Annotated in this window: 52 protein-coding genes and 2 tRNA genes (1 of these 54 running past the window's edge); 27 read left to right on the forward strand and 27 right to left on the reverse strand. The window is 58.0% G+C overall.

What is annotated here, in order from left to right; all coding sequences use genetic code 11:
- Positions 1-241, forward strand: the end of a protein-coding gene (gene dnaB, locus FO268_RS12645) for a replicative DNA helicase (protein ID WP_150993565.1). It extends 1,157 nt beyond the left edge of the window; 241 of the gene's 1,398 nt are visible here — the last part of the coding sequence; its start codon lies beyond the left edge, outside the window; the stop codon is at positions 239-241.
- Entirely contained in the window at positions 241-1,338 is a 1,098-nt protein-coding gene (gene alr, locus FO268_RS12650) for an alanine racemase (RefSeq protein WP_150993567.1), read from the forward strand. The genes dnaB and alr overlap by 1 nt, the downstream gene beginning before the upstream one ends.
- A gap of 1 nt (position 1,339) precedes the next feature.
- On the opposite strand, the gene FO268_RS12655 is transcribed toward alr, so the two are convergent.
- Positions 1,340-1,699, reverse strand: coding sequence for a hypothetical protein (locus FO268_RS12655; protein WP_150993569.1), 360 nt, complete (start codon positions 1,697-1,699; stop codon positions 1,340-1,342).
- Between the two features lie 204 nt (positions 1,700-1,903).
- Between FO268_RS12655 and FO268_RS12660 the strand changes: the two genes are divergently transcribed.
- Positions 1,904-2,782 (forward strand): sugar nucleotide-binding protein, encoded by an 879-nt coding sequence (locus FO268_RS12660; RefSeq protein WP_150993571.1) that lies wholly within the window; start codon positions 1,904-1,906, stop codon positions 2,780-2,782.
- 35 nt (positions 2,783-2,817) lie between these two features.
- On the opposite strand, the gene fnr is transcribed toward FO268_RS12660, so the two are convergent.
- The 3 genes from fnr to ylqF all read right to left on the reverse strand — a co-directional run bounded on the left by fnr (position 2,818) and on the right by ylqF (position 5,965).
- Entirely contained in the window at positions 2,818-3,564 is a 747-nt protein-coding gene (fnr, locus tag FO268_RS12665) for a fumarate/nitrate reduction transcriptional regulator Fnr (protein WP_150993572.1), read from the reverse strand.
- Positions 3,565-3,730: 166 nt separating this feature from the next.
- A complete protein-coding gene (fabB, locus tag FO268_RS12670) occupies positions 3,731-4,939 on the reverse strand; it encodes a beta-ketoacyl-ACP synthase I (RefSeq protein ID WP_150993574.1) in 1,209 nt (402 codons plus the stop codon).
- A 138-nt stretch (positions 4,940-5,077) separates the two neighbouring features.
- A complete protein-coding gene (gene ylqF, locus FO268_RS12675) occupies positions 5,078-5,965 on the reverse strand; it encodes a ribosome biogenesis GTPase YlqF (protein WP_150993576.1) in 888 nt (295 codons plus the stop codon).
- A gap of 219 nt (positions 5,966-6,184) precedes the next feature.
- Here ylqF and FO268_RS12680 point away from each other — a divergent pair, with 219 nt between their 5' ends.
- The gene (locus tag FO268_RS12680) at positions 6,185-6,634 is read left to right on the forward strand and encodes a Spy/CpxP family protein refolding chaperone (RefSeq protein WP_150993578.1); all 450 of its coding nucleotides are present in this window, start codon (positions 6,185-6,187) and stop codon (positions 6,632-6,634) included.
- A gap of 412 nt (positions 6,635-7,046) precedes the next feature.
- Here FO268_RS12680 and FO268_RS12685 read toward each other — a convergent pair whose 3' ends face one another.
- The 4 genes from FO268_RS12685 to FO268_RS12705 form a co-directional block, all read right to left on the reverse strand.
- The gene (locus FO268_RS12685) at positions 7,047-9,533 is read right to left on the reverse strand and encodes an efflux RND transporter permease subunit (protein WP_150993580.1); all 2,487 of its coding nucleotides are present in this window, start codon (positions 9,531-9,533) and stop codon (positions 7,047-7,049) included.
- A gap of 52 nt (positions 9,534-9,585) precedes the next feature.
- Positions 9,586-10,806, reverse strand: coding sequence for a methyl-accepting chemotaxis protein (locus FO268_RS12695; protein WP_150993582.1), 1,221 nt, complete (start codon positions 10,804-10,806; stop codon positions 9,586-9,588).
- 8 nt (positions 10,807-10,814) lie between these two features.
- Entirely contained in the window at positions 10,815-11,861 is a 1,047-nt protein-coding gene (lipA, locus tag FO268_RS12700; protein WP_150993584.1) for a lipoyl synthase, read from the reverse strand.
- Positions 11,862-11,982: 121 nt separating this feature from the next.
- Positions 11,983-13,260, reverse strand: a complete 1,278-nt coding sequence (locus FO268_RS12705) for an O-acetylhomoserine aminocarboxypropyltransferase/cysteine synthase family protein (protein WP_150993586.1) — start codon at positions 13,258-13,260, stop codon at positions 11,983-11,985.
- Between the two features lie 150 nt (positions 13,261-13,410).
- On the opposite strand from FO268_RS12705, the gene FO268_RS12710 reads away from it, so the two are divergent.
- Genes FO268_RS12710 through FO268_RS12730 form a run of 5 tightly spaced genes read left to right on the forward strand, consistent with a single transcriptional unit; the run spans position 13,411 to position 19,002 of the window.
- Entirely contained in the window at positions 13,411-15,153 is a 1,743-nt protein-coding gene (locus FO268_RS12710; protein WP_150993589.1) for a peptide ABC transporter substrate-binding protein, read from the forward strand.
- Positions 15,154-15,161: 8 nt separating this feature from the next.
- A complete protein-coding gene (gene oppB, locus FO268_RS12715) occupies positions 15,162-16,082 on the forward strand; it encodes an oligopeptide ABC transporter permease OppB (RefSeq protein WP_150993591.1) in 921 nt (306 codons plus the stop codon).
- Positions 16,082-17,014 carry an oligopeptide ABC transporter permease OppC gene (gene oppC / locus FO268_RS12720; RefSeq protein WP_191966955.1) on the forward strand — a complete coding sequence of 311 codons (933 nt, stop codon included), beginning with the start codon at positions 16,082-16,084 and terminating at the stop codon, positions 17,012-17,014. Before oppB ends, oppC begins: the two co-directional genes overlap by 1 nt.
- A gap of 18 nt (positions 17,015-17,032) precedes the next feature.
- Entirely contained in the window at positions 17,033-18,001 is a 969-nt protein-coding gene (locus FO268_RS12725; RefSeq protein WP_150993593.1) for an oligopeptide/dipeptide ABC transporter ATP-binding protein, read from the forward strand.
- Positions 17,998-19,002: an oligopeptide/dipeptide ABC transporter ATP-binding protein gene (locus tag FO268_RS12730; RefSeq protein WP_150993595.1), complete on the forward strand. Its 1,005-nt coding sequence runs from the start codon at positions 17,998-18,000 to the stop codon at positions 19,000-19,002. Before FO268_RS12725 ends, FO268_RS12730 begins: the two co-directional genes overlap by 4 nt.
- A gap of 14 nt (positions 19,003-19,016) precedes the next feature.
- On the opposite strand, the gene FO268_RS12735 is transcribed toward FO268_RS12730, so the two are convergent.
- The 10 genes from FO268_RS12735 to FO268_RS12780 form a co-directional block, all read right to left on the reverse strand.
- Positions 19,017-19,847 (reverse strand): PA14 domain-containing protein, encoded by an 831-nt coding sequence (locus FO268_RS12735; protein WP_150993597.1) that lies wholly within the window; start codon positions 19,845-19,847, stop codon positions 19,017-19,019.
- A 227-nt stretch (positions 19,848-20,074) separates the two neighbouring features.
- Positions 20,075-20,151 (reverse strand) — tRNA-Met (locus FO268_RS12740).
- An 89-nt stretch (positions 20,152-20,240) separates the two neighbouring features.
- Positions 20,241-21,332: a redox-regulated ATPase YchF gene (gene ychF, locus FO268_RS12745; RefSeq protein WP_150993599.1), complete on the reverse strand. Its 1,092-nt coding sequence runs from the start codon at positions 21,330-21,332 to the stop codon at positions 20,241-20,243.
- 37 nt (positions 21,333-21,369) lie between these two features.
- Complete coding sequence (pth, locus tag FO268_RS12750; protein WP_150993601.1) at positions 21,370-21,957, reverse strand: aminoacyl-tRNA hydrolase; 588 nt, start codon at positions 21,955-21,957, stop codon at positions 21,370-21,372.
- A gap of 30 nt (positions 21,958-21,987) precedes the next feature.
- Entirely contained in the window at positions 21,988-22,641 is a 654-nt protein-coding gene (locus tag FO268_RS12755; RefSeq protein WP_150993603.1) for a 50S ribosomal protein L25/general stress protein Ctc, read from the reverse strand.
- Between the two features lie 156 nt (positions 22,642-22,797).
- Complete coding sequence (locus FO268_RS12760; protein WP_150993605.1) at positions 22,798-23,748, reverse strand: ribose-phosphate diphosphokinase; 951 nt, start codon at positions 23,746-23,748, stop codon at positions 22,798-22,800.
- A 52-nt stretch (positions 23,749-23,800) separates the two neighbouring features.
- Positions 23,801-23,875: transfer RNA gene (locus FO268_RS12765), tRNA-Gln, on the reverse strand.
- A gap of 19 nt (positions 23,876-23,894) precedes the next feature.
- The gene (gene ispE, locus FO268_RS12770; RefSeq protein WP_150993607.1) at positions 23,895-24,752 is read right to left on the reverse strand and encodes a 4-(cytidine 5'-diphospho)-2-C-methyl-D-erythritol kinase; all 858 of its coding nucleotides are present in this window, start codon (positions 24,750-24,752) and stop codon (positions 23,895-23,897) included.
- On the reverse strand, positions 24,749-25,387 hold the full coding sequence (gene lolB, locus FO268_RS12775; RefSeq protein ID WP_150993609.1) for a lipoprotein insertase outer membrane protein LolB: 639 nt from the start codon (positions 25,385-25,387) through the stop codon (positions 24,749-24,751). The genes ispE and lolB overlap by 4 nt, the downstream gene beginning before the upstream one ends.
- Complete coding sequence (locus FO268_RS12780) at positions 25,384-27,144, reverse strand: tetratricopeptide repeat protein (RefSeq protein WP_150993611.1); 1,761 nt, start codon at positions 27,142-27,144, stop codon at positions 25,384-25,386. The genes lolB and FO268_RS12780 overlap by 4 nt, the downstream gene beginning before the upstream one ends.
- 236 nt (positions 27,145-27,380) lie before the next feature.
- On the opposite strand from FO268_RS12780, the gene hemA reads away from it, so the two are divergent.
- The 4 genes from hemA to FO268_RS12800 are packed head-to-tail and all read left to right on the forward strand — an operon-like array spanning position 27,381 to position 31,341.
- On the forward strand, positions 27,381-28,670 hold the full coding sequence (gene hemA / locus FO268_RS12785) for a glutamyl-tRNA reductase (protein ID WP_150993613.1): 1,290 nt from the start codon (positions 27,381-27,383) through the stop codon (positions 28,668-28,670).
- Positions 28,667-29,752, forward strand: a complete 1,086-nt coding sequence (prfA, locus tag FO268_RS12790) for a peptide chain release factor 1 (protein ID WP_150993615.1) — start codon at positions 28,667-28,669, stop codon at positions 29,750-29,752. Before hemA ends, prfA begins: the two co-directional genes overlap by 4 nt.
- Positions 29,745-30,596, forward strand: coding sequence for a peptide chain release factor N(5)-glutamine methyltransferase (prmC, locus tag FO268_RS12795; protein WP_191966956.1), 852 nt, complete (start codon positions 29,745-29,747; stop codon positions 30,594-30,596). Before prfA ends, prmC begins: the two co-directional genes overlap by 8 nt.
- Positions 30,583-31,341, forward strand: a complete 759-nt coding sequence (locus FO268_RS12800; RefSeq protein WP_150993617.1) for a HesA/MoeB/ThiF family protein — start codon at positions 30,583-30,585, stop codon at positions 31,339-31,341. Before prmC ends, FO268_RS12800 begins: the two co-directional genes overlap by 14 nt.
- A gap of 115 nt (positions 31,342-31,456) precedes the next feature.
- Here FO268_RS12800 and phrB read toward each other — a convergent pair whose 3' ends face one another.
- Positions 31,457-32,857: a deoxyribodipyrimidine photo-lyase gene (gene phrB, locus FO268_RS12805; protein ID WP_150993618.1), complete on the reverse strand. Its 1,401-nt coding sequence runs from the start codon at positions 32,855-32,857 to the stop codon at positions 31,457-31,459.
- A 105-nt stretch (positions 32,858-32,962) separates the two neighbouring features.
- Between phrB and FO268_RS12810 the strand changes: the two genes are divergently transcribed.
- From FO268_RS12810 to FO268_RS12835, 6 genes are read left to right on the forward strand one after another with little or no spacing between them, the layout of a single operon-like run.
- Positions 32,963-33,781, forward strand: a complete 819-nt coding sequence (locus FO268_RS12810; RefSeq protein ID WP_150993620.1) for a hypothetical protein — start codon at positions 32,963-32,965, stop codon at positions 33,779-33,781.
- Between the two features lie 48 nt (positions 33,782-33,829).
- On the forward strand, positions 33,830-34,717 hold the full coding sequence (locus FO268_RS12815; protein WP_227716449.1) for a mechanosensitive ion channel family protein: 888 nt from the start codon (positions 33,830-33,832) through the stop codon (positions 34,715-34,717).
- Positions 34,698-35,195 carry an ATP-dependent zinc protease family protein gene (locus FO268_RS12820; protein WP_150993622.1) on the forward strand — a complete coding sequence of 166 codons (498 nt, stop codon included), beginning with the start codon at positions 34,698-34,700 and terminating at the stop codon, positions 35,193-35,195. Before FO268_RS12815 ends, FO268_RS12820 begins: the two co-directional genes overlap by 20 nt.
- Positions 35,192-36,097 carry a 30S ribosomal protein S6--L-glutamate ligase gene (gene rimK, locus FO268_RS12825; RefSeq protein WP_027831164.1) on the forward strand — a complete coding sequence of 302 codons (906 nt, stop codon included), beginning with the start codon at positions 35,192-35,194 and terminating at the stop codon, positions 36,095-36,097. Before FO268_RS12820 ends, rimK begins: the two co-directional genes overlap by 4 nt.
- A 1-nt stretch (position 36,098) precedes the next feature.
- Positions 36,099-37,166 (forward strand): succinylglutamate desuccinylase/aspartoacylase family protein, encoded by a 1,068-nt coding sequence (locus tag FO268_RS12830; RefSeq protein WP_150993624.1) that lies wholly within the window; start codon positions 36,099-36,101, stop codon positions 37,164-37,166.
- A gap of 14 nt (positions 37,167-37,180) precedes the next feature.
- The gene (locus FO268_RS12835) at positions 37,181-37,606 is read left to right on the forward strand and encodes a secondary thiamine-phosphate synthase enzyme YjbQ (protein ID WP_150993626.1); all 426 of its coding nucleotides are present in this window, start codon (positions 37,181-37,183) and stop codon (positions 37,604-37,606) included.
- 10 nt (positions 37,607-37,616) lie between these two features.
- Here FO268_RS12835 and FO268_RS12840 read toward each other — a convergent pair whose 3' ends face one another.
- Positions 37,617-39,287, reverse strand: coding sequence for a sensor domain-containing diguanylate cyclase (locus FO268_RS12840; protein ID WP_191966957.1), 1,671 nt, complete (start codon positions 39,285-39,287; stop codon positions 37,617-37,619).
- A gap of 371 nt (positions 39,288-39,658) precedes the next feature.
- On the opposite strand from FO268_RS12840, the gene FO268_RS12845 reads away from it, so the two are divergent.
- The 4 genes from FO268_RS12845 to FO268_RS12860 all read left to right on the forward strand — a co-directional run bounded on the left by FO268_RS12845 (position 39,659) and on the right by FO268_RS12860 (position 46,180).
- A complete protein-coding gene (locus FO268_RS12845) occupies positions 39,659-40,639 on the forward strand; it encodes a TAXI family TRAP transporter solute-binding subunit (protein WP_150993630.1) in 981 nt (326 codons plus the stop codon).
- A 91-nt stretch (positions 40,640-40,730) separates the two neighbouring features.
- A complete protein-coding gene (locus FO268_RS12850) occupies positions 40,731-42,917 on the forward strand; it encodes a TRAP transporter permease (protein WP_150993632.1) in 2,187 nt (728 codons plus the stop codon).
- Positions 42,918-43,019: 102 nt separating this feature from the next.
- Positions 43,020-44,831 carry a sensor histidine kinase gene (locus FO268_RS12855; protein WP_150993634.1) on the forward strand — a complete coding sequence of 604 codons (1,812 nt, stop codon included), beginning with the start codon at positions 43,020-43,022 and terminating at the stop codon, positions 44,829-44,831.
- Complete coding sequence (locus FO268_RS12860; RefSeq protein ID WP_150993636.1) at positions 44,828-46,180, forward strand: sigma-54-dependent transcriptional regulator; 1,353 nt, start codon at positions 44,828-44,830, stop codon at positions 46,178-46,180. Before FO268_RS12855 ends, FO268_RS12860 begins: the two co-directional genes overlap by 4 nt.
- Before the next feature lie 20 nt (positions 46,181-46,200).
- On the opposite strand, the gene FO268_RS12865 is transcribed toward FO268_RS12860, so the two are convergent.
- On the reverse strand, positions 46,201-46,884 hold the full coding sequence (locus tag FO268_RS12865; protein ID WP_150993638.1) for a response regulator: 684 nt from the start codon (positions 46,882-46,884) through the stop codon (positions 46,201-46,203).
- Positions 46,881-48,470 (reverse strand): ATP-binding protein, encoded by a 1,590-nt coding sequence (locus tag FO268_RS12870; RefSeq protein WP_150993640.1) that lies wholly within the window; start codon positions 48,468-48,470, stop codon positions 46,881-46,883. The genes FO268_RS12865 and FO268_RS12870 overlap by 4 nt, the downstream gene beginning before the upstream one ends.
- Positions 48,471-48,722: 252 nt before the next feature.
- Between FO268_RS12870 and FO268_RS12875 the strand changes: the two genes are divergently transcribed.
- The 4 genes from FO268_RS12875 (at position 48,723) to FO268_RS12890 (ending at position 52,855) form a co-directional block, all read left to right on the forward strand.
- Positions 48,723-49,700: a Bug family tripartite tricarboxylate transporter substrate binding protein gene (locus FO268_RS12875; protein WP_150993641.1), complete on the forward strand. Its 978-nt coding sequence runs from the start codon at positions 48,723-48,725 to the stop codon at positions 49,698-49,700.
- Positions 49,697-50,143 carry a tripartite tricarboxylate transporter TctB family protein gene (locus tag FO268_RS12880; protein WP_150993643.1) on the forward strand — a complete coding sequence of 149 codons (447 nt, stop codon included), beginning with the start codon at positions 49,697-49,699 and terminating at the stop codon, positions 50,141-50,143. Before FO268_RS12875 ends, FO268_RS12880 begins: the two co-directional genes overlap by 4 nt.
- Positions 50,143-51,669, forward strand: coding sequence for a tripartite tricarboxylate transporter permease (locus FO268_RS12885; RefSeq protein ID WP_150993645.1), 1,527 nt, complete (start codon positions 50,143-50,145; stop codon positions 51,667-51,669). Before FO268_RS12880 ends, FO268_RS12885 begins: the two co-directional genes overlap by 1 nt.
- A gap of 76 nt (positions 51,670-51,745) precedes the next feature.
- Positions 51,746-52,855: a porin gene (locus tag FO268_RS12890; protein ID WP_150993647.1), complete on the forward strand. Its 1,110-nt coding sequence runs from the start codon at positions 51,746-51,748 to the stop codon at positions 52,853-52,855.
- Positions 52,856-52,946: 91 nt separating this feature from the next.
- On the opposite strand, the gene FO268_RS12895 is transcribed toward FO268_RS12890, so the two are convergent.
- From FO268_RS12895 to minD, 5 genes are all read right to left on the reverse strand, one after another.
- On the reverse strand, positions 52,947-54,332 hold the full coding sequence (locus FO268_RS12895; RefSeq protein WP_227716450.1) for a PhoH family protein: 1,386 nt from the start codon (positions 54,330-54,332) through the stop codon (positions 52,947-52,949).
- A 20-nt stretch (positions 54,333-54,352) separates the two neighbouring features.
- Positions 54,353-54,844, reverse strand: coding sequence for a CBS domain-containing protein (locus FO268_RS12900; RefSeq protein ID WP_137437497.1), 492 nt, complete (start codon positions 54,842-54,844; stop codon positions 54,353-54,355).
- Positions 54,845-54,902: 58 nt separating this feature from the next.
- On the reverse strand, positions 54,903-55,652 hold the full coding sequence (locus FO268_RS12905) for an START domain-containing protein (protein ID WP_150993649.1): 750 nt from the start codon (positions 55,650-55,652) through the stop codon (positions 54,903-54,905).
- A 195-nt stretch (positions 55,653-55,847) separates the two neighbouring features.
- Positions 55,848-56,102 carry a cell division topological specificity factor MinE gene (minE, locus tag FO268_RS12910; protein WP_150993651.1) on the reverse strand — a complete coding sequence of 85 codons (255 nt, stop codon included), beginning with the start codon at positions 56,100-56,102 and terminating at the stop codon, positions 55,848-55,850.
- Between the two features lie 3 nt (positions 56,103-56,105).
- A complete protein-coding gene (minD, locus tag FO268_RS12915) occupies positions 56,106-56,918 on the reverse strand; it encodes a septum site-determining protein MinD (protein ID WP_150993653.1) in 813 nt (270 codons plus the stop codon).
- Positions 56,919-56,957 lie beyond the last annotated feature (39 nt).

Raw genomic sequence — 56,957 nt, forward strand, 5'->3', positions numbered from 1 at the left:
CAACAAACGCCCGGTGAATTCCGACCTGCGGGAATCCGGCGCCATCGAGCAGGACGCGGACGTGATCATGTTCGTCTACCGCGATGAGGTCTATAACGAAGACACCTCCGATAAAGGTATTGCCGAGATTATTATCGGTAAGCAGCGTAACGGCCCTATTGGTACCGTTCGCCTGGCCTTTATCGGTAAGTACACCAAATTCGAAGACCTGGCCCACGGCGATTACGGCGGGGATTATTGATGCCACGAAAGACCGTTGCCCGCATTGATTTTGATGCTCTTCGGCACAACTATCGTGTTGCCTGCAGATTAGCCAGCCCGGCCCGGGCTATGGCTGTCATCAAGGCTGACGGTTACGGCCATGGCATTCGTGATGTGGCCCGGGCGCTGGCAGACGAGGCGCCTAAATTTGCTGTTGCCTGTCTTGAAGAGGCCCTCGCCATCCGGGAGGCAGGTGTGGGTCATCCGGTGGTGTTGCTGCAGGGTGTCCACAGTGCGGATGACCTGGCCACGTGCGCCCGAGAGGGTTTTGAAGTGGTGGTTCACAGCGACTACCAGTTGGGCTGGTTGGAGCAGTCGACAGAAATGCCGCCACTCTGGCTCAAGGTAAACACCGGCATGAACCGGCTTGGCTTTGCGCCCGCCATGCTGCCCGACGTAATGGCCCGGTTGGGAAACCATGCCAGGCAGCCAAAAGTCATCGGTTTCGTCACCCATTTTGCCTGCGCGGATGACCCCGCCAGTAGCTTTACCGATCAGCAGACCCGTCTGTTTGCTGAGACAGTGGTTGACTGGCCCTCGCTGGCGAAAAGCGCTGGCAACTCAGCTGCGCACTTCCTGCCCGGCCAGCCACTGTTTGACTGGAGTCGCCCCGGCATTATGCTCTACGGGGCCTCTCCCGTGCTGGAAAAGACGGGGCCGGAACTGGGCCTTGAGCCGGTCATGACCCTGGAAGCGCCGTTAACGGCGGTACGAACCCTCAAGCCCGGCGAGTCGGTGGGTTACGGTTGCAGCTGGACAGCCGGGCAGGAAACCCGGATGGGGATCGTAGCCATCGGTTACGGTGATGGTTATCCGCGCCACGCCGGTACGGATACGCCCGCCTGGGTCGCTGGCAACCGCATACGCCTGATTGGCCGGGTGTCCATGGACATGCTGGCGGTCGATCTGACAGGGGCGCCCAGCGCCTCTGAGGGCGATACAGTGGAGCTTTGGGGACGGCATGTGAGTGTGGACGAAGTCGCCCGGTGCGCAGGCACGATCGCCTACGAACTGCTCACTGGAATCACAACCCGGGTGCCCAGGCTGTACGACCGACCCGGTGACAAAGCCGATTAGCTCAGGAAGCGGCTTCGGGCTCGTGGATAATCTCCTCGATGAAATCGAGAATGGCGGCCAGGCTGCGGTCGTCCAGTTTTTTCAGCACCTTGTGGACCACCATTTTACTGCCCTTGAGCATGCTGCTGATGCCCATTCTGGCCATGCCCATCAGCATGCTGCTGGCATTCAGTCGGCGTAGAGGCTCCAGGAAGAAAAAGTCCAGGCCGTTATCGGTCATCTCGACGATCAGCGCAAACAGCTTGTCGATGGCTTCCTTGTCGGCTTTGCCCCGTTCACGGAGCTCGTCGACGGTGTAGAGTGCGCGGGTGCGCAGTTCATCCGGGATGGGGGCAACAATATGGCTTTGTTGTTTCAGCATGTGGGATCCTGTTGTTGTATGCTCGTAAGATCTGCTCGGTTCTCCGATACGCATTCTATGGGTTGAGCCCGGTGTGCCATTGGCTTGAACGGTACCGGTCACCCGTCATATCAGTGATATCCCGGGTATTCGTTCCAACCGCTGGCGTGAACGATTACAGTGTAGATACAGATACTTGACCAAACCTGGAGGCAGTGAGCGCCCGTGCACGTTCTTGTTGTTCATGATTATGGCCCGTTGGGCCGGGTATTGCTGGAGCGTCTGAGAAATACGTCGCTGCAGGTCAGCCCGTTGCTGATCAGTGAGCTGGAAACAGCGGATCTCACAGCGCTTGACGGCTGGATTCCCGATGACACGGACCTGATTTTGAACGCATTATGGCTGACCAATCCGGAAGTTGCCGAACAGGATCCGGAGGCCGCCCACAAGGTCGCCTTCTCGCTGCCCGTGGCGTTGGCGGAGTATGCCCGTGACCGGAATATGGCACTGCTTCAGCTCTCGTCCTGTTATGTTTTTGATGGCCGCAAACAGAGTGCCTACATTGCTTCCAACCCTGGCCAGCCCGGAAACGAGCTGGGAAACTGGCAATGGGAGTGTGAACAGGCGGTACGAACGCTTTTGCCCCGGCATATCATTCTGCGGACAGGCTGGAGCCTGGGGCGTTTTATCCGCAAGGTTCAGTCTGTGGCGGCGTGTTCTGATGTCATCAGGTTGCCCGGCAAGTGCCATGGCCAGCCGGTGACCGTGAGCGATCTTTCCCGGGTGATTGCTGCGATTGTCCAGCAGATCGACTGTGGGGCTGAAGTGTGGGGAACCTACCAGTATGCTGGTGCAGAGGATATCTCGCTCTATGAGCTTGGCCTGGCCATCACCGGGCTGAGTGGTATTCCCGGTGGCATCCGGGTGGTGGATGAAATGCCGGCCTGGGCTGCTCTTGAGCCTGCCAACACCACCATGATCTGCACCAAGATCCGCAACACCTTTGGCGTTAAACAGTTACCCTGGCGATCCGGGCTGGCTGAAGAGCTGGAGTTGCTTTCGCTGAACGGGGACAGGGAGTTGATTGACGAACCGGCCAGTTGATGCCGGCCGGTTCATGGTTCAGGCGGGTAGCGTGCTCAGGTGTTCTGGCGAGAGAACTCCCGGGTAACCGTCTGCAGTGCCTCGACATCGAGAAGCTCTACTTCCCGGCCACGGGCGCTGATAATGCCCTGGTTCTGGAAACGGGTGAACACCCGGCTGACGGTTTCCACGGCCAGGCCCAGGAAATTGGCGATGTCGTTGCGGGCCATGGGCAGGCTGAAGTTGGTGCCGGACATGCGGCGACGCTGGAAGCGGCTGGACAAGGACAGCAACAGTGCGGCAATCCGCTCTTCTGCCGTATTCTTGCTCAGCAACATGGCCAACTGATGGCTTCCCTGGATTTCCTGGCTCATCAGGTGATACATGTGGTGCTGGAGATCCGGCAGCTTGCCTGTGAGCTCTTCCAGCTTGTCCACCGGAAACTCGCACACACTGGTACGCTCCAGTGCCCTGGCGGTGCAGGCATAGTTTTTACTGCCCATGCTGTCCAGCCCCACCAGCTCACCGGGCATAAAGAATCCTGTGACCTGCTCTTCGCCATTCTCACTGATAATCGACGTCTTGATGGCGCCGCTCTTTACCGCAAAGCAAGACCGGAAGGGCGTGCTCTGATCAAAAATATGCTCGCCACGATTGAAAATCCGGCCCTGCTGGACAATGTCTTCGAGTCGGTCAAGGTCATTTTCTTCAACTGCCAGGGGAAGGCAAAGGTTGCTGAGGCTGCACTGGTGACAGGAGGCCTTGAGCGGGGAAGCCTGGTGGAGCCTGATAGCTTGAGCCATGGGAGACGAACCATCCGTTATTGATGCATGTCAAAACCGTACTTTAGTACGAACGGTGGGCGTTGCCAATGACAAATGCCATTGACAAGCATAAGTATATAACCCATATACCGCCGCAGGAGGACCTGGGACAGCCCGATGTGGCAGCCTGATTCCTACCTGGCCATCAGATTTTTTGGAACACCAGGGAGGCATTGGTGCCACCGAACCCGAAGCTGTTGGACATCACGGTAGTGAGGTCCGCCTTTTTGCTATCCGGCCCCACAACCGGCATGCCGGCGATGGACTCGTCCAGGTTTGTCAGGTTCTTGGTGCCGGCGATAAACCCGTTTTGCAACATGAGCAGGGAATAGATAGCTTCGTGCACGCCTGAGGCTCCCAGGGAATGGCCAGATAGCGACTTGGTGGACGAAATCTGCGGCACTTTGTCGCCAAACACGTTCCTGACCGCTTTCATCTCCGCTACATCACCTACCGGCGTGCTGGTGCCGTGGGCGTTGATGTAATCCACCGGGGCCTCTGCTGTGGACATCGCCTGCTGCATGCAACGCAGGGCGCCTTCCCCTGAAGGCGCCACCATGTCGTGGCCGTCGGATGTGGCACCGTAACCCACCAGCTCGGCAATGATGTTTGCCCCGCGTTTACGGGCGTGTTCCAGTTCTTCCACCACAACCATGCCACCGCCACCGGCAATCACGAAGCCGTCACGGCCACTGTCGAAGGGTCTGGAGGCAGTGGCGGGTGCGTCGTTGTACTTGGTGGAGAGGGCGCCCATGGCGTCGAAGAGCATGGTCAGGCTCCAGTCCTCTTCTTCCCCGCCACCAGCAAACACAATATCCTGCTTGCCGGCCTGGATCTGTTCAGCGGCATGGCCGATGCAGTGGGCGCTGGTGGCACAGGCTGAGGACATGGAATAGTTCACGCCCCGTATCTTGAACGCGGTTGCCAGGCAGGCCGAGACCGTGCTGGTCATGATTCTGGGAACCATATAGGGGCCAATGCGCTTCACGCCTTTCTCGCGCATGATATCGACGGCTTCCACCTGGCTGGCGCTGGACGCGCCGCCGGACCCGGCAATCAACCCGGTGCGATCATTGGACACCATGTCGTCCGTCAGCCCGGAGGAGGCGATGGCCTGTTCCATAGCGAGGAAGCTGTACATTGCGGACTGGCCCATGAAACGTCGGGTTTTGCGGTCGATGACCGAGGTGTCCACATCAACGGAGCCCGCAATCTGGCTGCGGAAGCCCATGTCCCGATAGGTCTCGTTGAACCGGATGCCAGACTTGCCTTCCCTGAGGCTTTCCAGCACTGCAGCCGTGGAGTTGCCCAGGCAGGAAACAATGCCCATGCCAGTGATTACAACCCGTCTCATACCTTCCTCCTTAACAAGGCCTGCTCCGCTGACCGGGCAGATCCTTTTAATGTCTGACTATTATTACCAGTCTAGGCGCTTTGGAGGCAGTACGGTATTTGACCTTGGTAAGGGAGGGCCTGAAACCCTGGACGGGCTTCAGGGTTTTTCGTTCTTCGCCTGTTGGCGCTCGGCTTCTTCCCGGGTTTCCTTCTCTACCATTTCAGGGGTTTCCAGAGAAATGCGCCCCAACTTGCCGGATCGGAATTCATTGAGCAGTATCTCAGACACCTTGTGCAGGTCGGGCACGCCACCGCGGCCGAGGAATCGTCGCTTCAGCGCAATGCCGTCCATCAGGGCCAGACCGTCCTGTGGCGTTTCTTCAAACCCGTAGCGCGCCATCACCAGCTCCGGGTAGGCTTCCAGCAGATAATCCGCCTCGAACATCGCCACGTCCTCGAACTCGATGACTGCGCTACGGATGGCGCCACTAATGGCCAGGCGGTAGCCACAGGCTTCCGGTGACAGCTTGGGCCAGAGGAAGCCGGGTGTATCGTACAACAGCACATTGCCTGGCAGTTTGATGGTCTGCTGAGCCCGAGTCACAGCGGGTTCATTCCCGGTCTTGGCAGCCGGTCGGCCAGCGATGGTGTTGATCAGCGTGGACTTGCCGACATTGGGAATGCCTAGAATCATCACCCGCAGAGCCCGCTTCTGACGATCGTGGCCTGGCGTCATCTCACCCGCCAGGCGCAGGATATCCAGTGCTTCCGCCCGCTGATTGTGGGTCATGGTGATGGCGCGCACGCCACGCTCCTTCTCCAGCCAGGTCAGCCACCGGTCGGTGATAGCCGGGTCGGCAAGATCACGCTTGTTGAGCACCTTGATTACCGGCGTATCGCCCCGCAGGGCAGGGACCAGTGGGTTTTCACTGCTGAACGGCAGGCGTGCGTCGACGACCTCAATGATGAGATCCATCTGGGGCATTATCTTCTTGATCTCCTTGCGGGCCTTGTGCATATGCCCTGGAAACCAGTTAATGGCCATGTTTGCTACTCCGGAAATGGCTGAACGGCGCCATTATGGACGGGAATGACTAAATTTTCACATTTCTCTCAACCCGCCTGTGGCGGGAGTTGAGGGTTTAGTGAGTGTGAAGTGTGTACAAAAAGAGGGGGGTTCGGGGTGAAATACCCGGTTGTTTTGTTTTAGGGTGTAGGGCTCGAAAACCTGAAGCGACTCAATAATCGATTAATGGAGATATCTATGAAGCTCGTGAAACTGTTCGGAATTGCCCTGATTGCACTTGGGCTGTCCTCTCCGGCGATGGCTCAGCAATCTGGCGGGCAGCCGGACCAAGTTGATCAGCTGGCACAGATGGTTGGCCTGAGCGAAGACCAGCAGAAAGAAATCCGTGGCATCATCGAAGAGATGCAGGCTGAGATTCAGGAGCTTCAGGGCGAAGCCCAGCAACTGCAGCAGAAGATCCAGGCCGAGATCAAGCCGGATTATGACGAGGACACGATTCGTGATAATGCTGAAAAGCTTGGTGATGTAACGGGTGAGATGACCGCCATGTCTACCCTGATGCAGGCCAAGGTTGATGCGGTGTTCACCGAAGAGCAGCGCGAAGAGCTGAACAAGCGCATGCAGCAAATGCAGCAGCAGATGCAACAGCAGCGTCAGATGCAGCAGCAACCGCAGGGTATGCAGTAACTGCCTGCTCGCCGGGTTAGCGCCCGGAGCCTAAGAAGCCGCCTTTGCCTCTGGCTTGGGCGGTTTTTTTGTGCCTGTAGCCTGCTGTTTGGGGGGCAGGTCGCGGCGGGGCGGGCCTTCAGAAACACGCCCGTGAATACGTCCCTGTAGGGCTCGGTCGCGCCATCCCTGGCGCTCCACGGTTTCTGAAGGCCCGCCCCGCCGCTTCGTTTGACCTGGCAAAAATCGCCTTGGCCACGCGAAATCATGCAGTTTGCAAGGAGCGCCGGTGTAGGCCCTTCCCGGAATGTCTTCGGCCAGGGAAGGCCGAAGTCAAGCGCACATGGACGTGCTCGTAGCGGTTCCGGGAAGGGCCTACACCGGGGCGACAATCGCCAATCTCAGAAGGCTAGGCGAACGAGAACTCCAAAACTCAGCCCCGAACGCCGAATGGCTTAATCAACACAATAAGCCGAGGTAACAAGGTAAGAGCACCCACCAAAGCCATAAACATGGCAAAGCCGGTAAACAAACCGAAGTAGATGGTCGGGATAAAGTTCGAGAGCACCAGGATCGAAAAGCCAGTAATGATCGTCAGTGAGGTAAAGAACATCGCCTGCCCGATACTGCGGTGGCAGCGGTGCATGGTGGCGATGTAGTCGCCGTCTTTAACGAACTCCGTCTTGAAGCGGTGGATGTAGTGGATAGTGTCGTCCACCGCAATCCCCACGGTAATTGCAGCCACCGTAATCGTCATCATATCCAGTGGAATGCCCAGCCAGCCCATCAGCCCCAGCACCGAGCCCGCCGCGATCAGATTCGGCGCCATGCCGATCAGCGCCAGCTTGACCGACCGGAACAGGATCAGGAACATCATCATGATCGCCAGGAACACCACGCCCAGCGTCTTGATCTGGGACTCGAAGAGGCTCTGCAACATGTTGTTGTACATCACCGTCATCCCCGTGAGCTGGATCTGGTCGTCCTCGAAGCCCATTTCCTCGGTCAGGTGAATGCGTATACGGTCCAGCAGTTCCTGGCGGCGCAGATCAGGGGAGGTTTCCAGAATGCGGATACTGAAACGGGCCTGGTCGTGCTCCTCACTGATGTAGGGGGTCAGCAGAATGTCCTGCAGATCGTCCGGCACCGCCGAAGGCACGAACGCCAGTTCAAGGGCATTCAGCGGCTCGCCGCCGTTGACCTGGGCCAAGATGTCCAGCGTGGTGCTGATGGACTGTACCTTGCCGGTTTCCGGCAGGCTGTCCAGGTACATATGGACCTTCTCCAGGCGTTCCATCTTCTGGTAGGTAAACCAGGTGTCCCGGTACTCCTCCGCTCCATCGCAGTCATCCACAAACGGATCACAATCGCTGGCGAAAGGGTCACCGCCGCTTGCGCTTTCTGGCGCCTTGTCATCGGTGATCACCACATCCAGTGGGGTAGTACCGCCCAGGCGGTCGTCGATGGTGATCATGCCCTGATGGATTTCAGTGCTGGACTTGAAGTAGTCGATGAAGCTGTTTTCCACCGTCAGGCGGTTAAGGCCGATGACGCAGAGCACGGCGATGATGGCAGAGCCAACCAGAATCGTCTTCCCGTAGTGCTCCGTAAACCGCGCGAACCTATCGGTAAAGGGGATACGGTCCGAACGTACGCGGTCATCCACCGGTGGAGGCAGCAGCGCCAGCAGGGCGGGAAAGATCACGAAGGTGATGAGGAAGGCCACAGTCAGGCCAATGGTCATCATCCAGCCGAAATCGATCACCGGGCGAATACCGCTGAACGTCAGTGAGCCGAAGGCAACGATGGTGGTGATGGCCATGTAGAAGCAGGGTTTGACCATCGCCAGCAGGGTATTGCGAAGGATGTCCCTGGGTGACGCGTCCGGCTCGTCGTGCTGGAATTCCCGGTAGCGGACGATGAGGTGGATGGTCAGCGACAGGGTCATGATCAGCAGCAGCGATACGAAGTTCGAGGAAATCACCGTTACCGGCCAGCGTACCCAGCTCAGGTAACCGATCACCAGCCACACGGTAAAACTGCAGCACAGCAGGGGTACCAGTACCCAGCGCCACTGGCGGAAGATGATCGCCAGGGTCAGCAGCAGGAAAATCAGCACGCCGATGCCAAACGTGGACAGGTCGCTCTCGATAAAGCGGATCATGTCGGCGACGATCATTGGGACCCCGCCCAGGTAAATCTCGGCCCGGTCCCGGTAGCTGTCGAGAATGGTACGGACGTTGTCGATGGTGCGGTCCCGCTCCTCACCTTGCGCTTCGGTGAATTCGATAAATTCCCGGCTTACGGCTTCCAGTCGTTGCTGTTCCTGCGCCGTGGCTTCGCCACCGTCCACCTTGTCGCGCAGGTTATTGCGCTCACGGAGCAGCTCGAAATAGCGTTCCGGGGTAGGCAGGTTGACCTGGATTGCGGTGGTGCCACCGTCCTCGCTGATCAGAAGGTTGGGATAAAGCGGGTTATTGAGCAAGGCTTTGCGGGCGGTTTCGGGTTCAACCCCATGCTCGTCGATCGTTTTTATCTCGGAGTCCACAGTGTCCAGGGTCAGGTCCGGGCTGTGGAGCAGCGGAACGTTGAGAATACTGTTGGTGGAGCTGACGTTATCCAGGGCGGACAACTCATCCCGCAAAGAGGCGAGCAGGGCCAGCCCATCGTCGCTGAACAACTCGTCGTTGGGGGTAAACGTCACTACCAGGAAATCATCAGAGGTGGTGAACCGCCGGTTTACCTCCCGGTACTGCTCCAGCGAGCGATCGTTTTCGAGCACCAGGGACTCGGCAGAAGCGTCCAGGCGGAACTGGTCGAGGCGCAGGCTGGCAATAACCAGCAGGACACCGAACAGCAGAAGTATTACAAGAGGACGGGGAAAAATCAGCCGGTCATAGAACGATCGAAGCCAGGACATCGAAAAGAGCACCCTTCACAATGGAAACGAGTGCAGAGTGTGCCACAAACTGTCAGTCGACGGTGACCCTGTTTGAGGCTTCTTCCAGAGAATCGATCAGTTGTTTCAGGCGCTTACTCATATCGGCGCTTTCGGTGAGCTGGGTGACCATGCTTTCAGTGGTGTCGCGAATGCTCTGAACATTGGCCAGCACCTGGTCGGTAGAAGCCGTCTGGTCAGCGGAGACATTGGCAATCTCCTGATTGGTCTCGTCGATGCGACCAACAACCGAATTGATGGCATCCAGTGATTTTCGTGCTTGTTCTGACTCTTCCACACAACGGGAAGCATCCTCTGAGCTGCCGGTCATCTGGGTGACGGCTGCATCCATGGCGGTAAGCAGGCGGTCGATGGTGCCCTGAATCTGGTCGGTGGAATCCTGAACCCGTTGCGCCAGGTTGCGTACTTCGTCGGCTACGACGGCGAAACCCCGGCCCTGTTCTCCGGCGCGGGCCGCTTCAATGGCGGCGTTCAGTGCCAGCAGGTTGGTCTGTTCGGCAATGCCTTTTATCTCGGCCACGGCGTGGCTGATTTCGTGACTGTTCTCCGCCAGGGCCTGCACGCTGTTTGCGGAGGTCTGGATGGCGGTTGCCAGGTGTCGGATAGAGTCCGCACTGCGGCTGACCCGCTCGCTGCCCTCAATGGCGGTATTTCTGGCTTCGTGGGAGAGGGTCTTGGCGATACCGGCCTGTTCAGCGATGCCGGTAAAGCTCTGGAGCATGGTTTCGACGACCTCTGAGCTGCGGTCGGCGCCGGACTGCTGGCGGCTCAGGTCACCTCTGCGGGCTTCTGCCGCGGTTGTCAGCTCCCGCACCTCACTGTGAAGGTGGTCGATTGCCTGTTTCATGCTTTTGACCACGCCCATGGTGCGGTCCTGCATGGCGTTGAAGGCCAGGGCCATTTCGCCGATTTCGTCCGTGGAGTCTATATGGGCCCGCTCACTAAGATTGCCGGAAGCCTGAACCGACACCATGGTTTTTTTCAGGCGGTAAACGTGCCGTTCAATAAAGGAGATCAGCAGTTGCGAGCCGGCCATTTCAAGTACCATCAGCACGGCGACGACCAGGGCAAAGCCTCCGGCGGTTTCGCTGAAAACGGCGGGAAAGGGCTGGCCCGTTAGCTCGGCAATGGTGTTCATGGCGTAGAGCACCAACAGGCAGAGAACCACAAACACAACAATATTGAGCAGCCAGAACTTGTACTTAAGCCGGGCATTCCTGAGCAGTTGTAACATGTAAGGTCTCAGTCAACAGCTTTTACGGGGATCTGATGTGCTTTCGATGAAGCGGGGACTTCCGGCACGGCAAGGCCAAGGTTGTTCTTCTCGAATACACGGTCGGCACGATAGCTGGAGCGCACCATAGGACCCGATGGCACTTCCATGAAGCCTTTCTCCAGGCCGATTTCCCGGTAGCGGTTGAAGTCATCCGGGGTAACGTATTTCTCTACCGGCAGGTGATTCTGGGTCGGGCGCAGATACTGGCCGAGGGTCAGTATGTCGACATCGATGGCCCGCAGGTCATCCATGGTTTGCAGTATTTCTTCCTCGGTTTCACCAAGGCCCAGCATCAGGCTGGTTTTGGTGAGTACGTCGGGGCGGTACTTCTTGGCATGGGCCAGCACGCTGAGGGTTTTTTCATAGCCGGCCCGGGGGTCCCGCACGCGGGTGGTCAGGCGTTTCACGGTTTCCACGTTCTGGGCGAACACGTCCAGGCCGGAGTCAACAACCTTTTCCACGTGTTCCATCACCGCGTCGAAATCCGGCGTCAGGGCTTCAACGGCTACGTGTGGTGTGCGTTGCTTGATGGCGGATACGCAGGCTGCGTAATGGGCCGCGCCACCGTCTTCCAGGTCATCCCGGTCCACAGAGGTGAGCACGATGTATCGCAGACCCATGAGTTCTACCGATTTGGCGGTATTCTCGGGCTCTTCGTGGTCCAGCCAGCCCTTGGGGTTGCCGGTGTCGACGGCGCAGAAGCGGCAGGCCCGGGTGCAGACAGACCCCATCACCATGATGGTGGCGGTCCCGTTGGTCCAGCACTCACCGATATTGGGGCAGTGGGATTCCTGGCACACCGTGCTAAGGCGGTGTTCGCTCACATTCTTGCGAACCGATTCATAACGCTCGCCACCGGGCATGCGGGCCCGGAGCCAGGAGGGTTTACGCTGAGTCCCGGTATCAATAATGCCAGAGCCCGAGCGCTTGATTCCGTCCTTGATGGCGGAAAAACCATGCTCATTGCGGAACTTGGAACCACTGGTGACACGGGGTTTGGCGCTGTCGCTCATTACTACGGGACTCTCTTCTTGGTTGACCTTAAAGGGTAATCTGCACCAGCGGAGGATACAAGACAGATACGGACAATCACGGGGATTCCGGGCACGACCTTGGTCGTACCCGGATTCTGATTCAGGCTGTGGCTTTGTCCAGTGCCTGACTGATATCGGCAATGATGTCGTCCACGTGCTCAATGCCGATAGACAACCGCACGAGATCTTCGCTCACGCCGGCGCTTGCCAGCTCTTCCGGGTTCAGCTGCCGGTGTGTGGTTGTGGCCGGATGGCAGGCCAGGGATTTGGCGTCACCAATGTTTACCAGACGATAGATCAGTTGCAGGGCATCAATAAACTTTGCGCCATTTTCTTTCCCGCCGGTGATGCCGAAGCTGAGAATGCCAGAAGCTCGGCCGCCACAGATCTTGTCGCAGGTAGCCTTGTAGGGGCTGTCTGCCAGGGTGGCGTAGTTCACCCACTCGACGGCCGGGTGCTCCTGCAGGTAGTTGGCCACTTTTTCCGCGTTCTCGCAGTGGCGCTCCATGCGCAGGCCAAGGGTTTCCAGGCCCTGCATGATCAGGAAAGCATTGAACGGGGCGAGGGCAGCGCCGGTGTTACGCAGCGGAACCACCCGGCAGCGGCCAATGAAGGCAGCTGCGCCCAGAGCTTCGGTATAAACCACGCCATGGTAGGAGGGGTCCGGTTCGTTGAGCATCGGGAACTTCGACTTGTTGGCGGCCCAGTCGAATTTTCCGGAATCCACCACCACACCGGCAACTGTTGTGCCGTGGCCACCGATGTATTTGGTCAGTGAGTGAACCACGATATCAGCCCCATGCTCGATAGGGCGGCACAGGAACGGTGTTGCCACGGTGTTGTCGACGATCAGCGGAATACCGTGCTTGTGGGCAATTTCCGCCCAGCGCTGGATATCCACCACGTTGCCGGCCGGATTACCAATGGATTCGCAGAACAGGGCGCGGGTGTTGTCGTCAATGGCCTTGTCCACCGCGTCAAAGTCATCGTGCCGCACCATGCGGCACTCGATGCCCTGGTTCGGCAGCGAGTGGGCAAACAGGTTGTAGGTGCCGCCATAAAGCTGGCCGGTGCTGACGATGTTATTGCCCACCTTGCAGATGGTCTGCAGCGCATAAAGGATAGCGGCCATGCCCGATGCCACTGCCAGCGCACCCACGCCACCTTCCAGCTGCGCCATGCGCTCTTCCAGTACCGCGTTAGTAGGGTTCATGATGCGGGTATAGATATTGCCCTGCACCTTCAGGTCGAAGAGGTCGGCACCATGCTGGGTATCGTCGAAGGTGTAGGAGGTGGTCTGGTAGATGGGGGTGGTGGCGGCGTTCGTGGTCGGGTCGCCGTTAAAGCCCGCGTGGAGTGCGAGAGTTTCCGGTTTCATGATAGTGCATCCCTTTTGTTTTGGTGGGTACTGGTGTTGAGGCAGAACATCTCCTGAAGAGTATGCCACAGGCAACACAGTGTGAGCAGAGTTTCATCTTCGCCGTGTCAGCTTGTTACTTCCTTGATTTCGCGCTAGCTTCGGTCAGATATGACCCTTATCAACCAGCAAAGAAAAATCGTTCAGAGGCGCGGGCCGTCGGGGAGTGGCATACGGCACTCGGTTCAGGGCGTAGTGGTTTTGCTGGTAACGCTGGCGCTGGCGGCCTGCAGTGAAGAAGGCGAGAAAAAAGCCGGTGACGAAGCTCTGGCTGCTGCTGATATCCGTGCACCTGAAGCGCGGTTTCAGGAGCACCCGGAAAGCGGCGAGAGACTGGCCCGCAAGCAGGTGCTTGTCCGGGGGAATGCCAGTGAGCCAGCGTCGCTGGACCCCCAACTGGTAGAGGATACCGTTGGGGGCGCCATTGTGGTCGATCTGTTCGAGGGACTGACCCGCAGCGGCCCCGATGGAGATACCGAACCTGCGCTGGCAAAGTCCTGGGTTTCCTCAGATAACAACCTGACATGGACCTTTCACCTGCGCGAAGACGGCCGCTGGAGTGATGGCACAGGCGTCACCGCCCACGACTTCGTATACGGCTGGCGCCGGGCGGTGGACCCGAAGGTGGGGTCCAATTACGCCTATTACATCGAATCCGCCGGGGTGGCCAATGCCGGTGAGATCATCGCCGGGGAGAAACCATCGGAAACACTGGGTGTGCGTGCCCTCGACGATTTCACTCTCGAAGTGTCGCTGGATCAGCCGATCACCTACCTGCCAGACATGACCGTCCACTACACCATGTTTCCCGCCCCCAGGCAGGCAATCGAAGCCCATGGCGCGGACTGGACCAGGCCGGGAAACATGGTCTCCAACGGTGCCTACCTGCTGCATACCTGGCATCTGGGCGAGAAACTGGTAGCGGCCCGCAATCCCTTTTACCGCGAGGATGATCAGACCATTATCGACCGCGTGGTGTATGTGCCCATTGAGTCCGCTTCTGCAGAGCTCCAGCGTTATGCCAGTGGTGAGCTCCATATGACATCCACGGTGCCGGTATCCCAGATGGCCCGGCTGAAGAAGGAGCGGCCTGCTGAGCTGGTGATGGCTCCCAGCATCGCCACTTATATGTATACGTTTAACGTCAATCGGCCGCCGTTTGATGATGTGCGTGTTCGCCGGGCCCTGACCTACGCCATCGACCGGAACATTGTCGTCAGCTATATCACCCGTGGCGAACAGATGCCGGCTTTCAGCCTGACGCCGCCCTACGTCAGTGGCTTTGATTTCCGGCAGCCGGAGTATGCAACCTGGAGCCAGCCGGAGCGGGACGAGGCGGCACGCCAGGAGCTCAGGAAGGCCGGTTACACCGACGACAATCCTTTGGAGTTCGAGCTGCTTTACAACACGGATGAAAGCCACAAGGCACTGGCCATTGTGATCAGCCAGATGTGGAAGGAAAAACTGGGGGCAAGCGTCACCATCAGCAACCTGGAGTGGAAGACGTTCCTATCGCAAAAACAGGCCGGCAACTTCGGTATGGCCCGCCATGGCTGGAAAGGTGACTACAATGAAGCTTCCACCTTCCTGACATTATTGACCAGTGACAGCGGTAATAATGACGGCGGCTGGAGTAATCCCGAATACGATCAGCTGCTGCTGGAGGCCCGTTCCAGCAAGGACCCCAATCCCTATTACGTCCGGGCGGAAGAAATCCTGTGGCAGGAGTTCCCGGTGGCGCCGGTGTATTTCAATACCACGGTGGCCCTGGTAAGCCCTATGCTGAAGGGCTACCCGGAGAATAATGCCCGAAACATCATTTACAGCAAGGACATGTACATCACTGCGGACTGAGGACAGCCATGTTCAGTTTCATAATCCGGCGTTTGCTGGTTGCGGTACCCACCGTGCTGGCGTTGATCACAGTCTCGTTCGTGCTGATGCACGCAGCGCCGGGTGGGCCGTTTACCAATGAACGTAATGTGCCGGAAGCGGTGATGGAAAACATCGAGGCCAAATACAACCTGGATAAACCCCTGTGGCAGCAGTATTTCATCTACGTTGGCAACGTGGCCCAGGGCGATCTGGGCCCCTCATTCCGCTACAAGGACTTCACCGTCAACGAGCTGATCGAGTCCAGCTTTCCCCGGTCCGCCTACATCGGCGCATGGTCTTTCCTGTTCGTGATGGTGTTCGGGGTGGGGCTGGGTGTTCTCGCCGCACTGAAACAGAACCGATGGCCGGATTCCACCGTGATGACTGCCGCCATGACCGGGGTGGTCTTTCCCAATTTCGTCATGGCGCCGCTGCTGGTGCTGCTGTTTGCCGTCACCCTGCGCTGGCTGCCTGCTGGCGGGTGGGAAGGCGGACAGGTGGAATACATCGTGATGCCCATCATCGCCATGGCCACCTCGTACATCGCCCAGGTGGCGCGGATCACCCGCAGCAGTATGATCGAAACCCTGCGCAGCCCGTTTATACGCACTGCCCGGGCCAAGGGTATACCCCGGTACAAGATTGTGCTGCGCCATGCGCTCAAGCCGGCACTGATCCCGGTGGTGTCCTACCTCGGCCCGGCCTTTGTGGGCATCATTACCGGCTCGGTGATTATTGATCAGGTGTTCTCCACTGGCGGCATCGGCCAGCACTTCGTCAACGGCGCCATCAACCGCGATTATTCGCTGATTCTCGGCATCACCATTCTGGTGGGCATACTCACCATTATGTTTAACGCCGTGGTGGATATTCTCTACACCTGGCTGGACCCAAGGGTGCGTTACTGATGCTCTTCTCCGACAAACACGCCGGCATGGGCGAGCTGGCGGATACCCTGACAGACGACGCCTACACCGAAGGCCGCAGCCTGTGGCGCGATGCCCGCCGGCGGTTCATGCAGCACCGGGCCGCCGTAGCAAGCCTGGTGGTGCTGGCCCTGCTGCTGATATTCGCCGCTTTTGGCCAGCACCTGTCGCCATGGGATAACGAGTCCATCGACTGGGCCAGCCTGCCGAACCTGGATGAAGACGGTGTGCCGAGCCTGGCCAGCCAGCACTATTTCGGCCTGGACCCCATCGGTCGCGACCTGTACCAGCGTACCGTGCAGGGCAGCCGGATATCCTTGATGGTGGGTGTGCTCGGGGCACTGACGGCGGTGATTATCGGCACACTGTACGGAGCCATCTCGGGCTACGTAGGCGGGCGTACCGACGCCATCATGATGCGCACCCTGGAAGTGCTCAGTGCCTTCCCGTTCATGTTCCTGGTGATTGTGCTGATGGCGGTATTCGGGCGGAATGTGCTGCTGATCTTCATCGCCATCGGTGCCGTGAGCTGGCTGAACATGGCCCGTATCGTCCGCGGCCAGACTCTCAGCCTCAAGCGCAAGGAGTACATCGAGGCGGCCATGGCCGTGGGTGTGCACCCCATCCTGATTGTTCTCCGCCACATCGTACCCAATGTGCTGGGGGTGGTGATTGTCTATGCCACCCTGCTGGTGCCGGAAATGATCCTTTTCGAGTCCTTTATCTCGTTCCTCGGGCTGGGGGTGTCGGAACCTTATACCTCCTGGGGCGCGCTGATTTCCGAGGGGGCAGATGCCATGTGGACGGCTCCCTGGACGCTGATCTTTCCCATGTTGATGCTGGTGCTCACTCTGTTCTGTTTCAATTTCCTCGGCGACGGGCTGCGGGATGCCCTCGACCCCAAAGACCGCTGACCCGGCAGGAACTGTTCTATGGCAATGCTGGAAGTCAACAACCTGAACGTGGATTTCGACACGCCGGACGGCACCCTGCAGGCGGTGCGGGGGCTCAGTTATCACCTGGAATCCGGGCAGACCCTGGGGATTGTGGGAGAGTCCGGCGCCGGCAAAAGCCAGGGCGTTTTTGCCCTGATGGGCCTGCTGCCGGACAACGCCAGGGTGAGTGGCGAGGTGGTGTTTGAAGGCGAGCAGCTGCTCAACCTGCCCGAAAAACGCCTGAACAGGATTCGCGCGGCCCGTATCGGTATGATCTTTCAGGACCCGATGACCTCCCTGAACCCCTTCATGAAAGTCAGCGACCAGCTTACCGAGGTACTGGTGCAACACAAGGGCATCAGCCGTAAACAGGCGCTGCAGGAGTCCCTGCAGATGCTGGATGCGGTGCGCATTCCCGAGGCCCGCGACCGTATTCACCGCTATCCCCACGAATTCTCTGGTGGCATGCGCCAGCGAGTGATGATCGCCATGTCCCTGCTGTGCAGGCCGCAGTTGCTGATTGCGGATGAGCCTACCACCGCCCTGGATGTGACCGTACAGGCGCAGGTGATGGGCCTGCTGAAGGAGCTGCAGCAGGAATTCAACACCGCCATTATCCTGATCACCCACGATCTGGGCGTGGTGGCGGGAAGCTGTGACCAGACCCTGGTGATGTATGGCGGCCAGATGATGGAATATGCCGCCACCCGGGACCTGTTCCGCGATCCTGCCCACCCCTATACCAAAGGGCTGATGGGCGCGATTCCGCGTATCGACGAGCAGATTCACGAACTGGTGACCATTCCCGGCAATCCGCCCAACCTGATGAACCTGCCGCCCGGTTGTCCTTTCTTCAGCCGGTGCCCGGTGGCCGAGCCCCGGTGTTACCACGAACTGGACCCACCGCAGCATTTTGAGCCGGACCGGATAAGGGTATGCAACCTGCCACGGGAGGCCATTCGATGAACGACCAGCAGCCCCTGCTGGCGGTGGAAAACCTGCAGGTAACCTTCGACATCATGCCCCGTAATGCCTGGCCCTGGACCCGCCCGCAGAAATTGCGGGCAGTGAACAGTGTCAGCTTCACCCTGAGCGAAGGGCAAACCCTGGGTATCGTGGGGGAGTCCGGCTGCGGCAAGTCCACCCTGGCAAGGGCCATAATGGGCATGGTGCCCAGTCAGGCGGGGAAGGTGGTCTGGCTGGGGGAGGATCTGCGAGGCCTGAACCTGAAACAGCTGCGCAAACGCCGCCGGCGCCTGCAGATGGTCTTCCAGGACCCGCTTGCTTCCCTGTCACCCCGCATGACCGTTGGCGACATCATTGCCGAACCCCTGCGTACTCATTACCCGGACATCAAGGGCACCGAGTTGCGGGAGAAAGTGGACGCCATCATGGAGCGTGTCGGCCTGCACCCCCACCAGAAGAACCGCTACCCCCATGAATTTTCCGGCGGCCAGTGCCAGCGGGTAGGCATTGCCCGGGCGCTGATTCTGGAACCGAAACTGATCATCTGCGACGAACCCGTCTCCGCCCTGGATGTGTCGGTACAGGCCCAGGTAATCAACCTGCTGAAAAATCTGCAGCGCGACATGGGCCTGTCACTGATCTTCATCGCCCATGACCTGAGCGTGGTAAAGCACATCAGCGACCGTGTGATGGTGCTGTACCTGGGCAACGTGGCCGAAAACGCCACGCGGGCTGAACTGTTCGCCAGCCCTCAACATCCCTACACCCAGGCCCTGATGGCCGCCGTGCCGATTCCCGACCCGGAGAGGGAGCGGGCGAAGCTTCCGGCGGAAGTGGAAGGTGATCTGCCATCCCCCATGGACCCGCCCAGTGGCTGTGTTTTCCGAACGCGCTGCCCGCTGGCAACGGAGTATTGCAGCAGGGAAGTGCCGGTACTGGAAGACAAGACCGGGGCAGGTCATTGGGTGGCATGTCATTACGCGGAGCGGGCTCCGGAGTGAGAAGGCCGCCTGAACTACTCCAGTGATTTGGATACAAGGGGCGAGTGGGCGCTTTCCCGGCCATTCTGGTCCACCACGGTGATTGCGAAGTGCCAGTGTCCCTTGGGCAGATCCTGAAACGTGTAGGAACTCTGGTCGCTATCCACTTTATGGACTTTGCCCAGCTCTTTTGCGCTGTTGCCATACAGGATTCTGTAATGATCAATTTCACTGAGGGCTATCGATGTACCGTCCATTCGGGTCAGCGGGGCGGTCCACGACAGGCTTATGGTTTTGTTTGCCTTGGGTTCCGTACTGGCGACAGGTTTGGAATCGGGAGTGATCACGGTCTTCGAGGTGGGGATGTCACCCCCATTGGCAAGGTCGGTAATGGTCAGGTATGCAAAAGCACTGCCTTTGTTTTCTCGATACTCCATGATCAACGGCAAGCGCTGCCCGGCCTTGAGTGAAATGTTGTGACTATGGTGCTGTTTGCCCTGGCGCTTCCATTGGTTGATAACGGCCTGGTTACCGATATACAGCTTAACACCGTCGTCGGTATTGGTGGTGAACCGATATTGCCGCGTCCCTTTTCTATGGGGGGCCGTGAACAGCCCGCTCCAGCGCACGCTGAAGCTATCCTGCGGCACACCTTTCATGGGGTTGCCGGAGCTCCAGTTGAAATTGATATCCGAGTCCACGCGGGAGTGAACCAGGTGATTGAAGTTGGTGCCTTTATAGTACTCGCCGAAAAAACCGGGGGTGGGATCGGTTTCGGTGGTGGATGTAGTGGCGGCGGGTAGGGTGGTTGCGATACTGGCGAGTAAAAGGGAGCCTGCAATGCAGGTCAGTCTTCTGAGAGTCATCGTGAGCCTCTTCTAATTTTTTTAAGCAGGAAGCGCTATTCCTGAGCGAACCTCTATGCGGATGGAAAGTATGGAGTATGCCGTCCTGGCTTTAAAAACCGGGAGTAGGGTAGACCTGTTGCTGCGGAGTGTTTAATTAAGAATTGTTCAGTTTGTAACCGGGCATGTATTAAACGGGCATGTATTAAAAAAGGGCCCACGCTTTCGCGAGGACCCTTTCGTAATACTGGTAGCAAGGGGCGGAGTCGAACCGCCGACCCCGGCATTATGAGTGCCGTGCTCTAACCAACTGAGCTACCTTGCCATTTCGTTGCGGGACAAGCCCAAACGAGGCGCGTATTTTCAGTATTTGGGCCCCTGCTGTCAAGGCTTGGGGCCCGCTTTTTCAGAAAATTACACGTTGAACCGGAAGTGGATGACGTCGCCGTCCTGAACGATGTACTCCTTGCCTTCCAGGCGCCACTTGCCGGCATCCTTGGCACCGGCTTCGCCGTTGTACTTCACAAAGTCCTCGTAGCTCACCACTTCAGCGCGGATGAAGCCACGCTCGAAGTCGGTGTGGATCACGCCGGCCGCCTGTGGGGCAGTGGCGCCGACACGAACGGTCCAGGCACGGACTTCCTTCACCCCGGCGGTGAAGTAGGTCTGCAGGTTCAGCAGGCCGTAGCCGCCACGGATAACGCGATCCAGCCCCGGCTCTTCCATGCCCATTTCTTCCAGGAACATGGACTTTTCATCGTCTTCCAGTTCGGAGATTTCTGCTTCCATCTTGTTGCAGATGGGGACCACCACCGCGTTTTCGGATTCGGCAATTTTTCGCACCGTATCCAGGTGAGGGTTGTTTTCAAAGCCGTCTTCGCTGACGTTGGCGATGTACATGGTGGGCTTCACGGTCAGCAGGCACAGCTCGCGGATCAATAACATCTGATCCTTGTCCAGGTTCATGCTGCGCACCGGCTTGCCTTCGTTCAGCACTGGCATCAGCTTTTCGAACAGCTCGAGTTGCGCTTTGGCTTCCTTGTCGCCGCTTTTCGCAACCCGCTGGACCCGTTTGATGGCTTTCTCGACGGTTTCCAGGTCGGCCAGGGCCAGTTCGGTATTGATGACATCGATGTCCGAGGCCGGGTCGATCTTGTTGGCCACGTGAATAACGTTACCGTCTTCGAAGCAGCGTACTACGTGGGCGATGGCATCGGTCTGGCGGATGTTGGCCAGAAACTGGTTACCCAGGCCCTCGCCCTTTGAGGCGCCCTCTACCAGGCCTGCTATGTCCACAAACTCCATGGTCGTCGCGACCACTTTTTCCGGCTTCACGATCTCGGCCAGTTTGTTCAGGCGGGGGTCAGGCATGGCAACCACGCCAGCATTGGGCTCGATGGTGCAGAAGGGAAAGTTTTCGGCGCCAATGCCGGATTTGGTCAGCGCGTTGAACAGGGTGGATTTGCCGACGTTCGGCAGGCCTACGATGCCGCAGTTAAATCCCATGGAATGCCTCTGCTGGTGCTTGAAAAATTTGGCTGGATTATACCGGTTTGAAGCTGTGCAAGCGATTCATCGCAGCGGGAAGTTTGCCGCTGGCGGCGTCCGGCAGCACGCGGATGATCTCGTCGATCACGGCGTTGAGTTCTTCGGTTTCCCGCTTGCCCAGGCGGCCGAGTACGTAACCGGTGACCTGGCGGCTGTCGCCGGGATGGCCAATGCCGATGCGAAGTCGCTGGAAATCGTTGGTGCCCAGGTGGGCGATGGTGTCCCGCAGGCCGTTGTGTCCGCCGTGGCCGCCGCCTTTCTTGAGCTTTGCGGTGCCGGGGGGCAGGTCGAGCTCGTCGTGGGCAACCAGGATCTGTTCGGGCTGAATCTTGAAAAAGTCCGCCAGTGCTTTGATGGACAGGCCACTGCGGTTCATATAGGTGGAGGGGTTCAGCAAGTGCAGGTCAAGACCCTGCAACTGGATGCGGGTGTAGAGCCCGTGGTATTTCTTTTCGGGGCGGAGCGTCTGGCCCGCTTCACGGGCCAGAGCTTCGACGAAAAGGGCGCCGGCATTGTGGCGGGTATTCGCATAGTCGGGGCCGGGATTACCCAGCCCCACCACCATGAGGATATCCTGTGCCATTGACCGTTGCCCTCATCCGTACAGGAGCGATTACTCCTTGTCTTCGCCTTCTTCACCTGCTTCGCCGTCTTCGCCTTCACCGCTATCGTCGGTCTTGGCAGCGCGAGGCTTGTGGATTGCCACAACGGGCAGGTCGTGATCTTCGCCCTGCAACAGAGCAGCGATACGAACGCCTTTGGACAGCTTCAGGTCGCTCAGGTGAATAACCTGATCCATTTCCACTTCGCTCATATCAACTTCAATGAACTCTGGCAGATTCTGTGGCAGACAGATGACTTCCACTTCGTTGATCTGGTGGTGAGCAACGCCGCCCTGGAGTTTGATGGCCGGTGCAGTATCTTCGTTCAGGAAGTGCAGCGGTACGTTAACGTGGATCTCGTGATCCTTGTCAACGCGCAGGAAGTCGGCGTGGGTCAGCAGCGGCTTGTACGGGTGACGCTGCAGATCCTTCAGGATCACGCTTTCTTTCTTGCCGTCCAGTTCGATGGTCAGAACGTGAGAGAAGAAGGCTTCGTTTTCCAGAGCCTTTTTCAGCTCGTTGTGCCAGATGGAAATCGGAGTGGCTTCTTTCTTCCCGCCATAGATGATGGCCGGAATTTTACGCTCCTCACGACGCAGGCGGCGGCTCGCACCTCTCCCCTGATCGCCACGAGGAAATGCTTCGATAAGAAATTCCTGAGACATGGTTATAACCTCAATTTTCACCCGAGCGGCCCGCGACCAGGTCCTGAACAGGTGACATTTGCGAAATGCCGGAAGCTTTTCCGGCGGACTAAACAGACCGGGAGCCCACTGGGCTCCCGGTCCGGATTCTTCTCTGTAAATCAGGCTGTTAGCTGATCAGGCGTTCTCGAACATCGCGCTGATGGACTCTTCGTTGCTGACGCGACGAATGGATTCCGCAAGCAGCCCAGCCATACTGAGGATGCGGATCTTATCACAATTGCGCGCTTTGTCACCCAGAGGAATGGTGTCACAGACTACCAGTTCGTCCAGCTCGGAGGCGTTCAGGTTGTCGACAGCCGGCCCTGACAGGACAGGGTGCGTGATATAGGCGACCACTTTGGAGGCCCCGTGCTCTTTCAGAGCATTGGCCGCTTTGCAGAGCGTGCCGGCGGTATCGATGATGTCGTCCACCAGAATACAGGTCTTGTCTTTCACATCACCAATGATGTGCATGACCTGCGATACGTTTGCTTTCGGGCGACGCTTGTCGATGATGGCCAGATCGGCATCGTCCAGGCGCTTGGCCACGGCGCGGGCCCGAACAACGCCACCCACGTCAGGAGATACCACAACAAAGTTTTCAAAACGCTGCTTCTCGATATCCTCGAGCATCACCGGGGTGGCGTAGATGTTATCCACCGGAATGTCGAAGAAACCCTGAATCTGGTCGGCGTGCAGGTCGAGCGTCAGAACCCGGTCTACGCCGATGCTGGAGATCATGTCTGCAACCACTTTCGCGCTGATGGCAACGCGGGTGGAACGAACGCGGCGGTCCTGACGGGCATAGCCGTAATAGGGGATAACCGCGGTAACCCGGGTAGCGGAGGCGCGACGCAGGGCGTCAGCCATCACAATCAGTTCCATCAGGTTGTCGTTGGTGGGGTTGCAGGTGGGCTGGATGATAAAGACATCATGCCCGCGAACGTTTTCGTTGATCTCGACAGTGGTTTCACCGTCGCTGAACGTTCCAACGGTGGCCTGGCCCATCGGGATATGAAGTTTCTGGGCGATGGCCTTGGCAAGCTCTGGATTGGCGTTGCCGGTAAAAATCATCAGTTTGGACACGACGGCATCCTTCTCGGTATCGGCGTTTGATTCAGAAGAAGCGGGAGAAAGGTGGCTGGGGTGGCAGGATTCGAACCTGCGCATGACGGGATCAAAACCCGTTGCCTTACCACTTGGCGACACCCCAGTATCGTGCTTTTTTGGCATCATTTCAGCTCTGTCAGCTTTTTGTGAAGTGGTGAAATGTTCACCCCTTGAGCTACGAACCCCGTGATGCCGGAGGGTTTGCTTTCCCAGATAATCCGGGCTGCGGATTCTGTCGGGAAACGTCCAAATATGCAAGCCCCGGTTCCGGTTAATCTTGCAGGTCCGAATTGTGCAAGCCACTCCAGGCTTTGATGAACCTCAGGATACAGTCTTCGAACTACATCCTCACAGTCGTTTCGGTACCTCGAGGCGTCTCCCTCAAAAGCGGGCGCTATTTTGATTCCGGGGGTATCCCTTGTCAACCCTTGCTCGGAAAAAATCTCTTTAGTACTTATATCGCAAGGTGGTTTTATAACCACAAACCAGTCTTCCGGAGGGGTGGCATTGGTAAGACGCTCTCCTACGCCTTCTCCCCACGCTGAGTGGCCGTGAATGAATACAGGTACATCGGCACCCAGGGCGAGGCCAAGCTCCGCCAGTTGGTTGAGAGAGCGGTCGAGGCCCCACAGGATGTTCAGTCCCAGCAGGGTGGTGGCGGCATTGGAACTTCCGCCCCCCAGGCCGCCACCCATGGGCAGTTTCTTGTGGATGGCGATGCTGACGCCGGCAACTGGTTTATTGGCCGTTGCGGCCAGTTGTCGGGCTGCTCGGACAATGAGATTTTCTTCGTCGGGCACGCCGGGCACGGATTGCTCCAGCACGATCCTGTTGTCGCTGCGGGGTGTCAGGGTGATGGTGTCACCATAATCCAGGAACTGAAACAGGGTTTGCAATTCGTGGTAGCCATCGGGGCGGCGACCAAGAATATGCAGGAACAGGTTCAGCTTTGCCGGTGAAGGCAGCGTCAGGCTGGTCACCGGTTGTCTCCGTCCGCCTGCTCCCAGCTGGTCACCACCACCCGCACGCGCTTTTCGCCCTTTACGGCGGTGATGCGTGCCGGCAATGGCGGGTAATCGTCGAGGAAGGCTTTCCAGCGGTCGTAGCGGATTTCCCAGCCCAGTTGGCGGATTACAGCCAGCCGGTCCTGATCATCGAAGAATAACCGGAAATCACCTTCAGGGCCGGGCAGGCCCCGTATCCACCAGGCCAGGCTGTCTATGGGAAGTTGCCAGCCGGTGGCAGCGTTGACCAGTGCTTCCGGATCGCTGGACTGGTAACGCTCGCCGTCCGGCAGTGTGAGCTCGATAAAACCAGGCACGCCTTCAAGGGTGGTGCGGCCCATGCCGAGGAAGGAGGAGGACAGTGCCAGCTCGTACGCCTCCTGGTCCTGTTTCCAGTAGTTGATGACAGCGGTACCACTGTCCGAGGGTTGGCGGACAGCCAGCTTGCCTGTCAATTCCCAGTGCCGGAACTGATCGCGGCGAGCGCTGGTGGAGCTCCAGTCTGCCGGGGGCTGTTCGGTCAGGCCTTCGGGAAGCGGGTCGACCTGAAGCGAAGTACAGCCGCCCAGAAACAGTGCGGCGAGCGTCACAGCAATAGCGGTAAATCTCACGGGGATTGCTCTCCGGTCAGTCTTTCAACGGTTTCGATCAGTATCGGGTGGTCCGGGTCCTGCTCGAAGCCTTCCTCCCAGATGATGCGGGCCTGTTCCTCTTCGCCGGTCTGCCAGAGTACTTCGCCGAAGTGGGCGGCAACCTCCGGGTCAGCGTAGGCTTCCCAGGCACGGGAAAGGTAATCAAGGGCCATTTCGGTTTCGCCCTGCTGATAGAGGACCCAGCCCATGCTGTCGAGAATGGCCGGGTTTTCCGGGTCGATTTCCAGAGCCCGCTCAATATAATCCCTGGCTTCCGCGTAGCGATCCGAACGAGTGGTAATGATGTAGCCCAGGGCATTGAGGGCAACCGCGTTCTGTGGCTGTTCTTCGATGATCAGTCTCAGGTCTGACTCTGCCTGCTCCGGCTGGTCCATGGAGTCCAGTAGCATGGCCCGGGCATAACGGATGCGAATATTGGCCGGATAGTCTTCCAGGGCTTGGTTGGCGGCCTCCAGTGCCAGCTCATTCTGTTCCCTGTCCAGTAGCAGGTTGATTTCCAGCAGGTGGAAGTTCTCTTCCTGCTCCGGGTTGTTGTTCCTCAGTTCCTGTATTTCGGCCAGTGCCTCGTCGAGCTGGCCCTGTTCCGCCATGAGTTCGCTGGCCCGGGCCAGGGCGGGGAAGTAGTAATTGCCTCTCTCGACGTTCTGGTAGAAGCCGATAGCCTGCTCGGTATTGTTTTCTTCGTCAGCAATCCTGCCCAGGTAATAGTGGGCTTCGTCGGTATGGTGGCCCTGTTCTATCAAGCGGGTCAGCTCTTCTTCGGCGAGGGCGCTCTGGCCGTTCTCAAGCGCCACCAGGGCGTGGGAAAGGCGTAGGCCGGGAACGTTAGGGAAGCGCTTCACCAGCCTGCTGAATTCGTCCTGGGCTGCCTGCAACTCGCCTTCGCCAATCAGCATGCGGCCATAAAGCGTGCCCATCTGGCGGTTGTCGGGAAAGCGCCGGGTGTGACGCAGCAGGTGATTCAGCGCCTGGCGACGCTCGCCCACCTGGTACAGCAGGTCTCCTTTCAGGACCAGGGCAGGCTGGAAGTCGGGCTCCTCGTCAAGCAGTGGTGCCAGTTTTTCCAGGGCTTGCTCGGGGTCGCCGGTAACCTTGAGTAGCAGAGCGATGCTGTACTGGAGTTCGGGGTTGCCCGGGTGTCGTTCCTCCATCTGCCGGTAGAGCTGGAGCAGCTCCTGTTGCTGCTCCGGGGGCAGGTTGCCGGCCATAGCGGCGAGGCTGTCAAAGTCTGCATCGCCACCAAGATCCATGATGCGTTCCATGTGGCCGATGGCGGTTTCAAGGTCGTTGTTCTTCACCGCCTGTATTGCCAGCACCCGGTGCGCCTGCATGTTATCCGGTGCCACTTCCAGCCATAGGGCGGCCAGTTTACGCTGGGCATTGTCGGCATTGAGGGATTGGGCAATGCGCATGGTTCTTTCGATCACGGCCTTGTCACGGGATTGCTGGGCCGCTTTCATGTAGTTGACAAGCGTGACGTCAAAACGTCCGCGCTGGGCTGCTATTTCGCCCGACAGGAGCAGGTAGAGGACTTCCGGCTCGAAGTCGGCGTAGCGGATTTCAGGTTCCTGATTCTTTTCCGCCGAGGGCTCACTGTTTTCGGTATTTTCCGACGATGTGTCGGATTGCTGCTCCTGATCACCCTGGAGGAAAGCGCAGCCGGACAGGGAAAGCCCGTACAGGCAGGTAACAAGCAGTAACGCGGACTTTTGCATGCAACATCCCATAATCTGTGTACAGTGCACCTGAACGGCCGGGAGCGACTCTGGCGGCAGCCTCAGATGTAGCGAAAGAGGTTCTATGATGGCACAAGCGCCTGATATTGCCCAACCTGTCAGCAGTTCCCGATATCACGGTGGTTTTGGGTGGCGATAGAAGCCCCTGACCGTTAAAATACCGTTAATACTCTGTCTTCACTCCGTCTTCAGGCATAAGGTAGTCTAACCCCGATATGGCACTGGTCACCCTCGGAATCAACCATCGTACCGCACCGGTCGAGTTGCGTGAGCGCGTCGCGTTCACTCCCGAGCGCATGGCTGAGGCCTTTGCTGAACTTCGTGCCATGTCCGGGGCCAGTGAGGCTGCCATTCTATCTACCTGCAACCGCACCGAACTCTACCTCGCCGGGGACGACGATTGTGCTCCCGCCGTGCTGCGCTGGCTGGCAGGATTCCATGACCTGGAGGCCGGCGAGCTGGAAGAAGTACTCTATATTCACCGGGACTCGGACGCCGTGCGCCATATCATGCGGGTAGCGGCCGGCCTGGATTCCATGGTTCTTGGTGAACCACAGATTCTGGGCCAGCTCAAGGACGCCTACGCTCTGGCGCGGGAACATAACGCCAGCGGCGCCTTCCTGTCGCGGCTGTTCGAACAGACTTTCTCCGTGGCCAAGCGGGTTCGCACCCAGACAGCGATCGGAGAGAATCCGGTGTCTGTGGCCTATGCTGCGGTCAGTATGGCCCATCATATTTTTGCGGACATGTCCCGCAACAAGGCCCTGTTGATCGGTGCCGGCAAGACCATTGAACTGGTTTCCCGGCATCTGGCGGATGCCGGGGTAAAGAACTTTCTGGTGGCCAACCGTACCCTGGAACGTGCCCAGGCGCTGGCTGAATCCCGGGGCGGAAAGGGGATACTGCTCTCGGAAATCCCGGACCACCTGGCCGATGTTGATATCATTATTTCGTCCACCGCCAGCCCCCTGCCGATTCTGGGCAAGGGTGCCGTGGAGCGGGCACTGAAAAAACGCAAGCACCGCCCCTATTTCATGGTGGATATCGCAGTCCCCAGGGATATTGAGCCGGAAGTCAGCTCTCTTGCGGACGTCTACCTCTATACGGTCGATGACCTGCGCCAGGTCATTGAAGAGAACGTGCGTTCCCGCGAAGGGGCCGCGCGCGAAGCTGAAAACCTGGTTACCGACGGTGTACAGCAGTTCCTCAGCCAGTTGCGGGCACTGGATGCGGTCTCCACTCTCAAGCAATTCCGTCAGCGCGCAGAAGCCCTGCGTGATGCTGAAACCGAGAAGGCGATCCGCGCGCTGCGCAATGGCGCTGACCCGGAAACCGTCATGCGGAGCATGGCCAGGGGACTGACCAACAAGCTGCTCCACGAACCTTCTATCCAGGTCAGGAAGGCAACAACCGAAGGCAGAATGGAAGTCACTGAATGGCTCCGTGAGCTGCATCAGCTTGATGCGCTGGATGCCGACGCGCCCATCATTCCGGAAAAACTATGAAGTCATCGATTCAGTCACGCCTTGAGCAGCTCACCGACCGCTTCGAGGAAGTCAGCGCGTTGTTGAGTGACCAGGGCACGATCGCCAACCAGGACAGGTTTCGGGATCTTTCCCGGGAGTTCGCCGAAATCGAGCCCATTGTTCACTGCTTCCAGGCCTGGCAGAAATCCCGTGAGGATGTGGCAGAAGCCGCAGAGTTGGCCCGCGATGGCGATGCCGAGATGCGTGCCATGGCGGAAGAAGAACTCAGCCTTGCCGAACAGAAAAGCGAGGAACTGGACGAAGAACTTCAGCGCCTGATGTTGCCGAAGGACCCCAATGACGGCAAGAACGTGTTCCTTGAGATTCGCGCCGGCACCGGTGGTGATGAAGCTGCCATTTTTGCCGGCGACCTGTTCAGGATGTACATGCGTTACGCCGAACGCCAGCGCTGGCAGGTGGAAGTTATCAGCGCAAACGAGGGCGAGCACGGGGGCTACAAGGAAATCATCGCCCGCATTGCCGGCAGTGCCGTATACGGGGCCCTGAAGTTTGAATCCGGTGCCCACCGGGTGCAGCGGGTGCCTGAAACCGAGTCCCAGGGCCGTATCCACACCTCGGCCTGTACGGTGGCGGTGATGCCGGAAGCGGACGAGACCGAGGCGGTAGAAATCAACAAGGCCGACCTGCGGGTGGATACCTTCCGGGCCTCCGGTGCCGGCGGCCAGCATGTGAACAAGACGGACTCCGCCATTCGTATCACCCATATTCCCACCGGGATTGTGGTGGAGTGCCAGGAGGAAAGGTCCCAGCACAAGAACCGCGCCAAGGCCATGAGTTTTCTGGCCTCCCGCCTCCAGAACGAGGAAATCGAGCGCCAGCAGAAAACCATGGCGGCTACCCGCAAGAGCCTGGTGGGCAGTGGCGACCGCTCAGAGCGCATACGCACCTACAACTTTCCTCAGGGACGGGTGACAGACCATCGCATCAATCTGACCCTGTACAAGCTGGATGAAGTGATCTCAGGTGACCTGGATGCCATTGTTGTGCCCCTGCAGCAGGAACATCAGGCCGACCTTCTGGCCTCTCTGGCTGATGAGTGAATCCCCTTTGTCCTGTGAGGCACTGCTGAAAGAGGCCGTTGAACTCATCGGTGGCGATACTCCGCGCCTGGATGCCGAGCTGTTGCTCAGTTATGTGACCGGTTGGTCCCGGACTTCTTTCCGGGCCTGGCCTGAGCGTGACTTGAACGCCCCCCAGGCCGCCCGGTTCTGCCGCCTGGTGGACCAGCGCTGTGAGGGCTGCCCGGTGGCACACCTGCTGGGCGAACAGGAATTCTGGTCGCTGCCACTGAAGGTTAACCCGTCCACACTGATTCCCCGTCCGGATACCGAGTGCCTGGTGGAAGCGGCCTTGACCCTGGCGTTGCCGGACAATGCCAATGTGCTGGACCTCGGTACCGGCACAGGCGCCATCGCGCTTGCCCTGGCCAGTGAGCGGCCCGGCTGGCACATTTTGGCAACCGATACTGTCCCCGACGCGGTAGCCCTGGCCACCGAAAATGCCGCACGGCTGAACCTGCCGGTGATAGTGCGGCACAGCAACTGGTTTGACCAACTGCCGGCTGGCTCCTTCGATCTGATTGTCTCCAATCCGCCGTACATTGCCGATGAGGATCATCACCTGAGCGAAGGAGACGTGCGGTTCGAACCGTCGTCCGCGCTGACAGCCGGCAGTGATGGACTCGACGATATTCGGCGTATCACCGCCGAAGCACCGGCCTGGCTGTCATCGGGAGGCTGGCTCATGCTGGAGCACGGCTACGAACAGGGCGCGGCAGTGCAGCGGCTTTTCACAGAGGCCGGCCTCACCGGTGTGGAAACCCGCCAGGACTATGGCCGGCGTGACCGCTTCACCATTGGGAGAAAACACCATGCTCAACGATGAAGAACTGCTGCGCTACAGCCGCCAGATACTCATGCCCCGATTCGACATCGCCGGCCAGACCAAGCTTAAGTCCGCACGGGTTCTGGTAGTGGGCGCCGGTGGTCTGGGTTGCCCGGTGGCTCTATACCTGGGCGCCGCTGGCGTTGGCCATCTGACACTGGTCGATGACGACCAGGTGGAGGTGGCCAATCTCCAGCGCCAGATAGCGTTCGAACAATCTGATATTGGTGAGTCCAAAGCCGAACGTCTGGCGGAACGTGTACGGCGGATTAACCCGGAAGTTTCAGTAACCGCATTGACCGAACGATTGGAAGGGGACGAACTACAGCGCCAGGTAGATTCCGCCAGCCTGGTGGTCGACTGCACAGATAATTTCAACACACGGTTCGCCCTGAATCGTGCCTGTGTAGCGGCCCGCGTGCCGCTGGTTTCTGGTGCAGCTATTCGGGGGGAAGGGCAGTTGGCGGTTTACGATGCGCGCGATGAAACCAGCCCTTGCTACCATTGTCTGTATGCCGAACAGGGCAATGAAGATCTTACCTGTTCCGAGGCCGGCGTCATTGGTCCATTGGTCGGCATGATCGGGGCCTCCCAGGCCATGGAAGCCATCAAAGTAATCACCGGCATTGGCAAACCATTGACTGGGCGCCTCCTCATTCTGGATGCCTGGCAAATGGATTGGCGGGAAATGAAACTCGCAAGAGACCCGGGGTGCCCTGTCTGCAGCAGCAGAGAGTCAGCATAAGGCATGGCGGGCAGGCCCTTCCAAAACCGTGCGGAGCCATGGATGGCGGAGCCGAGCGTACACGGATATATTCACAGCGTGTTTTGGAAGGGCCTGCCCGCCATGCCGTTACCTCCTAGTTCTTGAGCGCCTGAAACCTTGTTATTGCTTCTTTTCTGCTTTCTTTCAGATCAACGATAGGTCGGGGATATCCTCCGGGAATAACACCTCCTGACCAGGGCTGGTGAATTCGCTTGTTTTCCAGCCTGGCAATCTCAGGCACATACATTCTGATGAACTCACCTTTCGGGTCGAACCGCTCACTCTGGGTGGCCGGATTGAACACACGAAAATAGGGCGCTGAATCGGTACCAGTGGAGGCGCTCCACTGCCAGCCGCCGTTGTTTGAGGCCAGGAATCCGTCCACCAGTTTCGACATGAAATAAGCCTCACCGAGGCGCCAGTCGATAAACAGATTCTTGGTAAGGAACATGGCTGTGATCATCCGCAGGCGGTTGTGCATCCAGCCGGTCTGGTTCAGCTGGCGCATAGCGGCATCGACGATGGGAATTCCGGTGTTACCGGCTTTCCAGGCTTCGAATGTTTCGCCGGGCGTGTTCCACTCCAGTGCTTCGGTTTCAGGCTTGAACGCCCTGTGCATGCTCACCCTGGGGTAGTGGTAAAGAATGTTGATGTAGAAATCCCTCCAGGCGATTTCGTTGGTCCAGGTGGCCAGACCTTCCTGGTTGCCGCCCATGCCCTGGTGCTGGCGGGCGGCGATCAGGCATTGCCTGCCAGACAGTACACCGTTGGCCAGGTAGGGTGAGAGCAGGCTGGTGCCATCAACTGAGGGCAGATCTCTCAGCTTCTTGTAGTCGCCGGCACGGTTGTCGAGGAACCGTTCCAGTTGCCGGTGGGCGGCGTCTTCACCGGTTTCAACCAGCCTGGGTGGCGGGTTGTCGAAGCCTCCAGGCGTCTGGTGATAAGTGGCAGGCTCGACGGTGTCTCCGACTGGGTCGGGAATGGGAAACAGGGTTGGCTGAGCGGCGTCAATCCAGCTACGCCAGCGGCGGGAAAACGGCGTGAACACGGAGTAGGGCTGTTCCTGCTGGGTCAGGATACTGCCAACGGGGGCCACTGTCTGGTCACGGTACTTGTTAACAGCAATTCCGGCAGTGTCGAGGGCCTGTTTCAGGGCTTTATCACGGCGTCTTTCGTTAACTCCGTATTCCTCATTGAAGTGAACATGCCGGATACTCCTGCGTCGGCAAAAATCCTCCAGTTTTTCAATGCTGTCAGTAAAGGTTGTCGCGGTGATAAACGACAGCGGAATACCCAGCTTTGCCAGTTCTTCCGCTAACGCGTTGGCATGGTCCAGAACGAAACGAACCCGTGCCGGCGACCAGTGGTGCTCGCGCCACTGGTCCGGGGTGACCACAAAACAGGCCCGTACGGGTTGCTGTTTCTGGCAGGCAGCGGTGAGAGCGGCGTTATCCGCCACTCGCAGGTCATTCCGGAACCAGACGAGCTGAGTCATTGTGCTTCCTGTATTCGGTGAAGGGTTTGCGGCCACGATGGATATTCGCCGGAACGTGCTGATTGGATTATAGTTAATGGCAGAATTCACTGATAAAGGGCCGGAATGACCACGAGTCTGGAAGCGCAGCAAACGATGCAGGATGGCCAATGGGGAGTGGATTACACGCTCGACCCCGGACAGACACAGTACCATGAGCTCTGCCACACCCGGGTGTGGGTTACCTTGTTGGAGCAGGAATGGCAGATCCGCTCCCAGCGAATGCCGGAAGATGACGACCGGGAACGCTGGCTGCAGCGCATAACCGGAACGTTACCCGATGCCGATATGGATGTTCAGCGCTTCGTAAGGCCGGACCGGGGCTGCCAGCTTCATTATCTGCCGGCCATGTCGAGCCTCGCCACGGTCATTCGTCCCTATCAGCCGCTGACCCTCCCAGCCAACAGTGAATGCACGATCTATGTGGGCACGCTGCTGTGGATGCGAATCCAGGCCGGCAGCAAAGGCACGCACCTGATGGAGTTGCCGCTGTCGGATCCCTCGCTTACCTGGGTGGGCCGTACCACAATGGAAGGCGAGCTTTGTTATTCCGCCGCCACCTTTGCGCGTCTGGTCCTGGATGCAGTGCCCAAGCGCCCATGGCGGGCCATTACACCTGTGAGAATTATCAATGAGCGGCAGGAGCCCCTGTTGCTGGAGCGTTTTAACCTGCCTACGCCCTTGTTGTCGCTACACCGCAATGAAAAGGGGCATCTGTGGACGCCCGGCGTGACCGTTATCTGTGAAACGGATATGAATTCAGCACGCCTGCGAGTTGACCAGAACCCAGTCGCTGCCGCCGGGCGTTGCGAACTGGTGTCTCCAGCGCGGGAGCAGACGGCCCGTGGTGGCCTGGTAAGAGCTTACGATCGCATATTTGGCTGACAAGTCCGGCTGTTTGTCGATACCCATACCGTAAATGGAGTTACCCTGTTGATTGAGCAGTTTGAAGGCAGTCTGATGCAGTTTTTCGTAGCCATTGCCTGGGGCAAATGGCTCAGCACCCTGTTTTTGCTGATTCTCGGTATCGTGCTGGCGTCATTCGCGGGCCGGAGTGTTTCCAGGTTCATGGAAGACCGGGCATCGCGTCACCACACGGTGATGGTAAGACGTCTGGTGTTCTATCTCATACTGGCCATTTTCTTCTTTGCCGCACTGCGGGAGGCGGGTTTCTCCCTGGACGTGGTCCTGGGCGCCGCCGGGATACTGACCGTTGCCATAGGTTTTGCCTCCCAGACCTCCGCCTCCAATATGATCAGCGGTCTTTTCCTGTTGGTGGAAAAGCCGTTTGAAATCGGCAATTTTATTGAGGTGGAAGGCACCATTGGTGAAGTGGTTTCCATCGACATGCTGAGCGTGAAGCTGCGTACGCCGGACAACCTCTATGTACGCATTCCCAATGAAACACTGATCAAGACCCGGGTAGTCAACCGTTCGCGCTTCCCGATCCGCCGTATGGACCTGACCGTAGGTATTGCCTACGCGGAAGATGTGGAACGGGTGGAAAATCTGCTACTGGCTCTGGCAAGGCAGAACAGTGCCAGCCTTGAGGAACCCAAAGCGTTTGTACTGGTGACCGGGTTTGGTCCATCCTCGGTAGACCTGCAATTTTCTTTCTGGGTGCCCGGTGACAAGGTGCTGGAGGGGCGCAGCCAGATGATGGTAGCCATCAAGAAAGCACTTGACGAGGAAGGTATCGAGATACCTTTCCCTCATACGAGTATCTATGCCGGAAGCCATTCCGAACCCTTCCGGGTGGAGCTGCTTCGGCCGGAAACCGCAACCGACAAGGGAGATCCGGATGCTGACCAGAACGGATGATGTTAAACAGGCCACCCCCACGGCAGGGACAGACGGCAAACTGGCCCTGGGATGGCGTGAGTGGGTGGCTTTGCCGGACTTCGACATTTTCCGCATCAAGGCAAAAGTGGATACCGGCGCCCGTACCTCGTGCCTGCATACATTCCGCACAGAGCCTTACACCGAAAACGGCGAGCGGCGGGTCCGCTTCTGGGTTCACCCGGTGCAGAATGATCTCCACCACGTGGTGGAGTGTGATGCGCTGGTGCTGGACGAACGCAACGTCTCGGACTCCGGAGGCCACAAGGAGCTGAGGTTGGTGATTGAAACCCGCCTGGTACTCGGCGATACCGAGTGGCCGATTGAAATGACATTGACCAATCGCGACTCTATGCGTTTTCGTATGCTGCTTGGTCGAACGGCAATGGCCAGTCGCGCCATTGTACTTCCTGAATGCTCCTATCTTGCCGGTGAACCGGCCCTAAGGACGAAAAAATGAAAATTGCGATTCTGTCGCGTAACCGTCACCTCTACTCGACACGTCGTCTGGTGGAAGAGGGTGTGAACCGGGGCCATGAAGTGAAGGTGATCGACTGCCTGCACTGCTCCATGAACATCACTTCCGCCGACCCGAGAATCCACTACCACGAGGAAGTGCTGGAAGACTTCGACGTGGTTATACCCCGTATCGGTGCGTCAGTGACCTTCTATGGCACAGCGGTATTGCGACAATTCGAGATGATGGGGGTTTTTCCCGTCAACGAGTCCGTAGCGATTACCCGTTCCCGTGACAAGCTGCGTTCACTGCAACTGCTGGCGCGAAAGGGCGTGGGTATGCCGGTGACCGGGTTCGCCAACAAGCCGGACAACGTGCCGGAACTGCTGAAAATGGTGGGCGGCGCCCCAGTCGTGATCAAGCTGCTGCAGGGCACCCAGGGCATCGGCGTGGTGCTGGCAGAAACCCGCAAGGCTGCGGAAAGTGTCATTGAGGCCTTCATGGGCCTGAAAGCCGATATCCTGGTCCAGGAGTTCATCAAGGAAGCCGGTGGTGCCGATATCCGCTGTTTTGTCATTGGTGACAAGGTTATTGCGGCCATGAAACGCCAGGGCGGGGAGGGCGAATTCCGTTCCAACCTGCACCGGGGCGGCACTGCGTCGCTGGTTCGCATTACCCCGGAAGAGCGTCGTACCGCCATCACCGCCGCCAAATCCATGGGGCTGAATGTGGCCGGCGTGGATCTGCTGCGTTCCAGCCGTGGCCCCCTGGTGATGGAAGTGAACTCCTCGCCTGGCCTTGAAGGCATCGAGAATGCCACCGGCAAGAATGTGGCTGGCATGATCATGAACTGGACCGAGAAGAATCAACAACCCTGGAAAACCCGCACCAAGGGGAGGGGCTGAAATGGCCGCTCGGGCCCCGTTTGTAATGGCCGGCACCGAAATCAAAGCCGGAACCCGGCAGACCGTGGAAATACCGGTCGCCAAATTGTATACCCACACCCCGCTTCACGTTCCTGTCGAGGTGGTGCATGGCCGGCGCAGTGGCCCTGTGTTGATGGTGTGCGGCGCCATCCACGGTGATGAAATCAATGGCGTGGAGATAGTGCGCCGTGTGCTGACCAATTCTGCATTGCGTCATTTGAGAGGCACGTTGGTGGCGGTGCCCATTGTTAACATCTTCGGTTTCGTGCAGCGCACCCGGTATCTGCCGGACCGCCGCGACCTCAACCGCTGTTTCCCGGGAAGTGAATCCGGTTCCCTGGGTGGACGCATCGCTTATCTACTGCGCACCCAGATCATGGAGAATGTTTCTCACATCATCGACTTGCACACGGGGGCTATTCATCGCTTCAACCTGCCGCAGATTCGCGCCGAGCTGAAGAACCCGGAAACCATTCGCATGGCGGAAGCGTTCGGGGCGCCGATCATCATCAATGCCAGCCTGCGGGAAGGCAGCCTGCGGGCCTACGCTGATTCCCAGGATATTCCGGTAGTCACCTTCGAGGGCGGCGAGGCCCTGCGGTTTGATGATGTGGTGATTTCCAGTGGCGTGAAAGGGGTCATCCGGGTGATGCGGGAACTGGAAATGATTCCCGCCAAGAAAGGCCCCAAGGCACCGAGAAAGCGTTCTGAAACGGCTGCCAACTCACAGTGGGTGCGAACGGATACAGACGGCATCATGCGCCCGGTCGCAAGCCTGGGGCAGAAAGTTCGCAAGGGCCAGAAGCTGGCGATGGTGGCAGACCCATTCGGCGAATCTGAAACGGCCGTGCTCTCACCCTGTTCCGGCATTGTGATCTGTGTGAACAACCTGCCGCTGGTGAACGAGGGTGAGGCCATTTATCACATTGCCCGGTTCGATGAACTCAATGAGGCGGAAAAGGCCATGGATTATTTCCGCAGCAGCTACGAGGGGGACATGGGCGACGACATGATTCCCGTTCACCCCTGGGATGACCGGCAGAAATAACGAATAGGTGAGCTATGATCTGGGATCAGACCTTTATTGAACTGGCGCCTCTGCGGAGAGGCTTTCACCTGGTGACCAACGAAATCCTGGCTCAGGCGCCGGCGTTGCAGAATTGCCAGGTGGGGTTGCTGCATCTGTTCATCCAGCACACCTCTGCGTCCCTGGCCATTAATGAAAATGCCGACCCGGACGTGCGGGGGGACCTGGAACGGCATTTCAACGTAATGGTGCCGGAGGACGCACCGCACTATGAGCATACCACCGAAGGCCCCGACGACATGCCCGCCCACATCAAAAGTGTTCTGGTGGGCCCGTCGCTCACTATTCCTGTCAACGACGGCCATCTGGCCCTTGGTACATGGCAAGGCATCTACCTGTGTGAGCATCGGGATAATGCCGGCGGGCGCCGGATTGTGGCCACGTTGCAGGGGCGTTGGTAGAGAGTTGCTCTCAGCGGCTGTTAGCTGGGGGTGGTTCCACCGGCTCGTATCCGAAACTGTTTCTGCCCCTCTCCTTGACCTTGTAAAGGGCCTTGTCTGCCGCACTGATAAGGTCCTCCATGGTCAGGTCGCTGGAGGGCACCACCGTTGAAATTCCTATGCTGATGGTCAGGAAAGGCTCAACAGGGCTGTAATCGTGCTCAATGTTAGCCGCGATTACCTGCTCCCGCAGGGAGGCAGCAATCTCCATGGCGGCCCCGGTATCGGTGCCTGGAAGCACCAGCAGGAACTCTTCACCGCCGTATCGCGCAGCCATGTCTGATTTGCGTTGTGCGGCCTCTGTCAGTGCGACTGCAACCTGCTTCAGCGCTTCGTCCCCGGCCTGGTGCCCATATCGGTCATTGTAGAGTTTGAAGTGGTCAATGTCGGCAAGCATGACGCTGAGAGGATCGCCAGTCCGGCTCAGGATCTCCCAGGCCTGTTCCAGCTTCTTTTCAAGGGCCAGCCGGTTTGAAAGACCGGTGAGGGGGTCGTGCTCGGACAACCGTTTCAGTTCCGCATTGGCGCTCTGGAGCTCACTCTGGATTTCAAGCACCTTTTGATGCTTTGAGGTCAACTCGGCATTCAGCCGCAACAGTTCTGTGTTGTTGGACTCGATCATCCCCAGCATGGAATTGAATTCCCGAGACAGGGCGCCGATTTCGTCATTATTCCTGATATTGGCCCTGAGCGAGTAGTCCATGGCATTGGAGATGCTGGAAATGTCTGCCTTCAGGCTCATTATCGGCTTCACGACCATCCACCGGAAAAGTGCCAGCAACGCTGCGGCGAGAAGGGTGCACAGGAATACGAGCAGGGCCACGCCATAGAATGTGATTTCTTTGCCCAGCTCTGTGATCTTGCGTGGCAGAATCGCGGTTGCCCGCAGGCTTGGTGTGCCCTCAATACTGTAGATCTTTGAGGCGGAGAGCGCGCTCCGGTCAATGATTTCAAGTGTGTATGTATCAGAACTGGCCGGAACCCCGGTATCCAGGACCGGTTCGATACTGAACTCCTGGACAATCTGCTCTGAAAGCGTGGTGATCAGCTCTTCATCAAGAAACTGGCCGAACACCACATAGCCCTGGTGTGGGCCCGAGCCATCACTTTTTACGACTGGGCGCATGGCAAAGAGAACCGGAATGCCATCCAGCTCGACAATGCCGCTGGTATTCTGATTATCGATGTCGGTCTCGCTGTCAATCCGCTTTCTGAAACCTGCTATTGTTGCTACAGCCTCGTCGAGGTAGGTTTCTGTCAGATCGACGAACCCCCCTTCGGATGGAAAGTCGAAAACCTTGCCCCAGACGGGTTCTCCGTCAAGGTCCAGGAAAAGGGCGACATCGAACCCGAAGTTCATAAAGGTTTCCGGATACAGATTGGATTCGATGTACTCCGGGTCCCCGGTTTGAATGAAGGAGTATGTGTCATTCCATGCCGACCAGTCGTAAACAGTGAAATCGATAGTTTCACGTTGCGCTTCCAGCCGGCGGACGACCCGGTCAATATTGTTCCTGGCGTAATCGACCTCGATATCGTGAAAGGCGGGGTAGATAACGTTGCGTTGTATAAAAAAGGCCGACAATGAAAGCAAAATACCCATCAGCAGAATCAGTGCGGTGGTTTTTGCGGAAATCGACATGGCATTGGGCCTTACGTACGGGCGGCTATTTCGGAGTGGGCTCCGCATCAGCGGTGTGGCTGATTTGTTTATAGTTTGAACAGTAACGCCTCCCGATGGAAGGCATTGGACAAGATTTGACACTCTACGGGCTTGTACACTTTAAGAACGTTGGTGTGAGCCTCCCTCGTTGGCCGATCTCTACCCATGGTGGGGTATTGATGAGTGGGATTCCACCCATTCTGAAGATAGGAAATCCCCGTAAGTCCTAAAGACCGTTGTTATAGAAGCAGTTTTCCAACCTGGTCTGGTCCTTGCTCTCCTCTCCTGCCTGAAGCCTGCTGTGCTTCGTTGAGCACCCAACAACCACAATGAAACGGGGAGCAACCTCTATGAAAACCCAAGCCGTAATTGCGTTGACATTCGCATCCACTGTCACCATTGCCACTCCCGCCCTTGCTCAGGACCGGTCTGACTGGCCGAGTAACTTTACTGTCGGCACCGCCAGCCAGGGTGGAACCTACTTTGCGTATGGTTCCGGATGGGCGAACTTTGTTGCCGAAAATGTGGGCGTGTCTGGGGGGGCCGAAATTACCGGTGGCCCCATGCAGAACATGGCGCTGGTTCATACCGGTGACCTGAAATTCGGATTAACCACCCTGGGGCCGGCGCAAGAGTCCATTGACGGTTCGAGCCCGCTGGCACCGGGTATGAAAATGGACAACGTGTGCGCGATGTTCCCCATGTACGAGACGCCGTTCTCCGTAACGGCATTGAGCAGCTCTGGTATCACGTCCATCTCCGACATTCCGGATGGCGCTACCATTGGCTTCGGCCCATCCGGCTCCACATCCGATACCTACTTCCCCCGCATCATGGAAACCCTTGGTGTTGATTTTGAACGTCGCAACGGCAGCTGGTCGGACCTGGGTGGGCAGTTGCAGGACGGCCTTATCGACGTGGTGGCCTTTGCCGCCGGCATTCCCATCCCGGCCGTCAGCCAACTGGAAGTGCAGACCGACGTGAATATTATTGGCATGACGGACGAGGAAGCGAAGAAGGTAACCGAGGAGTTCCCGGTGTCCGAGTTTACGATTCCGGCCAGTACCTACCAGTCACTGAATGAGCCATCCCGTGTGGTCTCCATGTGGAATTTCTCCATCGCGAACTGTGATGTACCGGAAGACTTCGTCTATGAAATCACCAGGCTGACCATGGAGAACAACGACAAGATGGTTTCCATCCACAAGGCCGCCCAGAATTCCATACCCGAGAACTACAGTAAAAACAACGTCCTGCCCTGGCATCCGGGCGCAGCCCGCTGGTTCAACGAAAACGGCTACACGATCGAAGAAGCGAACATCGCCCAGTAATCATCGTGTGTGCTGAAGGGTCACTCCTGTGGCCCTTCGGAGCCCGGCCGGCACCCCGCCGGCATCTGTTTTTCCGTAAGCAGGGTCTATCATGACTGACAAACAAAACCCCGAACATAACGCCGCGCCAGAAGCCGAGGATGACCATATCCTGGCTCACGACGTTGACCAGGAGCCGGTGGAGGAGAACCGCCGGTTTTTCGAAGGCAAACTGGCAACGTTTGTGTCGGTAATGGCCATCGCTTATTCAGCCTTCCACCTGTATAGCCTGAACATCGCACCGCTGGAAACCTGGTCCTTCCGTATCGTCCATATCGCAGGCGCTCTTGTGCTTGGCTTCATCCTGTTCGCCGGAGCGCGCTTCGTTTCCGCCGGCGAGGGGCCCGTGCGTCATCGCTGGACCACCTGGATCAGCGCCGTCGCTATGGTACCGGCGCTGTACGCGCTCTATCAGACTTTTTCTTTCCACCAGATCATCCTGGACGGCACGCCTCGCATTCCGGGAGATCTGGAAACCTGGCATTTTGGCTGGCCACTGTTGGCTGCAACCGGCATGGGCATCGTCATGAGCTGGTTCCACCAGACCGGGCGTTCGCGTTTCAGCGTGCCCGATCTGGTGCTGATTGTCTGCTCGGTGGCGGTCGCAGCCTATTTCCTGGTGGTCTATAACACCTCCATGCGGATGTCCACGGGCACCTCGTTTGCTCCCGTCGGAATTTCGTTCGCTGCGGTTGCCGGCACCGCATTGATCATGGAACTGACACGTCGGTTGACCGGGCTGGCCCTCGTTGTTATCGGGCTGGTGTTCCTTGTGTATGTATTCGCAGGCCCCTATCTGCCCGGTTTTCTTGGCTATCCTGGTCTGTCGGTGCAGCGGTTCTTCAGCCAGGTGTACACCGACGCTGGTATCCTCGGCCCCACCACGGCGGTTTCCTCCACGTATATCATTCTGTTTATCGTCTTTGCGGCGTTTCTTCAGGCCTCGAAGGTGGGCGACTACTTCGTGAACTTTGCCTTCGCCGCCGCCGGCCGTACCCGTGGGGGGCCCGCCAAGGTATCGATTTTCGCCTCAGGCCTGATGGGTATGATCAACGGCACCAGTGCGGGTAACGTGGTTTCCACCGGCTCGCTGACTATCCCGTTGATGAAGAAAGTGGGCTACAGCAAACAGTCTGCCGGAGCCGTGGAAGCGGCCGCCTCTACCGGTGGACAGATCATGCCGCCGATCATGGGCGCCGGCGCGTTTATCATGGCCGAGATTACCGGCATTCCCTATACCGAGATTGCCATCGCGGCGGTTATTCCGGCTATCCTGTATTTCGCGTCTGTGTACTTCATGGTGGATTTTGAGGCCGCGAAAACCGGCATGCGCGGCATGCGCGATGATGAGTTGCCGAAGCTCAGAACCATGATCAAACAGTGCTATCTGTTTGTGCCTATCATCATTCTCATTGTCGCCCTGTTCATGGGCTATTCGGTGATACGGGCCGGTACGCTGGCGACGGTATCAGCGGCCGTGGTCAGCTGGTTTTCTCCCAACAAGATGGGCATCCGGAAGATACTCGAAGCGCTGGAAATCGCCTCCTACATGGCCATCCAGATCATCGTGGTATGTGCCGCGGCCGGGGTAATTGTGGGTGTTATCTCCCTGACCGGAGTGGGCGCGCGCTTTTCGGTGCTGTTACTGGATGTGGCGGAAGCGAGCCAGTTGCTGGCACTTATCTTCGCCATGTTCATATCCATTCTGCTGGGCATGGGTATGCCCACCACGGCGGCCTATGCCGTTGCCGCCTCGGTGGTTGCACCCGGCCTGGTACAGTTGGGGATCGACCCCCTGACGGCCCATTTCTTCGTGTTCTATTTCGCGGTGGTCTCCGCCATTACGCCGCCGGTTGCATTGGCTTCCTATGCGGCGGCCGGTATCTCGGGTGCGAATGCCATGGAAACCTCGGTGGCGTCTTTCAGGATTGGCATTGCGGCGTTTATTGTGCCATTCATGTTCTTCTACAACGGCGCACTGCTGATGGACGCGGGCTGGTTTGACATCACCCGTGCCCTGGTAACAGCGCTCTTCGGCGTGTATATGCTCTCTGGTGGGGTAATGGGCTGGTTTGCCAGGGCGGCAGCGAAGCCCTGGACCCGTATTCTGCTGATTGCGGCAGCCTTCCTGATGATTGAAGGCGGATTGTGGACAGATCTTACGGGTATTGCGCTGGCGGTGGTTGCGTTTCTGGCCCAGCGACACCGCAGGTCTCCGCGCAGCCCGGCAGTCGTCTAGAACCGTGCGGCAGGCGTGATAACTGGCCATTAGTGCAGTTGTACCGCCTGTCGCACGGTTGTAATCTGGCTGCTTTTAACGGTTTTCCGGGAACCGGATTCTATGCCCTATCGAATTGGTACCGCGCTCATCCTGCTTGCCACGCTGATGCTCTCCTGGGTCCTGGGTGGATGGGTAGGTTACCGTCAGGTTGAACAGGAAAGCCTTGAAGAGTCATTCCGCTATCGCCAGCTCGTGGCGAATGAGCTGAACCGTTACTTACCCCTCCCCGAGCTGATGGCCGAGCATCCCTTGCTGTCAGCCACCCTGGAAGACCCGGAGGATGAGCGTCTTGTGGTCCGGGCGAACCGGCAGATGCAGCGTATGGCAACCATTGTCGCCAGCTCGGATGTCTATCTCATGGACGCCACCGGAATGACCATCGCGGCCAACAACTATCGCCAGGCAAACAGTTTTGTCGGGCGTAATTTTAACTTCAGGCCCTATTTTCAGGACGCGATTGAGACCGGCGAGTCAGCCACTTACTTTGCCCTGGGCACCACTTCCGGCATACGCGGCCTGTATTTCTCACATCCCGTTCGCGACCACCAGGACAACATACTGGGCGTGATAGCAATGAAGGTACAGGTGGAGGAACTGGAATCCCAGTGGCGCCGGCCCGGTGCACCGAACGATGCCGAAATGGTGGTGCTGGATGAAGCGGGTATCAGCTTCATGGCCAGTCAGCCGGAATGGTTGTACCGGGATTTCTCGGGGGACGGTCAGGGCGCTTCGGCTGTGGGTTCCCGGCGCTATCCCGACCACGAGCTCAAACCGGTGGACTTTGAAACTCTGGAACCACACTGGGGGTTGGCGGAAAACACCCGCCTGATGAACTTTCAGGGGGAGAGAGCAGAAAGAGAGTATCTGACGGTTGAAACACCCCTGCCGCGTATGAACTGGACGCTTCAGGTAATGGTAGGCACCCGGGGTGTGCTCTGGACAAGGCTGGGATTCGTCACTGGTGGCATTGTTATCTTCATTGGTGGTTTACTGGCGGCTCTCTACCTCAGGGAGCGCTATCGCCGTGAGGCGGAACTGGCACTCAGAGGCGAGCAGCTTGAGCGCAATGTGGCGCGGCGCACAGCTGACCTGGAGCGCTCGAATCAGCAACTGCTGCAGGAAATCCGCGAACGGGAGCGAACCCAGAACGAGCTCCGGGAAACCCAGCAGGAATTGATTCAGGCGGCGAAACTGGCGGTACTGGGCCAGATGTCGGCGGGCCTGAACCATGAGATCAATCAGCCGCTGACGGCGATCCAGACCTACGCCCGGAACAGTCGCCGCTTTCTCGAGAAGGGTGCCATCGATATGGTGGATGCTAACCTTGTCGAAATCAGCACTCTGTGTGACAAAATGGCTGAGCTTACCCGCCAGTTCAGAATCTTCGCCCGCAAGTCCGAAGGCCCACCCGCCGTTGTGGATCTGCGGCAGTCGGTGGATGCTTCGCTGAAGATCATTGCGGCCCAGAACAACCGGTCCGGTATTGATATCCGGTGGAATCGTCCGGACCACCCGGTGATGTGCCACGGTGACCTGATACGGATCGAACAGGTAATGGTGAATCTTCTGGCCAACGCCGTTCACGCAGTGGATGGAGCGGCGCGGCAGGAGATCACTATTGATATCGGGGAGGATAGCGATAGCTGGCGGTGCATCGTACGAGACAGCGGGTCCGGCTTGCCGGGTAACAGCGAACAGATATTTGAGCCCTTTTTTACCACCAAGTCAGTCAAGCAGGGACTTGGGCTGGGCCTTTCCATATCACGCCAGATTGTGGATGCGCTGGGTGGAAGCCTGACAGGACGTAACCGGAGTGACGGCCCTGGGGCCGAATTTGTGTTAACTCTGAAAAAGCGGGGGGCCATGGAATGACAGAGGTTTCGGTAATCTTTGTGGACGATGACCCGCACATACGCCAGGCAATCGCCCAGACCCTTACCCTTGAAAGCATGCCAGTGGCCTGTTTTGAGGATGCACCCTCAGGCCTTGCGGCCATAACTCCTGAGTATGGTGGGATTGTGTTGTGTGACTACAACATGCCAGGCATGGATGGCATCGAGATGCTGGACCGGGTGCGGGCTGTGGATGAGACCATCCCGGTGATCATACTCACGGGGCAGGGCGACATAAGCACGGCGGTGACTGCCATGCAGCGTGGTGCTTATGATTTTATCGAGAAGCCGTTTGATGAGGACGAACTTCTTGAACTGCTTCGCCACGCCCTGGAGAAACGTCAGCTGGCCCTGGAAAACCGTCGCCTGAAAGCTCAGTTGAAGCAACTGGCACGGCCTGGCCCCCGGATTCTGGGGAATTCTCCGGGCATGCAGAAGGTGGTGGCGACCATTGATCCGATTCTGGATATTTCCGCCAATATTCTCCTGCAGGGGGAGACCGGCTCCGGTAAGGATGCAATTGCACGGTATATCCATGAGAACAGCCCCCGCAGTAGTCACAACTTTGTGGCCATTAACTGTGGCGCGGTGCCGGAGCACCTGATTGAAAGCGAGCTCTTTGGCCACGAGGCCGGTGCCTTCACCGGCGCGGACAAACGCCGCATTGGTAAAATCGAGTACGCCCATAAGGGCACCCTGTTCCTGGATGAGCTGGAAAGTATGCCGATGGCGCTTCAGGTAAAGCTGCTGCGGGTGCTGGAGGAACAGCGGGTGGAGCGCCTGGGGAGCAACGAGGTGCAGGAGGTGGACATCCGGATCATCGCTGCCACCAAGGCTGACCTGAAAGCGCTCAGCGATGACGGCGAGTTCCGTGCTGACCTGTATTACCGGCTGAATGTTGTGAAGGTGGATATCCCGCCGTTGCGTGAGCGCAAAGAGGATATCCCGTTGCTGTTCCACCACTTCGTATTGATCGCAGCCGCGCGGTATGACCGTGAGAGTATTCCCCTCGATGCCAGCCAGGCAGCACGGTTGATGCAACACTCCTGGCCGGGCAACGTGAGGGAGCTACGCAACCTGGCGGAACGCTATGTACTGCTGGGCCCGGTGGCGCTGGAAGAAAGTGACCCATCCGTCACCGGCAATGTGGCAGGGCGGCAGACGCTGTCAGAAATGATGGACGGGTTTGAACGGTCGGCCATTATCAGCGCACTGAATGCCTGCCAGGGCAGCATAAAGGACACCATGGTCCAACTCGGCATCGCCCGTAAAACGCTGTATGACAAGATGAGAAAGCACGGTCTGGATAAATCCCAGTTCAAGGACTGAATCACGTTTCAGCCCGTGAACTAAGTGTGGTAACGCCTCTCCGGGCGCCCGACGCTGCCATAGGTTACTTCCGCTGTCAGCTCACCCATGCCAACCAGGAACTCAAGGTAGCGGCGAGCGGTGGTTCGGGATGCCCCCATGGCATTGCCGACCTCTTCTGCGCTCCATTGGCCCCCGGGTAAGACGACCGCGCGGATTTTATCCAGCGTAATACTGTCAATGCCCTTGGGCAGCCTTTCCGGCGGCTTTGTGTGGGCGGGCTCGCCAGAACTCCTGGGTAGCAGCACATCAACCTCTTTCTGGGCGATCCGGACCAGGCCCGACAGATGGCGCAGGTGGTCGCGATACCGGCTGACAGCTTCTTCTAGCCGCTCGAATACCAGTGGTTTGAGAATGTAGTCGAAGACGCCGCCTCGCAATGCGCTCCGGAGAGAGTCAACCTCCTTGGCCGCGGTGATGAGAATGACATCGCTGCTGCTGTCCTGTGCCCGGAGTTCCCGGAGCAGTTCAAGGCCGCTGCCATCGGGGAAGTAGATATCCAGCAGGATCAGGTCAGGTGCCATCACGTCAATGAGATCACGGGCATCTGCCAGGCTGTGAGCAATCCCACACAGTTCCACATCCTCCAGCTTCTCGACAAACCGTCGCTGTATTTCCGCAATTTGCCGGTCATCTTCAGCGATCAGGATCCGGATGGTGGTCACTGGCGAGTTCTCCCTTTGGCCTTCTTGGGAAGGTAGAGCGTGAAGCGGGAGCCTTCTCCGGGGAGGTCATCAACCGTGATGGACCCTCCCCAGTGATTCAGGAACTGGCGCACCAGGTGCAGCCCGTAGCCGTGCTCCACACCCTGCTTTGTGCTCACGCCTTTTTCGAAGATTTTCTGTCGGGCGTCTTCGGGAATTCCCGGCCCCTGGTCCTGTACCTCGAAAATCAGTTCATGCCCAAGGTCAGTCATGGAAAGCTGAACAATGCCACCTGCGCCAGTGTGCTGGCGGGTTGCTTCCAGGGCGTTGTCGATGAGGTTGCCCAGCACACTGACCAGCTGGTCACGGGGCAGGTCGGGCGGAATATCCGTCATGCGGCTTTCGGAATCAATGTGAAGCCGGAGGCCCATTTCCCGGGCCCGGTTGTATTTGCCCAGCAGGCAGCCTGCGATCACGGGGTCGGGAACAGCATCCAGCAGCAGGTGAATCAGCGCCTGATGATCGCTGACTTCGCTGCCGATTAGGTTCAGCGCATCGTCGTAGGCTTCGATCTGGATCAGGCCGGCGATGGTGTGGAGCTTGTTGGAGTACTCGTGGGTCTGGCTTCTCAGGGTGTCAGCGTATTGCTGTATGCGGGTGAGTTGCCGGCTTACCTGGTCTACTTCGTCCCGCAGCCTGAAGCTCGCCACCACACCGATAATATCGTCCCCCTGACGAACGGGTAACCGGTTAACGATCATCTGCCGGTTTCGCAGCCAGACCTCCCGGTCAAAATCCGGAACGCCGGACTCCAGTACCGAAAGCAGGTCACTTTCGGGTAGCACGTCCAGAATTGGCCTGCCCGAAAGCGGAGTTTCGGGATCGATTCCCAGGGTTTCCAGGGCTGTCCGGTTGAAGGTTGTAATCACGCCGTCCCGGTTAATGGCGATGATGCCTTCCCTGACCGACTGAAGCGTGGCGTCCCGCTCCTGGAACAGGCGTGCGATTTCCTCGGGTTCCAGTCCGAATATGGCGCGCTTGAAACGGCCGGCAATCACCATGGCAATGAGTATGCTGACCAGCAGCGTGAGGCCCACAACGCTGTACAGTACGAAACTGTAGCGCTTGATGATGGCATCCACCTGGTCGACTCCGTAACCCACCGAGACAATGCCGATGATTTCTCCGCTATCCGGATCGGTTACCGGCGCCTTGCCACGCATGGACTCGCCGAGGCTGCCTTTGGCTCTTGCCACATAGGCCTCGCCATCATTCAGGGCACGCAGGCCCCAGTCGCCATCGTCGTCTGCCATGGAGCGGCCGATACGGTCCGTGGTGGGATGCGCAAGCCTGATGCCGTAGTGGTCGCCAATAACAATGAACAGGGCTTCGTTGGTGCGCGTCATGCGGGTTGCCAGCCGGTTCAGTTTCCCAATGTCCCGCTCACGCACACCTTCAATCACCGAGGGCGCCGCAGCGATGGTTTTCGAGACCATAAGTGCCCGTTGTCCGATCTCATCAAACAGGGAATCACTGAGGTAATAGCCGGCGAACACGCCGATCAGGATCGTCTGTACAGCACTGACGAATCCGAGCGTAAGAATCATCCGGGTTTTCAGTTTGGTTTTTCGGAACACGTTGTCAGCAATGATTGGTTTGTTGTCGTTATAGGGGCAGATTAAATCACCGGCTGGCTGATTGCCCGTAAATTTTATGAACTAAACGCCCTTAAATTTCTTAAAAGGCATTACGCGCACAAGCTTCTGGCCGCGGTGGTCAGCCTCTAACCTCTGCCTTGTTCCGCTCTCCGTTGGCTTTACACCGGAAGCGCTCATAACAACAAGACAGAGGTGACAACGATGATGATCAAACGAAGCCTGTCGTTCATCGCGGCAGCGGCTTTCAGCCTTCATGCCACTGCGTGGCAACCTTCCGGAAAAGTTGAATGCATTGCTCCGTCAGATCCGGGCGGCGGCTGGGATTTTACCTGCCGCAGTGCTGGTAACGTTCTCAGGGACCTTGAGCTGATTGATGGCAGCGTGCAGACCGTGAACATGGCCGGGGCAGGTGGTGGTGTTGCCTATGCCCACACCGTCAGCAAGCGCGCGGAAGACGACAAGCTGATCGTGGCTGCGTCAACAGCAACCACCACCCGCCTGGCCCAGAAGCAGTTTCCGGGGCTGGAGGCCGACATGGTGACCTGGATTGGCGCCCTGGGGGCCGACTATGGCGTTATTGCCGTGGGCAAGGACTCTGAATATGAAAATCTGAATCAGCTTCTGGATGCCGCCAAAAAGAATCCGAAATCGGTGAAGTTTGCCGGCGGCAGTGCCAGAGGTGGCTGGGACCATCTGAAGGTGCTGATTGCTGCCAAGGCGGCTGGCGCCGATGAGCTGCCTGAAATTCCCTACCTTTCCTACAACAATGGCGGCGAGGCCATGACACAGGTGGTCGGTGGCCAGGTGGACGCCTTTACGGGTGACATCTCCGAAGTGACCGGTTTTCTGTCGTCGGGTGATCTTCGTGTTCTGGCTGTGCTGGCAGATGAGCGCTTGCCAGGAGACTTTGCGGATATCCCCACAGCAAAAGAGCAGGGGATTGATGCGGTTGGTCCCAACTGGCGCGGCTTCTATATGCCCAAAGGCGCCTCCAGCGAGTCAAAAGAGTTCTGGCGTAATGCGATTGATACCCTCTATGCCAGTGACCAATGGAAGAAGGTTATGAAGGCCAACGGTCTCATTCCCTTCCATCCGCCAGCGGGAGAGTTCGATGCTTTTGTGAAACAACAGGTGCAGGACATCGAAGGCCTGTCTCGGGAAATAGGGCTGCTGAAATGACGGGGCTCGGTGATCGATTTCTCGGCCTGGGCCTTCTGGTGCTGGCGGTTGCCTATGGCTGGGTCGCTCAGCAGTGGCCCGAGCCTTTTGGTGGCGCCGAGACCGTGGGGCCGGAAACCTTCCCGACCATCCTTGCGGTTGTTCTGGCTGCTGGCAGCATCTACCTGATGGTCAAGCCGGACCCGGACGCTCAGTGGCCGCTGGGCAGAACAGCACTGGAGCTCGTGGTGTCCCTCGTTGTGCTGGTGGTGTACGCACTGTTGCTTGAACCCCTGGGGTTTGTCATTTCGACAACGCTGGCTGTAGGGCTTCTTAGCTGGCGCATGGGCGCTCCTGTCAGAAGCGCCTTCCTGACCGGCCTGTCGAGTGCGGTGGTGGTATTTGTGCTGTTCAACTTCGGCCTGTCCCTGAACCTGCCCGCCGGCTTACTGGAGGTGAACTGATGGAAACGCTCGGTTTTCTCATCGAGGGTTTTGCGGTTGCGTTAACACCGTACAACCTGATGTTTGCGCTGTTTGGCGCCTTTGCCGGTACGCTGATTGGCTGTCTGCCGGGCCTTGGTCCTGCCAATGGCGTGGCTATTCTTATTCCCCTGGCGTTTGCCCTCGGCCTGCCCCCCGAAACGGCCATGATCCTGCTGACCTCGGTGTACGCGGGTGCCATGTACGGCGGTCGCATTTCTTCAATCCTGCTCAACATCCCCGGTGACGAACCGGCAATGATGACCTGTCTGGACGGCTATCCCATGGCCCAGAAGGGGCGGGCGGCAGATGCGCTGGCGATTTCAGCGATTGCGTCCTTCTCGGGCGGCCTGATAGGTACGATCGGCCTGATCATGCTGGCACCCGTGCTGGCAAAGTTCGCGCTGAGTTTTGGCCCTGCGGAGTATTTCGCGCTGTTTCTGCTGGCTTTCGCAACCCTGGGCGGTATCACCGGCAAGAACCCGATGAAAACGGTTATTGCCGCCACCCTGGGGATCATGATCTCCACGGTAGGTATTGATATCTCCACCGGCACCCAGCGCTACACCTTCGGGGTGCTGGAACTGTACGAAGGGATTGACTTCATCCTTGCCATCGTTGGCCTGTTCGCCATTTCTGAGCTGCTGTTTTTCGTGGAGTCACGGATCGGTGGCGGACGCAAAAAGATGAATGTGGGCAAGCTGACGCTTACTTTCAAGGAAATCCTTACCACCATCCCCACCCAGTTGCGCGGTGGTGTGCTCGGGTTTATTTCCGGGGTTCTACCCGGCGCCGGTGCCTCCCTGGGCAGCTTTATCAGCTACACCCTGGAAAAGCAGGTGCTGGGCAAAAAAGGACACTTCGGTGAAGGTGACATACGTGGCGTGGTAGCCCCTGAAGCTGGGAATAACGGGGCCTCATCAGGGGCATTGGTTCCCATGCTGACCCTGGGGGTCCCCGGAAGCGGGACCACGGCCGTGCTGCTGGCGATGTTGATCTCACTGAACATCACGCCCGGCCCGCTGATGTTTACCCAGAATGCCGATATTGTCTGGGGCGTTATCGCAGCCCTTCTTATAGGCAACGTGCTTTTGTTGCTGCTGAACATCCCGCTGGTCGGATTCTTTGTGCGGCTTCTATCCGTTCCCCCCATGTACCTGTTGCCCATCGTGACCATGGTGGCCTTCGTTGGCATCTACTCCATCAGCAATAGCACCTTCGACCTGTACTTCATGGTGGCGTTTGGTGCCGTGGGGTATTTCCTGAGAAAGCTGGAGGTGCCGGTGGTGCCGATCATCCTCGGCCTGTTGTTGGGGCCGGAAATGGAGAAAAACCTCGGGCATGCGCTGGTGCTGTCTGACGGTGACTGGAGTGTCCTTTGGGCCAGCACCCTGGCCAAGAGTTTCTGGTTGGTTGCGGGCCTGAGCCTGGTATTGCCTTACGTGGTTGGCCCCATGCTGCGTCGCCGTATGAACGCTGCCATGAAGGAAAGCCCGGTAAGCGATTGAGCGTGGTCCGGCTCATTTCAACGGACCTTTGTCAGTCCTGAAAAGCAATAAATACAATCAAGAGAGGAATTGTTCAATGAGAAAACAAAAACTATTGGTGTCTTGCATTACCGCGGCTGTCTGTGGCTTCACTGCCTCCGGCGTGGTGGCCCAGTCCAAGGCGCCGAAGATCTCCAGTGAGGTGCCGGTATCGGATATCGCCGTTGATGTCTATGGCCAGCTGAACTACGGCGTTCTGTTCGGGGATACCGGTGACGGCAGTGAGCACTTTATCGTTGACAATGACAACAGCGGTAGCCGCATCGGGGCAAAGCTGAAAGGCGATCTCGATGGTACAGATCTGACAATCGGCGCCCATGTGGAACTGGAGTACCAGCAGAATGCCTCCAACAAGGTGACCCTTGAAGAGCGCTCAATCAGTGGCGAATTCAACGAGCGTCAGCTCAACCTTTTTGTTTCAGGTGGATTCGGCAAGGTATCACTCGGTCAGGGTGACGGGGCGGCAAACGGAAATATCGAACGGGACCTGTCGGGTACCAAGGTTATATCCTACACCAATCCCAGCCTGGTGGGTGGCAGCCTCGACTTTCTGGATGACGCCAGCAGTACCCGGGTTGCGCTCGGGGCGACAACCAGCGATCAGGACTTCGAGAGCCGTTATAGCCGTGTGAGATACGACCTTCCCGCCATGGGGGCGTTCAAGCCCGTGATAAGCCAGGGTATCAAAGGTGGTGATGATGTGACGGAAATCGGGGTCAGGTTCTCTGGAGAGTTTGGCGGCAAGATCGACGGGGCTTTGGGGTATTCGGTCAGGGATGTAGGCGGCGTAGCTGGCGACTCCGAGACTATGGGCGGCTCACTGTCATGGTTGCATGACAGTGGTATCAACCTCACGGGGGCTTACTCGACAAACAGCGACGATAACCCGGCTAATCCAGACGCCGATTTCTACCTCGCCAAACTGGGCTACAAATTTGGCAGGCATGCCTTTGATATCCACTACATGGAAACGGAAGACCGCGCAGAAAAGGGCGATTCGGCGGAAACCGTCGGGGTAGGTTATGTCTTTACCCCGATCAAGTGGTTTGAGACCTATGCCGGTTACAACAACCATTCTCTGGATCGCTCAGGCGCAGACTTTGATGATGTCAGCACGGTGCTGGTCGGAGGGCGGCTCAAATTCTGAACCGCCCGCATCTGTTGTTGTGCCCGGGTGAATAGCCCCCACTTTGCCGCACCGGTTTCCCGGTGCGGCTTTTTTGCTTTTACCTGAAAGATTAGAGATTTGCTTCTGCGTATTCCGCCAGTACCGACCTGGGCACACCCTGGAGGTGAATATGCCCACCATGGCGGAAGCTCTTGAAGCGTTCGGTCATATAGGTCAGGCCCGAACTCAGGGCGCTGAGGTACGGCGTGTCGATCTGTGCCAGGTTGCCCAGGCAGATCACCTTGGAGCCGTTGCCGGCACGGGTAATGATGGTCTTGATCTGATGGGGCGTCAGGTTCTGGGATTCATCAATGATGATCAGGCTGTGCTGGAAACTGCGCCCGCGGATGTAGTTCATCGATTTGAAGTGCAGCGGCACCTTGCTGAGGATGTAGTCCACGCTGGCGGTCATGTTCTCATCGTCTTCGTGGAGGGCTTCCAGGTTGTCCACGATGGCGCCCAGCCAGGGCTCCATTTTCTCGGCCTCGGTGCCCGGCAGGAAGCCGATATCCTCGTCCAGCCCCTGGGTGCTGCGCGTAGCAATAATCCGTTTATAGATCTTGCTGGCAACGGTCATCTCGATGCAAGCGGCCAAGGCCAGGATCGTTTTGCCGGAGCCGGCGGAGCCGGTGAGGTTCACCAGGTGGATGTCCGGGTCCAGCAGCAGGTTCAGAGCGATGGCCTGGTAGATGTCCCGTGGTACCAGGCCCCAGACTTCTTCATTCATCAGGTCGTGCTGATGCAGGTCACGGATAACGATCTGGTCGTCGCTGAGATCCGATACCTTGCCTACGAAGCCCTGCTCGTCAATCACGAACTCGTTGATCGTCAGCTTGGCCAGGTCGCCCTCGCGGCGCAGGATATGCTCGGTGATGCCTTCCCGCTGGATGGTTTCCACTTTCTCGATGGTGTCCCAGAAGGAGTTGGAGAACTCCTTGTAACCCTTGGGCAGGAGGTCGATGTCGTCCAGCAGCATGTCATTGTGGTAGTCCTGGGCTTCCACACCGAAACCCCGGGCTTTCAGGCGCATGTTGATGTCCTTGCTGACAAGGATGATATCGCGGGACTTGTGGCGGGCCTGCAGGGCGGCCAGGGTGTTTATGATCTTGTTGTCGTTGAGGTGTTCCGGCAGGGCATGGTTGCCATGATGCTCGGTGCTCATCAGTATCGACAGTGCCCCCAGGGGTTCTGCCTTTTTGCCGCGCACAATAGGAACGCCTTTCTCTATGTCTCCGGGGCTGGCGTCTCCCAACAACTTGTCGATGTTGCGTATGGCCTGGCGGCAGTCAGCGGCGACCGCCTGTTTTCCGGATTTGAGACTGTCGAGTTCTTCAAGGACCGTCATCGGGATAATGACGTCATGTTCTTCAAAATTCAGGAGGGCGTTCGGGTCGTGGATGAGGACGTTGGTGTCGAGGACATACATCTTTCTGCGAGCCTGCGGTGCTCTTGGCATAGGGTGTGATACCTCTCTGGTCAGCCGTTCCCGGCACAGCGGTTGGTGAGCTCCTGGTCGGAGATCAGTTTGAGCATGTCATACGTGGTCACGATTCCGGTGATTTTCTCATCTTTGGTGATGAAAATCCGGTGCAGGTGCTCACGCATCATAATATCGGCAATGTCGCGTACCGGCGTTTGCTCGTCAACGGATAACACGATGGGAGTCATGATATCGCGCACCTCCACCGGTACCTTGCCCATTTCCTCGAAAATGGCCATACGCAACCGCCTGGCTTCCTGTTCCTCTTCCGGCGTCATGCGGGTATCGGTTTCGGAGCGGGAGGCGTTCCAGCGGAATTCGGTGATGTCCTTGAGGGTGGCAATGCCGACGATCTCACCGGTTTCATCGGTAACAGGGCTGCCGGTGATCTCATTGTCGGTCAGGAATCTTGCCAGCCGGTCCATCGTCCATGACTGGGGTACGGCCTTGATGCTCGGGGTCATGATCTCGTAAGCGAGTACGGTCATTTACGATTCTGCTCCGTTAACAGGTCCTTTGTAAAAGAGCTTAGCTGCAACTGAGTGGCTAGTCATCCCCTGATTGAGTTTGCGGAACCACATCTTTCAGTTTTCCGTCATCGCCATAGACCAGTTCGTGGTTCTGATAACGGTCCCGCCGGGCTACGCGCTCCAATTGCTCGATTGAGCGGATGGGAATATCCACCAGCAGGGTATTGACCAACCAGCCGGGAATCGACCCGTTGGGGTTGGTGTGCTGTACCCAGATCATGCGGGTCTGGTCGCCTTCGGGGGTGAACCGGTACAGGGTGTCGGACTTGTCCACCCGGACGTAATCACTTTCTTTCTCACGCCGGTCGGGGATGGCATTCAGGTCCATCACGATCTCTCCGGTGGACTGGTCACCGCGCGTGCGAATGCGAATGACATAATCCCGGTCGGTGACCGGCCAGGGCATGTCATTAACCGAGTAGGCATAGCGGTCATGGAAACTGCCGTCTCCGAAGGCGTAGGATTCAGAACAGTTGTGCACCCATTCCACGCAGGATTGCGGATTGACCATGACGGCCATGAGGTTTTCGATGGGCACATCAAGGATGGCTTCCGCCTTGAAAGCCTGAAAGCTGGAGGCGGGCTGGTCGGTGGTAAACACCTGGATGTTGTCAGTCTCCTTGCGCAGGCTCCAGCCTTCGGCATTTTCATCCGGAAGGTCTGCCAGTGTGGTGGCCGAGGCCAGGGCAGACGCAATGGTTGCCACCAGCAACATGGCCAGCGTGGAAACCCGACGACGAGTGCCCGGGGTCCTCAGGTTATGCATAGGTTTCTCATCCTTGGAAATGTCCGGGCGAGTTTATCATGGGTAGTGGCGTGTCAGGCCGATGTAATCAGGGGATTGTGAACTGGGTAACTGACTGAAATAGTGAAGGTAACTTTTGGCCCGATTTGACGGGCGCCGGGGAACCGGCAGCCCCGGCAGGTAAGGCCGGGGCTGCCTGGTGCACATCGGGGCAGGTCAGTGCTCGGGCAGCGTCACATTCAGCTCGAGTACGGAGCAGCTGTCATTGCGGTCCACTTCCACCTGCACCATGTCGTCGCTGATCTGAACGTACTTGCGGATGACCTCCAGCAGCTCTCTCTGCAGCTCCGGCAGGTAGTCCGGCTGTTCGCGCTGGCCCCGCTCATGGGCAACGATGATCTGGAGCCGTTCTTTGGCAACGCTGGCGGAGCGATTGTTCTTCTTGCTCTTGAAATAGTCGAAGAAACTCATCCGTCAGCCCCCCTTGAACATCCGTGAGAAGAATCCCTTTTTCTGGGATGACATGAAGCGATGCTCGCGCTCCTCACCCAGCAGACGGGCAACAGCATCATCATAGGCCTGCCCGGCGTCGCTGTCTTCCTCCAGAATGACGGGAAGCCCCTGGTTGGAGGCGTTCAGTACAATCTGTGATTCGGGAATTACCCCCAGCAAGGGAATGGCGAGGATTTCTTCCACGTCTGCCACGGACAGCATTTCCCCCCGGGACACCCGGTCCGGGTTGTAGCGGGTCAGCAACAGGTGTTCCTTTACCGGGTCCTGGCCCATCTCAGCTCGACGGGACTTACTTTGCAGAATGCCCAGAATGCGGTCCGAGTCCCGTACGGAAGAGACTTCCGGGTTGGTCACTACGATCGCCTCGTCAGCGTAGTACAGGGCCATCAGGGCGCCGTGCTCAATGCCGGCCGGAGAGTCGCAGACGATATAGTCGAAGCGTTCAGACAGGTCATTGATGACCTTCTCAACACCCTCTCTGGTGAGCGCCTCCTTCTCCCGGGTCTGGGAGGCAGGAAGGATATAGAGGGTATCAACCCGTTTGTCCCGGATCAGGGCCTGGTTCAGTGTGGCTTCGCCCTGGATCACGTTCACGAAGTCGTACACCACCCTGCGTTCGCAGTTCATGATGAGATCCAGGTTGCGCAGGCCCACGTCAAAATCGATAACCACTGTCTTGTGGCCACGTCTTGCCAGCCCGGTGCTGATGGAGGCGCTGGTTGTGGTTTTACCTACGCCACCTTTTCCTGAGGTAACGACAATGATTCTAGCCAAGGTTGCATTCCTGTTTTGCGGTGGATTCGTCGTTTTCCC

It is taken from the genome of Marinobacter denitrificans (assembly GCF_008795955.1).
GTDB classification, from domain to species: domain Bacteria; phylum Pseudomonadota; class Gammaproteobacteria; order Pseudomonadales; family Oleiphilaceae; genus Marinobacter; species Marinobacter denitrificans.

Bases quoted from the DNA above. Each gene is read 5' to 3' on its own strand.
- alr (WP_150993567.1), top strand. From the start codon at position 241: ATGCCACGAAAGACCGTTGCCCGCATTGATTTTGATGCTCTTCGGCAC.
- FO268_RS12655 (WP_150993569.1), bottom strand. From the start codon at position 1,699: ATGCTGAAACAACAAAGCCATATTGTTGCCCCCATCCCGGATGAACTG.
- fnr (WP_150993572.1), bottom strand. From the start codon at position 3,564: ATGGCTCAAGCTATCAGGCTCCACCAGGCTTCCCCGCTCAAGGCCTCC.
- fabB (WP_150993574.1), bottom strand. From the start codon at position 4,939: ATGAGACGGGTTGTAATCACTGGCATGGGCATTGTTTCCTGCCTGGGC.
- ylqF (WP_150993576.1), bottom strand. From the start codon at position 5,965: ATGGCCATTAACTGGTTTCCAGGGCATATGCACAAGGCCCGCAAGGAG.
- FO268_RS12680 (WP_150993578.1), top strand. From the start codon at position 6,185: ATGAAGCTCGTGAAACTGTTCGGAATTGCCCTGATTGCACTTGGGCTG.
- FO268_RS12685 (WP_150993580.1), bottom strand. From the start codon at position 9,533: ATGTCCTGGCTTCGATCGTTCTATGACCGGCTGATTTTTCCCCGTCCT.
- FO268_RS12695 (WP_150993582.1), bottom strand. From the start codon at position 10,806: ATGTTACAACTGCTCAGGAATGCCCGGCTTAAGTACAAGTTCTGGCTG.
- lipA (WP_150993584.1), bottom strand. From the start codon at position 11,861: ATGAGCGACAGCGCCAAACCCCGTGTCACCAGTGGTTCCAAGTTCCGC.
- FO268_RS12705 (WP_150993586.1), bottom strand. From the start codon at position 13,260: ATGAAACCGGAAACTCTCGCACTCCACGCGGGCTTTAACGGCGACCCG.
- FO268_RS12710 (WP_150993589.1), top strand. From the start codon at position 13,411: ATGACCCTTATCAACCAGCAAAGAAAAATCGTTCAGAGGCGCGGGCCG.
- oppB (WP_150993591.1), top strand. From the start codon at position 15,162: ATGTTCAGTTTCATAATCCGGCGTTTGCTGGTTGCGGTACCCACCGTG.
- oppC (WP_191966955.1), top strand. From the start codon at position 16,082: ATGCTCTTCTCCGACAAACACGCCGGCATGGGCGAGCTGGCGGATACC.
- FO268_RS12725 (WP_150993593.1), top strand. From the start codon at position 17,033: ATGGCAATGCTGGAAGTCAACAACCTGAACGTGGATTTCGACACGCCG.
- FO268_RS12730 (WP_150993595.1), top strand. From the start codon at position 17,998: ATGAACGACCAGCAGCCCCTGCTGGCGGTGGAAAACCTGCAGGTAACC.
- FO268_RS12735 (WP_150993597.1), bottom strand. From the start codon at position 19,847: ATGACTCTCAGAAGACTGACCTGCATTGCAGGCTCCCTTTTACTCGCC.
- ychF (WP_150993599.1), bottom strand. From the start codon at position 21,332: ATGGGATTTAACTGCGGCATCGTAGGCCTGCCGAACGTCGGCAAATCC.
- pth (WP_150993601.1), bottom strand. From the start codon at position 21,957: ATGGCACAGGATATCCTCATGGTGGTGGGGCTGGGTAATCCCGGCCCC.
- FO268_RS12755 (WP_150993603.1), bottom strand. From the start codon at position 22,641: ATGTCTCAGGAATTTCTTATCGAAGCATTTCCTCGTGGCGATCAGGGG.
- FO268_RS12780 (WP_150993611.1), bottom strand. From the start codon at position 27,144: ATGCAAAAGTCCGCGTTACTGCTTGTTACCTGCCTGTACGGGCTTTCC.
- hemA (WP_150993613.1), top strand. From the start codon at position 27,381: ATGGCACTGGTCACCCTCGGAATCAACCATCGTACCGCACCGGTCGAG.
- prfA (WP_150993615.1), top strand. From the start codon at position 28,667: ATGAAGTCATCGATTCAGTCACGCCTTGAGCAGCTCACCGACCGCTTC.
- prmC (WP_191966956.1), top strand. From the start codon at position 29,745: ATGAGTGAATCCCCTTTGTCCTGTGAGGCACTGCTGAAAGAGGCCGTT.
- FO268_RS12800 (WP_150993617.1), top strand. From the start codon at position 30,583: ATGCTCAACGATGAAGAACTGCTGCGCTACAGCCGCCAGATACTCATG.
- phrB (WP_150993618.1), bottom strand. From the start codon at position 32,857: ATGACTCAGCTCGTCTGGTTCCGGAATGACCTGCGAGTGGCGGATAAC.
- FO268_RS12810 (WP_150993620.1), top strand. From the start codon at position 32,963: ATGACCACGAGTCTGGAAGCGCAGCAAACGATGCAGGATGGCCAATGG.
- FO268_RS12820 (WP_150993622.1), top strand. From the start codon at position 34,698: ATGCTGACCAGAACGGATGATGTTAAACAGGCCACCCCCACGGCAGGG.
- rimK (WP_027831164.1), top strand. From the start codon at position 35,192: ATGAAAATTGCGATTCTGTCGCGTAACCGTCACCTCTACTCGACACGT.
- FO268_RS12830 (WP_150993624.1), top strand. From the start codon at position 36,099: ATGGCCGCTCGGGCCCCGTTTGTAATGGCCGGCACCGAAATCAAAGCC.
- FO268_RS12835 (WP_150993626.1), top strand. From the start codon at position 37,181: ATGATCTGGGATCAGACCTTTATTGAACTGGCGCCTCTGCGGAGAGGC.
- FO268_RS12840 (WP_191966957.1), bottom strand. From the start codon at position 39,287: ATGTCGATTTCCGCAAAAACCACCGCACTGATTCTGCTGATGGGTATT.
- FO268_RS12845 (WP_150993630.1), top strand. From the start codon at position 39,659: ATGAAAACCCAAGCCGTAATTGCGTTGACATTCGCATCCACTGTCACC.
- FO268_RS12850 (WP_150993632.1), top strand. From the start codon at position 40,731: ATGACTGACAAACAAAACCCCGAACATAACGCCGCGCCAGAAGCCGAG.
- FO268_RS12855 (WP_150993634.1), top strand. From the start codon at position 43,020: ATGCCCTATCGAATTGGTACCGCGCTCATCCTGCTTGCCACGCTGATG.
- FO268_RS12860 (WP_150993636.1), top strand. From the start codon at position 44,828: ATGACAGAGGTTTCGGTAATCTTTGTGGACGATGACCCGCACATACGC.
- FO268_RS12870 (WP_150993640.1), bottom strand. From the start codon at position 48,470: ATGATTCTTACGCTCGGATTCGTCAGTGCTGTACAGACGATCCTGATC.
- FO268_RS12875 (WP_150993641.1), top strand. From the start codon at position 48,723: ATGATGATCAAACGAAGCCTGTCGTTCATCGCGGCAGCGGCTTTCAGC.
- FO268_RS12880 (WP_150993643.1), top strand. From the start codon at position 49,697: ATGACGGGGCTCGGTGATCGATTTCTCGGCCTGGGCCTTCTGGTGCTG.
- FO268_RS12885 (WP_150993645.1), top strand. From the start codon at position 50,143: ATGGAAACGCTCGGTTTTCTCATCGAGGGTTTTGCGGTTGCGTTAACA.
- FO268_RS12890 (WP_150993647.1), top strand. From the start codon at position 51,746: ATGAGAAAACAAAAACTATTGGTGTCTTGCATTACCGCGGCTGTCTGT.
- FO268_RS12895 (WP_227716450.1), bottom strand. From the start codon at position 54,332: ATGCCAAGAGCACCGCAGGCTCGCAGAAAGATGTATGTCCTCGACACC.
- FO268_RS12900 (WP_137437497.1), bottom strand. From the start codon at position 54,844: ATGACCGTACTCGCTTACGAGATCATGACCCCGAGCATCAAGGCCGTA.
- FO268_RS12905 (WP_150993649.1), bottom strand. From the start codon at position 55,652: ATGCATAACCTGAGGACCCCGGGCACTCGTCGTCGGGTTTCCACGCTG.
- minE (WP_150993651.1), bottom strand. From the start codon at position 56,102: ATGAGTTTCTTCGACTATTTCAAGAGCAAGAAGAACAATCGCTCCGCC.